We start from the raw sequence: 57,671 nt of genomic DNA, 5'->3' as shown, positions 1-57,671 counted from the left end.
TGCTGACATTGATCCAGTCGTTGTACGTTTTGTCCGGCATGACGATAAAGCTGATCTTCTGATTCGCCAGACCGTGGTCTCTGACAAATCCGGAAACGTCGATTTCCTGCCAGTCATTGTTCCGATTCTCCATACTGATGCTCCCAAGGTAAAAGGCGGTCGATCCGGTACCCGTAATGGTCGTATACCCGGAACCGTCTTTGCCCAGGTTGGGGGCATTGTTCCACGTTAGCGTCTCCTCCGTCCAGCTGTTGTTCAGGATTCCGTAAACGGCCAGCTTTACCGGATTCGCCGGCACCGCGGTGTCGGAAGCGTAAACTCGCAGCTTCGCATCCGCCAACCCTTGTCCGGTATACGTCGAAAGATCAAATTTCACATACGCGGCCATCGTGGTGCGCGTCAGTCCGCCGTTGCGCAAAGCGAGCGTGGTGTAGCTGCCCAGCACCCGGTTCGGTTCCGCTTCTTTCGCATAGGCGTCGTCCGAAGCATGGAGCGCCACCCGGTTATTGCCCAGCGTCGGTTTGGCCTTCATCGGAGCATGGATCGTCACATAATCGGCATTGCGGGTAAAAGAAACGTCCTCCCCGTCGACTTGTATCCGCTCTACCGTTGCATCGCCTACGTACAGCGTGAAGGTCGTCATCAGCTTTTGGGTCGGATCCGTTGGGTCGTTGGCGATGTCAATGGTATGATCCGGGTTGCTCAGCACCGACAAGCTGCTCAGCACCTGATCGCTCTTGGCATACAGCTTGCGATCGAAAGCCGCGCGGTTGTCGTTGGCGATTTCCAGCTTCTGCGGATTGCCGTCGGCATCTGTTTTGAGCAGCTGGAAGCCGGTTTCTTCCGCCGCATGCGCAAAGTCGTAATGAATCCGATAGCTGCCGCCATCCGCCAAAGACAATTCGACGCCGTCATCCGTTTTGAACGCTGCGGTAATGCCGTCAGTTTCAGGCGCAAATTGATGCAGCGCAAGAAACTCCCCTTTGCCGTTTACGGATTGGCGGGCGGCAAGCACGGGGATCGTCACATTGGGCTCGTTGGCCGTGCCAAAGGAGGTTGCCTGGTACACATCGGTGGTGACATCATTGATCATGGTGATCCGATAAGTCAGGCTGCTGTCGGTCGTATCGGTAAATAACGCTTGAAAATTGCTGGAAGTCGTGCCTTTGGCCTGTACCTGCGTATATTGATAGCCGTTTGCCGTTCCCAAATTCCCCGATTGCGTTCCCATCGGCATATCGAGGTTCATCGTGCTTTTCGGAACATGGGCAAACCAGTCGAAGGTTTTGGGTTTGCCGGTCTGAAGCTGGAATACATCGAGCATCCAATTGTCAACCGCTATCAATCCTCTGCGGTATTGCTGCACATCTGGATAAATGCTGTCCGCCGAAGCCGCGCTGACGTGCATCGACTGCGTATGACTGCTGGCGATAAAAGCTCCGGCCAGACCGGCCTGCTTCGTGTCGGGAATGACCACCGTGTTATGGGCAGCCGACGTACGATAATACTGCTCGGCCGATTCCGTCCCGTAGGGGCTGATCCCCAAATCGTCCAACCACATGCGCCCGTTGCCGTAGGTGGTTATATTCAGCTTGTCGTTATGATCGTGCGTCCCCGTAAAAGGCCCGTAGTCAAGCGTACTCATATACGTCTGCCCGTCATGTGTATTCCGGGTAAACACTGTGCCCAGTCCGGGCATGTTCGCATCCTGCAGCTGGAACGGCCGGTCTGCCGCGGGAATATCTCCGCCCCCGAACAGCAGTGCATTGATGTCTGCCGCGCTTCGCGGTTTCTGCGTATAGGCCTGATTGAGAAAAGCAAGGTACGTGCTGTCGTGCTCGCCATACTCCCGATCGGCCGTTTCCATCATCCACAAGTAGACTGGGGTGAGCAAATCCGGTTTGTAAACCGAATCGTTATTGGCCTGAAGCGTCAAATCCGGATAAGGGATGCGCATAAACACGCGAAACATCGATTCCAGCCGGGCATTCCCGGCATACAAATTTTCGCCTTTATTGCTGCCCATCCGCTGAGCCGCATCCGCCAAATAGATGTAGAACTTCAATACGAAACTATGATAGCTTGGCGTGCCTTCGAACCAGAAGCCGTCGTCTCCCACGCCATAATCGAGCAGGCCGTCAAACAGACCGAGCGCCGTTCCCGTTTCAGCCGTAGCGGCATACCCGTTTTTGGCCTGTGCGATCAGGTTGGCATCGTCATATAAATAACCGACCAAACCGATCGAAGCGTCCATGATCACCTGAAAATTGGACAATCGCGAGCTCCGTTTGATCGCTTCCGTCGCCGGATACAACAAGTCGGCGCGAATGGCGGTTTTGGACGCGGCATCCAGTTGGCCGGAATCGAACAAGTTATCGACGGCAAATACAAGCGGCGTAATCAAAAATTGCCCTTCATTGAGCGGCGAATAATACGCTCTCGTCGCAAATGGACGAACCGGTGAAACAACGTCATGATTCACATAGCCGGGATATTTGGCCGCAAATTCCTTGACGATTTCCGCCGCCTTGGCCGCGTAGCGTTCGTCGCCGGTAATCAGATACAGATAAGATAAATACTGCGCCCCTTCCGTATGCGACTGGATCCACTTCGCGAACCAGCCTTTCGTGATCGTTTTCATCTCGCTGTCGCTTGTATTCGCGAGACTGACGATCCGGTCGTCCGCAGGATCCTGCGGATCGATTCCCGGCGATTTGAACTGGGCAATCTTGTAATACGTATCGTAGTCGTAGCCTGCGGCCCGAATGGCGGACAGGGACTCATATTGATAAGTCAAGGCGACGTCCAGCTCCGGATCGACAAACGCATTTTCCTGGATGTAGGTGGAATCCGAAATGAGCTCGGTTTCGCGATCCAGCCAAACGTCATATTTGGCTTGATAAGCTTGGACGAGATCCGCTGCCCAACGGAAGGCAAAATAGTTGTCCCTGACGGCTTTCACATTCACAAAGTGGGGACGGCTGTTGGAAAGCTCGCCAAGGTTCAGCTCGAAATTATCCACTCCTCCAATGTCCAGTGAAGTATCCGAAGCCGCTTCGAAGATCAGGGCAAATACGACCTGTTCGCCAACACGGCCGCTCAGGTGGGAGACAATATTGCTGCCCAAGGTGGAAAAGTGCGTCCACTCCGCCACATCATCCGGGTCTATCGTCCCGTCATGAAGCGAAAGGGAATAAATCTCATCGGCTGCCCGGTACACGCCGGCCCCTCCGTTCGTTGCCGACAACTCGTCCCAAACCGCAGCGGGCAATACGGCGAGTCGCCATGAGTTGCCGGAGTAGGTCGCTTCGCTGGTGCTTTTGATGTCGGCGGACAGCAGCAGATCGTCGGCGCCGGTAAAAAACGAAGGCAACGTAACCTTTTGCCCGACCAGCACCATCCCCGCCGAAGCGGCTTGACGCTCAGCGATCCGCAAGTAACGACCCGGCGCCCCTTGCTCCGCTTCAACCGTTACGGCGAAATCGGGCACATCCGCCGCGTCCGCTTTGGCGATCTTCACTTCCCAGCCGCCCGTCTGCGACAGTTCCGCTGTAGCTGCTTGTTCGAATCCCGTATCCTCAAACGCGACTCCTCCCGTATAACCGATTCGCAGCTTGCTTGCGAATACGGCCGAAACGCCGCTGTCCCAGGCGATTTGCAAATAGTCGGCATTCGTCAGCTGCGACATGGTGTAGTCAAGCCGCACCCATGAGCCGTTCTGCCCACCTTCGTTGGTCACGGTCGGCGCAATGTCCCGGTACGCGATCCCATCGCTTGAAACGGAAACCTGAATGGCGGGAACAGGCGCTCCCGGCTCGGCATACGCCACCAGTTGGAAGGAACGAATGTCCTTCTTCTTGTAAATCAGATAAGAAGCGCCGCCATTTCCCATGATGACCGATGAATCCCCGTCAAAAGAACCGGCGCTGACGACCGTCCCGTATCCAAGGCCATAGGTGCCGTAAGCGACCGAAACGACAGATACGCCGCTATGGGCATAAGTGCGGGACAAATCCTGCATGTCATCGGTTAAAATCATGCCCCCGTCGGCCATGTCTCCGGCATCGGCGCCGGCTTGTTGCCAGCCTGCGGGGACAAACGGCGAAACGGCGGGCAACATCCACGTCAACAGAAGCGCAAGGCAGCATTTCGTCAGAAATCGTTTCAAACTATCCACCTCCGGCATGATTAGGAATTGTCGCTTTCTCCCTGCTCGATATAACGGGCGGTCTCCGCATCCAGCCGCAGCTCCCCCGCCCGGCAGCTGTCCGTCAGCTGCTCCGGTTTGCTTGCCCCGATGATCGGGAAGACGGCAAACGGGTGCGCGAACAAATAAGCAAGCGCAACGGCAGCCGGCGTTTCGTTCAAGCGGGCCGCCACTTCGCGGACGCGTGCGAGCCGCGCGAAATTCTCGGCATTGCCGTAGTCCCTCAGCACCGCTGCGGTTTTCCCGCCGACACCGACAGCATCCGGACCGAAACGCCCGCTGAAAAAACCGCCGGCCTGCGAGGAGTAAGGAACGACGGCCATTCCCGTGCGGCGGTGAAACGCCAGCGTCCTCTCGTCCATGGCAACCAGCGTCTTGTCCTGCAGTCTCGCCTCATTGGGCTTGGCCAGGCTCCACAAAATCTGGCTGGCGCAAAATCCCGGTTTGCCCTTGCTTGCAGCGTAGTTCTGCGCTTCGACGATTCGGTCGAGCGTCCAGTTGGAGCAGGCAAAATAACGGATGCTGCCGGCCTCGACCTGCTCGTGCAGCACATCCATGATCGACGCTACGGGAACGCCCGGATCGTCGCGGTGCAGCCAAAAGAGATCGATGCAATCCAACTGCAGATTGCGTTGGCTGCTATGCAGATCGTGAATAATCTCTGCGCGGGACAAGCGAAAGAAGCGTTCGGGTGTCGCGCAGGCTCCTTTTGTCCCCACGACGATTGGCCGACCGCCTTTACGCTGCTTCAACCATTTTCCAATCGTTTTTTCACTGATGCTTGGCACGCTGCACTGCCAGTCGGCATAATTCAGCGACGTATCGAGGAAGCTCCCGCCCAAATCGCAGAAATGGTCGAGCAGTCGAAACGAATCTTGTTCGTTGATGGCGCTGCCAATGGAAGCCGTTCCCAGACAAAGCGACGAAACGGTCAGTTGCGTACCCGGAATGGTGGTCATGAGCATGGTCAATTCAGCACCATCTCCAGCCGCGGGGCGATACAAGCCGCATAATAGTCATGGCCAAGCGGGGTAGGATGTACGCCGTCGTCCGCGCCTGCATTTTCCACGGTACGGAGCAGCTGTTCAAGCCGCGTCCCCGCTTCGATCGCCTCGGACCAGTGCCGTTCCGTATCCGCCAGCTCGCATGCCAATTGCCCGGCAAGGTCGCGAATCGCGTCGTTATACTCGCGGATTCGGCCATTCGCGCCGCCGGGAGCGTACCAGCGCTGCGGATGGCGCGCATAGTAATACCGGCTTTCGTCGCCTTCGAGGATCGGATGGATCGTGCACAGCAAGGGGACGATGCCATCCTCCCGCAATTCTTCCACCATGCCGGCCAGATTGGCGCGGAACTCGTCAAGCGGCACTTTGGCGTGGCCGCCGCTGCCGGTTGCCGTATGGTCGTTCATGCCGAATTGCAGCACACAAACATCGGGTTCGTGGTCCCGGACAAACCGCCTCATTCGCCCCCTTGCTTCTTGCGTCGTTTGCCCGGGGATGCCGGCATTAATCGTGACGCAGTTCATCAACGTGCCAAGCTTGTACAAATACGTGTCCTCCGGCAGCAAATGAACGCCTGCCGTAATACTGTCGCCGAACGCAACCACAAGCTTTTTTTGCGGCTTCATCCTCTGTTGCTCCATGCTGCATCGCTCCTCTCAGAGATGAATATAGAACGATTCATCCGCAAGGAACACGCACAAAAGCACGGTTTACTGGTTCATTCTTATGAATTGCGAACCATCCGGATTTCGACCCGGGTTCCTTCGCCCGGCCGGGAGTGAATCCGAATCCCGCTCGTTTCGCCGGCAAATAACTGGATTCGTTCCAGCACATTGTGTAGGCCGTAGCTTTTGCTTGTTTGCTTCGAGGGCTTCGCCAACATGGTTTCGGCGAGCTCCGTGTCCATCCCGGCCCCGTTATCTTCTATGACGACAACCATTCCGTCTTCCGTTTGCTCGCCGGAGATGATAATGGTCCCCTGGCGGTCCGCTTTGTTCTGAATGCCGTGCAGCAGCGCGTTTTCAATGATCGGCTGCAGGGTAAGCTTGGGCAGCAGGCACGACAAAATCGTTTTTTCCACACGAATGTCGTAATCGAATTGCGGGAACCGCTTTTTTTGAATATCCAAATAAACCTTGGCCAAATTGAGCTCGTCCTCGACGGTCACAATATCCTTGCCGCGATTCAAGCTCAAGCGGAAATAGGTGGCCAATGCCGTGATCATCATGCTGATGTCGTTTGCGCCGCGGGTTAATGCCATCCAGTTGATGCTGTCGAGCGTGTTATACAGAAAGTGCGGATTGATTTGCGCTTGAAGCGCCTTGAGCTGCGCCTCTCTCGCCCGCATTTGCTCCCCGTAATTTTTTTCCGTCAGCATCTTTAAGGTGGCCAGCATTACCCGTACGCTTTTTTCCAGGCGAACGACGGTCCCCTTTTGCTCGGAGGCAACATCGTCAAGCGTATGAACGCCTTCCCTTTTGATCAGCTGCGTCATTTGCGTAATCCGCTTCACCATATTTTCCGTGACGAAGCCAAAAATGACGAAAGCGACAAGAAACAGCACGAGCAAAGCGACGAGCACAATAATGATCGAGCTCATCGAGCTGTACGTCGCATTCGTATGGTTGATCGTGGCGGCGGAAACCGTCGTGACGATTTTCCATCCGGTGCTCGGAATCGTTTTGTAAATCGCAAATTGCCGCCCCTGGTCCCCGTTATACGCCGCGATCCCTTGATCCCGCGAAGCGATGTCGCGGAACACGCGATCGTCCAGCGTCTCGCGTCCGAGCATGGACTCGTCCGAATGGACAATGACCTTGCCGTGCTCGTCGACCATATAAATCGTGGAATCCTTCGAGTTGAAATGGACGTTCTGGAGAATGGCCCCTATATTTTTCACCGGAAAATCGATCAGCATAATGCCTTCGATCTTGTTGTAGTCGTCCGGATCTTTGACGATTCTGGCGCCAGACATGATCCAAACGGGATCCTTGGCGCCAAGATAATGATAGGTGTAGGTGGAAATCCAATACATCCCGCCGTTCTGCTCCAGCACCGCGTTATACCAGGGCATGTGTACGGCTTCATCCAGGCTGAAAAAATTCACATGTTCGCCGGCATACATTTTGCCCGGATCGACGTACATCCGCACTTTTTCGATGTCCGGGCTCGTTTGCAAATTGTCGATCATGTTCGAAAGCGCTTTTTGCTCCACAAGCTGCTGATACGCATCGCGTTCGGGGAGTCTGACGCTTAAATAGCGATGCAAATCCGCATTCATCACCAGAATATCGGAAATCTCATTGACTTTGGACAGCCGGTAGGACACATTGATTTCGACTTGATTGATCGCCGCCAGCATCGATTGGGTGACCTCGTCCTCCAGAATTCCCCTGGACTTGTGATAGAAGTAGGACAGCAGGCAAACGACCGGAATCATCACCAGCCCCAAATAAACGACGATCATCTTCTTGCTGTATATCCACCGGTTGTTCATCAAGTACGGGCTCATCGTCCCTCCGCCGCCATTCGTCAGGAATTGGAATAAATATCGCGGTATTCGCTCGGGCTGAAGCCGAACATTTTTTTGAATTGTTTGCTGAAATAGCCGGGTTCGGCATAACCGATCTTGAAGCAAATGTCGTGCAGCTTGAGATCGGTATTCACCAGCAGCTCCTTCGCTTGCTCCATTCTCGTTCGCGTCAGGTAGTCGTTGATCGTTTCGCCCGTCTCTTGCTTGAACAGCAAGCAAATGTACGTCGAGCTGAAAAACACCTGGTTGGAAATGTCGTCAATCGTCAAATTCATCGGATACTGCTCCCGGATGACCGCCTTGATCCGATCGATCACCTCGTGCGTTTTTTTGCTGCGTTTTTCACCTACGATTCGGCATACCGCCACTAAATATTCGCTCAACGCCAGCTTCATGTCATAGATCGTTTCCAGTTGAAACAACACTTCGCCCAGCTTCCGCTCCTGCTGCTGCAGCGTTTCGGTAGCCATGTCGTACTCGACCAGAAAGTGGGACGCTCCCGACAGCACCTGCAGCGCGATCGTCCGGCAATGGTGCTGCGTCATGCCGCGATAATGGGCAATCTCGTCGAACAGTGCGTCGAGACAGGCGAGCAGCTTGTCTTCCATCCCTTTTTTCAGCAAGGAAGGCAGCGCATTGACAGCTGTATGAATGTTGCGCAGGTCGACGTTTCTTCCCGTTTCCATGTCGTCGACGGTGATGATTTTGTTATTCCCCAGAAACAGTTTCATTTGTACGGCTTCCGACGCCGTACGGTAAGAATAGGATAAATCCTTCAGGTGATGCACGCAACTGCCAACGCCGACGGTCAAGCTCGTATGGATGAAGCGTTCCAGAAAATCGTGCAGCTTGACTTTCAGCTCCGCAACAAGCGAAAAAATTTCTTCCTGCTCTTCATCGTTCGTCAGCTGAAGAATGATGACGTACTCCCCCGTCGTATGCTCGATCACATAACCGAACAACTGCCCCCGCACGACTTCCTGACAAATATTTTGCACGGAGAAGGAGATCAGTTCCGTTTCCTTCTGGCTCATTTGTCCGAGGATCGACGCTTTATTATCGAGGCTGACGATCAGCGTGCAATATAGGCTGGCGAGCGGGAGCGACAAGTCGAGAAATTCGATCCGTTTCTCCAGCACATGCGCGTCTTGTCCCTTATCGTCCGTCAGCAGCTGAATAAAAAAACGCTCGCGCAGCAGCGGCATGCTCTCCCGCAATTTGGCGCTCATCTGGAGCAATATATCCTGCTGGCCTTTCTCCTCCTTGGATAAATCCACCACCTTCTGCACAACCTGAAGCAGTTCGGCCAAATTGACCGGTTTGAAAATATAATCGATCGCATCGAATTTCATCGCTTGCTTGAGGTATTCAATATCGTCGTAGCCGCTGATGAAGATCACTTTCATTTTTTCGAACCGTCTCCGCAACTGCCCGACCATCTCGATCCCATCCATGCCCGGCATCTTCACATCGGTCAGCACGATATCCGGACGCAGCTGCTCGGCCAGCTGCAAACCGGCCTCGCCGCCGCCGGCTTCACCGACAATTTCGATGCCGTACGCGTTCCAGTCCACGCAAACCCGCAAACCGTACCTTGTTGTCGCCTCATCGTCCACAATGATCATCTTGTACATCTTTTCGGCCCCTACCGTTTGATTTTCCGGCTGTCCCGAATGAAGAATAGACAAATCGTCACGATTTGTCTACCTTCACTGCCCGACCAGCTATCGCTTATTTTTTTCCCGGATACGTGGCGTACCAGTCGTTAATTTCCTTCATCATCGCTTCTCCGCCTTCCGCCTTCCATTTGCTGAGGAAATCGGGGTATTTGGCGATGTCTTCGGCGCCCATGATGACCTTGACGGCGTAATCGTTGACCAATTGATTCAGCTTCTGCGAATTTTGCGCAGTCAGCTTCAGATCGGACGCGTAGCCGATGACGTCCTCCACTTTATATTTGTCGGCAAGATTGTTGTTCAGTTGCTTGAAGCCTTCGAATAGACGCGGGTCTTTTTGTACCCGGGCCTGCCACAGAATCGGAAAGTTCTTTTCGATATGGCCGACGAGGAAGGTGCCGCCGTAGTTGACATCGTCGTTGAACTTCGGCAGAATCGGCACGTAATTGCCATTCTGAACGGTGTAGTCCACTCCTTCTTCCCCTACCATGACTCTTTTATACGTTTCGGGCTCCAGGATCGCATTAATCCACTTGACGACGTCCTCCGGGTGCTTGGAAGACTTGGGAACGATGCTGTAGGAGGAGTACCCGACCGGTTCTCCGTAGCCGGCCTTTCCATCTTTGCCCGTCAACGGCGAAACAAACACGACTTTGGCATCCGGCTTCACCTTCTGCAGCGCATCCATCACCGTCGGGATGTCCGCCCAGTTGGCTGCCAATACGCCGGCCCGGCCGCTGGTGAATTTTTCCCGCGTGGTTTCCACTTTGTTGCTGGCGAATTCATTGTCAATCAGACCCTTCTGATAAAGACCGATGAGAAATTTCAAATAGTCCTGGTACGCGGGATCTTCGGCGATATTCAGCATTTTCCCGTTCGTCGGGTTATTCGTATTCGGCATGCCGAAGGCGCCGATCAAATTGGGAATCGTCGAAACCGCGGAAGACAATGTAAACGGAATGCCGTTCTTGCCGCTTCCTCCCGGATCCTTGTCTTTGAAAGCTTGCAGCATGGCGGCGAATTCGTCCGGCGTTGTCGGCATTTTCAGGCTCAGCTTGTCCAGCCAATCCTGACGGATGAGCAGACCGTTGCCCACCTGCACCAGCGCTTTGGTCGGAATGGCGTATATTTTGCCGTCCACCCGGGTGGCGTTGAAGCTGTCCGAGGATATGCCGGCTTTGATGTTGGGCCCGTACTTCTCGATCAGCGGCTCCAGATCCGTCAGCGCGCCGCTAAGCGCGTATTTGTTGAACGTGTTTTTGTCCGTGACGGTAGCCAGATCGTAATCCGCGCCTGAAGCCATGATCAAATTCAGCTTGTCGAGCGGATTGTTTTGCGGCAGCAAATCGTACTGTACCTTGTACCCCGTTCTCGCCTCCAGCACCTTGGCGGACGGATAGTTGTTGGGGTCCTCCGGCATGTAGGACTTGAGCGCCTTCAGCGCCGGCTTCGGCGCCGCGCTGGCCGCACTGCTGGCGGCGGGCGCCTTGGAACTGCTTCCCTGCCCGTCCTTCGTATCCTTCGTGCCGCCGGAGCTGCTGCACCCGCCGACCAGCACGCTGCCGGCAAGCAGGACAAGCGCGGCTCCCTGACCCAAACCTCTTCTTTTCATCCTGTAAACCCTCCCATGTCATCGTTATCATAAACTCTTTTCGCAAAAAGAGAAATGACCGGCTTGCCCTACCCTTTTACCGAACCGATTAAAATGCCCTTGATAAAATGCTTCTGCAAAAACGGATACACCAGCAGGATCGGCACGGTCGATAAAATGACCGTCGCATTGCGAATGCCTTCGGGCGACAGGTTCAACAATTGATCCAGGTTGCGCGTCGCATCCAGCGGATCGCTTGTCGCTTCCAGCACAATGTCCCGCAAGTACAATTGCAGCGGCTTAAGCGCCGGGGTGTTGATATAAATCATCGCCTGAAACCAGTCGCTCCAATACGCCACCGCGTAAAATAAACTGATCGTCGCAATGACCGGCGCGGACAGCGGAAGCACAATACGGAAGATGATTCTCATATTGGAGGCGCCGTCTATACGAGCCGATTCCTCCAGGCTCTCCGGAAGACTTTCGTAGTAATTTTTGATCAGCAGCAAATTAAACACATTGACCAGTCCGGGAACGACCAGCGAGCTTAGATGATTCAGCATTCCGAGCTGTTTAACCAGCAGATACGTCGGAATTAGGCCGCCGCTGAACAGCATCGTGATGACGAACAGCAACACCAGCACGTTTACGCCCGGCAAATCGCGTTTGGACAACGGATACGCCGTGACGACCGTCAATAACAGGGAAGCGAGCGTCCCCACGATCGTGATGAGCAACGAAATTTTGAAGGCGCTCAGAAAATGCGGGTTCGTCGCGACATATTTCATGTTGCTCAGCGTGAACCCTTGCGGCAGCAATGTTACTTTGCCGGCGATGATCGCCCAGTCCGCGCTGAGCGATTTGGACAGAACGTTAAGGAAGGGCCCTACGCACACCACGACCTTCAGCAGCAGCGTCAAATGGATGAAGGCATCGTAAACCCATTCGCCCGAACGCCATTTGTTTGTTTTCACGGTTCCTCACCACACGCCTTTTTGCGCATACTTTTTGCTTGCGTAGTTGCCGGAAACGACAAGAATGAAGCCGACGACCGAATTGAAGAAGCCAACTGCCGCAGAGAAGCTGTAATCCAGATTGCCGAGGCCCATGCGATAAATGTAAGTGCCGATCACATCGCCCGATTGATACACCGACGGGTTGTACAGCAGCAAAATTTGCTCCGTTCCCGCCTCCAGAATCGACCCCAGCCGAATGATCAGCATCAGAAAAATCGTTGTGGCGATGCCGGGCAGCGTGATGCTTGTCATCATCCGCAGTCGGCCCGCCCCGTCCATTTTGGCCGCTTCGTATTGTTCCTGATCGATCCCGGCAATCGCCGCCAGGAAAATAATCGCGTTCCAGCCGGAATCCTTCCATCCCGCGGTGGCGACCAACACGCTGCGAAACCAGTCGTTGTCGAGCAAAAATTTCACAGGTTGTCCGCCAAGATGGACGATCAGCTGATTGATCAGCCCGCCCGACGGCGAAAGAATGTTGACGAACAACCCGGCAATAACGACCCACGATAAAAAGTGCGGCAAATAAATGACCGTTTGCACCGTCTTTTTCCACAACAGGCTTTTCACTTCGTTCAGAAACAGCGCGATCACAATCGGGATGGGAAACAGAATCACAATTTTGTACAAACTGATCAGCAGCGTATTGCGCAGAACCAAATAAAAATCGCTGGAATGAAACAGATTCCGAAAATGCTCGAGACCTACCCAAGGACTGCCGCCGATGCCTTTGAACACGTTAAAATCTTTAAACGCGATGATAAGGCCGTACATCGGGACGTATTTAAACACGATCAGATAAGCCAATCCGGGGATCAACAGCAAATAAAGATCGTAATGGGTCAGCGCCTTTTTCTTCCAGGCCTTTGTTTTTTTGCCGGGAGCGTAGCCTGGAAAGGCGGCCCGTTCCTGCTCTGCCATCCTTATCGTGCCTCCTTTCCGCACCCCGCTGCGATTACAACGCCGACACTCGGGGCCATTGCAGCTCAACGCCTTCCAATGTCAGCCGCCGCTGGAAATCCGCCAGACGTTCCGGCGAATTCCTCACCCGAGCGGGCTCGTCGCCGTGCTGCAAGCAGTAAGCGGCAAGCGCCCCGGCGGCTTCGCCGATGTTCCACTCCACCGGGTGCAGGCGGAAGCAGCCGTTCGTGATATGCGTGACTCCGATATTCTTGCATGCCGGCAGCAGGTTGCGGACGCGAACCGGAATGAGGCAACCGAGCGGAATTTGAAACGGATAACAGGACAAATCGAGATACGGCCGCTGCCCCAACGTCGGGTGCAGATCGATCCGATAAGCGCCGATGCCCACCGAGTCGGCAAAAGGCTGAGCTCCCGCCTCGCCCCTGACCTCAGTGCTGATATGCTGCTCCAGAACGGTGAACGCCGCCTGGATTCGGCGCGATTCGCGAACGTAAGGATATTTGGCCAGCCCGTCCTCGGTGCCTACCGTTGCCTTGCTGAGCCGGATGCCCGGATAACCGAGCTTGCCGTCCGGTCTCGGCGCCTCCGTCTGCATCCAATACAGCAGCGACAGGCTGAGCTGCTTCGCTCCCGTCAAATGCCGCAGCCGTTCTTCTTCGCCGACATCGATAATCGACCCCAGCCAATAGTCGTTTTGCGGCCAGTTGACCGTGACGATGTCGCTTGCATAAGTGCCGGCGGCAAAATTGCTTTTGTCGATGATCCGCCGGTACGTCCAGCGGGAAACCGGACCGCCCTCGACAGGAAAAAACGGAAACGTAATCGGCTTGAGCGTAATATGGTGCGGATTCGTCCAGCTGAGCAATTTGCCCGACCAGAAGTCCGTATTGGCATAATCCCGCCAGAAATCATATTGGTCCGGCTTGTCGATCGTATGGTCTGCGCCCTCTTCGTATTCGATCGCAAAACAAGCAGTGATCGGCTGCATGTCCATCGGGTCCGCCGCTCCCGGGAGCGCATGCGGCTCGCCGGTCTGCGCTTGTGATTCCGAACCCGTCACATATTCCACGCCGCCCAGGGCGAGAATATCGCCGCATTCCGTGGCATCGAGAAAATAGTTCGCATGGAGCACGGTACGTTTCCCCGTTCCCGTATGCAGCACCGTTACCGCTTGAATGCTGTCGCGCTCCGTTTCCACGTGTACGGCTTTGGTTTCGTACAGAATCGTCAAACGGCCGCTGTGGATGTACGGCGCCAGCATCTGCTGCAGCACGGCAAGCGCCACGCGCGGTTCGTGGCATAAACGGCTGACCACGCCGTTGCCCGGATTCAGCCGAACGTTCGCTCGCGCTTCCGCCGTCAACGGAAAATGCCGGCGATAATAATCCCTTACTCCGTTGCGGAATTGACGGTAGCTGGCCGTGCAGCCGAATTGTTCGATCCACGGATGCTCGTCCGGCGGCACGGCCTGGCTCGTCAATTGACCGCCGATCCAATCCGTCTCTTCGGTCATCACCACCCTGCAACCTTGGCGGCAGGCGGCGAGCGCAGCCGCACAACCGCCAACGCCGCCGCCCAGGATGGTGATATCGCTTTTCACCTCATGCTGCATGGGTCGTTCCCCTCTCTTGGAATTGCTCATTGCAAGCTTACTCCAGTTAAGCCTGTTGCCAAAGGTACATTTGTACAGTGGATTGGTTCATTGTTATGATCTTGCCGGCTGCTGCCAGGCCACCTGGCAAAACTGTCCGTTCAGCGAGGATTCCTTTGCCTTCAGGCACATCAGGGCGCTCAACAAGCCGTCATCGAGCGTGCGAACCGGCGGTTTCCCGTCGCGGATCATCTCCACGAAGTTTTTGGCCAGTGCGGCATCGCCGCCGGCGTGGTCTTCCTCCTGGTCCAATTGGTAGGTTTCCACTCTGGGGGTGTGGTGCATATGCACCTGAATCCGGTTCGTGTAGAAATCGAACGCCAGCGTTCCTTTGTAGCCCATGAATCTTGCTCCGCGCGCTTCCGCCGTCCTGCGGACGAAAAAATTTTGCGAATAATTGACATGCATGCCGCTTTCGTAACGAATCAGGGCGCTGCCGGAATCTTCGTTCCCCGTATCTTCGGCAAAGCAGCAATAGGCCCAGTTTTGCCTGGTTTGCGGAGAGCTGAAAGCCGTGCTTTCTTCGCAGGTTTTATTTTCGCTGCAGTCGACGCACTTCAGTCCGGCCGGTTTTGTTCCTGTGAAAATTTGCTTGGAGGTCATGGCGCAGATGCTCACGGGTTTCAACTGAAGGATGGACGTGATGTAATCAAAATCGTGGGTTGCCTTCTGCAGGAACAGGCCGCCCGTTTCGTTCTCGTCGCGATACCAGGCGTGGAAATAAACGCCGCCGTAAGGGACGTTGTTGACTGCCTGTACGTGTTCAACCGTGCCGATTTTGCCGGAATCGACAATTTCTTTCGACAGAAGCACCAGTTTGCTGAGGCTGAGCGGGAAAGACACGAGTACGGGGGAACGTGCCGTTTCCCAGCCGCGCTTTAATTGCAGCAAGTCCTCCATTGTTGTCGCCACCGGCTTCTCCAGAAACAACGGGATGCCGGTGGGAAGCACCTTGAGCGCCATTTGCGTGTGCAGCGAACAGCGGGTGCCGATCAACACGCCGTCCAGCTCCGCCGACTCCAGCATCTCTTCCGGCGTGGAATAGAAGCGGACGGCGTTCCGCTCCTTTTCGTTCAATTGGTTGCGGATCTCGTCCTGCCGCGGATCGACAATAGCCGTCAGCCTGCAGGCGGGCTCATTTGCGATGATTGCTTGAACCATACCTTTGATCCGCAATCCATACCCGATCACGCCCAAATTCATCTTCATCATCCTTTCGTCAGGCGAAAGCGTCGGCCACAGCCACCACTCCCCCACAACATTCCCCCATCCTATCTCATCCCGGTTCCCCCGGACAGGTACATTCGTACACAAAGCTAATGCAAAGTTATGTTTGTTTGGCTTTGATTGCGCTGCTGCACCGCACCCGGGCTGCGTGGGCGGGATAGTGTATGTTCCGTCTTATTGGCTCCGATCCGGACGCCGACAGCGGTTTAAGCCGGTTTTTCCGCCTTATTGGCTCCGATCCGGACGCCGACAGCGGTTTAAGTCGGTTTTTCCGCCTTATTGGTTCCGATCCGGACGCCGGCAGCCGTTTAAGTCGGTTTTTCCGCCTTATTGGCTCCGATCCGGACGCCGGCAGCGGTTTAAGCCGGTTTTTCCGCCTTGTTGCTACTGAGGCCTATATACTTTACTGCGCTAAACCAGACTTTGGGACGGTGAATAGTCGAGAAATGGGGGAACTGGTAAAACCGCGGTGGCGAGTGTGAAGCGTGAGTGCGAATGAAGCGTGCGTGCGAGGAAGCTGTGCGTAAGAGGAAGCTGCTTTTGGCCGAAATTAGATGCGTCTGCGCGGGTTGATCGTCATTTTAAAGCAGAAATGCACTTAAATGCCGCCCTACAGACTAGTTCAATACACTTAAATGCAAAATAACACTTAAATATATTGTAATTAACAAATATTGGTAATTAAGTGGAAATTAAGTGTATTATTGCAGTTAAGCTGACCAAATCGGCCGTTTGAGACGAATTTAAGGTATTAATGCACTAAAGGTTCAGGTTCAGGTTCAGGTTCTGATTCTGCTTTTGGTCGTGCACCAGAGCCCTGAATCCGCAATCCCCGGAGCCTGCGTCGGTGATCCAGAACTTTTCTCTTATGCCGACTGTATCCGATTTGGCCTGCAGTGGCGAATAAGGATCGGACGATACGGACAAATATTAGCGGTTGGCCATCGATCGGAAAGCAATGTAGCCATCTCCGGCATCCTCGACGACGAATTGCTGCGCCGTACCGACGGATGTCCCCACCGCTTCGATCGGCACGTTCGTCTTTCCCGATTCGGCGGTGAGATACTTGCCGTCGATTTGATCCAGACCGATTTCGTAAGGTCTCATAGGCCAGGTCGACCGGATAGGATCAGGGTGTGGCACTGCCGCTTGCAACTCCCTCATACTCGTCCAAAAACCATTCGGCCGCTTTGGTCATAAAGATCGTGATTTCATTTTCCTTGAATGAAACGGTCATTTTGAGCGAGCCCAGATGAATATCCGTTATGTAGACCAGCATATTCAGTTTATGCTCTTCTACCCATGCCGCCGAAGCCAAGCAATCATAACCTTTACCGGATACGGTTCCGACGGTTTCACCGAGATGGTTCTTTTGTGGAAACGTCCCCTGAACTGTTTTCCCCAAACCGAATCGCAAACGGTGCCCGCCCGCGGCATTCTCGTATTCCCATATGCCTTCGTCCCCAAAAAAGCGAAGCCGCATCCGCTTGCTCCCCATCGGATTATCTTGAAAGGCATACCAGTTGCCATCAACCTTCCGTTCAAAGGAAGAGGTGGGATTGCCTTGTTGCGGCAAGATCCGCAGCGATTTCATCTTTTCGTTCAGGATCGTATTAGCCGCCTCATCATCAGGCAATGGGGACTCTCGAATGGCGTTATAAATATGTTCGCGAAACGCATGAACAAGGCTAACCTCCGCAGAAGGAGAGCCCTGTGTATCGGCCATACACGCAAATAACAAATCCAGATCGGGATAACAATAAGCAAGCTGCGACCCCATTCCCCGGAAAGAAAATCCGTTATCCCTTTCGATCCAGATTTGATAACCATATCCATTATGGCCGGAAAGAGAATTATCGATTTGCTTGGATGTCGCTTCACGAATATACGCTTCCGAAATAAGCTGACGATCGTGATAACGGCCTTTGTTCATGCAAACATAAGCCAGTTTAGCCATATCCCTTAAGCTGCACATAACGCCCGATCCTCCCCACGAAGTCCCTTCCGGCGTTTTCAAACACCAGGCATCCCGGGAGAAGCCAATGGGGTCCAGCAGCCGCTCGCGCATATACGACAGAAAAGGAGTCCCGCTTATCCGTTCCACAATCGAGGAGAGGATCACGGTAGCCGAGGTGTCATAGGAAAATACGGTTCCCGGAACATGCGAAGGTTTGTTGTGAAAGAAAGCGGCGGCCCAATCCGGATCATGGCGAGTATAAGCTGTTCGGCTATGAGGACTTGCCATCGTCAGAAGGTCTCGTACGGTTGCTTGAGCCAAATAAGGATGGACGACTTCCGGCAATTTGTCGTTAAAGAATGTAACCGCCCGGTCCTGCAGCGCGATTCTCCCTTCATCGATCAACATCCCTATTGCCAAAGATACGAAGCTCTTGCTTACGGAATACATCCGATGCATGCTTGTCGCCGAATAAGGCGCCCAGTAACCTTCAGCGGCGATTTTCCCATGACGCAGCAACAAAAATCCATGCATGTTGATTCGTTCCCTATGCAAGCTTTCGATAAATTGAACGATTCCCGAAGAGGGAATTCCTAAACGTTCGGGCGAGGATGACGGCGTGAACAGCTCGTGAAGGTTCATAAAATGATCCAACTCCTTTACATAGAAATGATCGTAAAAACCCTGCCCTCATGGCGAGAGCAGGGTTCTCCAGCTGATTATCCGGACATGCCGATTATACCGGCTGCCATTTGGCGTAAAGAACGGTATTCTTTTCGATCGGTTTGCTGAAATCATACTTGTTCGCATACGTTGCGTCATACCAACCTAAGAATACATACCCTTCTCTTGACCGCGTCAGAGGCGTAACCGTACTGCCCAGCGACGTTCCGTTTGCATTGACCGTCACGGTTTGGATAACTCCATCCCCTTCCCGCAAGAGGTCTTTATAAGTTAGCGTATAGGTCGCATTATAGCTGCCTTCCGTTACATAAACCGAAATCGGAAGCGAAAGACCATCCTCCAGTTTCACCAGGAAGGCTCCTTTCCCTACGGCCGGTTGACCCGTCAATACATTGGCAGCCGTATTCTGCAGGTCATGAAGACCTTTCGAAATGGTTTTTCCGAATGGTTCGCCCATGAAATTTTTTCCGATTTTTTTGGGGTCGCCCGTTACGGTGAGCACTAGGGGAACACCTTCCGTAATCGTGCCGCTCGTACCTCCGGAAGCATTGACAACGGTAAACCAGACATTATCGTTGTTCTTCCGCAAATCATACTTGGTTCCGGTCGGAACGCCGTACGTGCTGATCGTGACGGTCTGCGTCGCATTGCCCGTAATGTTGACCTGATACTTGCTGCCGACCGATCGCAAACCGGTTGGCCTTGTTGGAACAATCACATCTTTGCCGCTTTCGATCGCACCAATATCAGGCGCCGCGCCTGAGTAGACCGCCCCGGTGACAAAGTTGGGAATCGTTGTACCCGCGTCGTAACCGAGACTGCTGCTCGTCAGGCTGTAATCGCCCTCTGCTCTATTGTTGAACGTCGCCTTTTTGCTCGAGTCGGGTGCAATCGCTACGCCGGTTTTTACCCCGGTGATCCCGTGAGGCTCAACGATCGGCGCAGGCCCGCCGGTACTGGTATTATTCGTGGAGGTCGAAGCTCCGTTAAGCAAGTCGTAATCGTAAACTACTCCGGGATAATTGTATATATGCTTCAGTGTAATAACGTTCTGGCCGTTAACGGGACTATCCTGGGATTCAATGATATTGTTTAAATAATACGGTCTGTAAAGTTGCGAGTCTTTCCGGGTGATATGACCCATCGGACTAATCATCGTATTGTTAAACAGATAGTAAACGCCCAATCCCATTCTCCAATCGGTAGGATCGGTTCCGTGCTTGGTTATGCCCGTAACCTCTCCCCATTCATCGCCCAGGTTCGTGATCAGATTTCGATACACGTATAAGGGACCGATATAAACCGTATCCATTCCGATACCGCCATTAACGCCTTCTATTTTGTTGTTGTAGAACCTTACGTTCATATTGGAGCCTTCCAATTCGTAGCCGTCGCCCTGTGCATACGCAAAATAGTTTCCGTACACGTCGGAATCTACCCCGATACCGCCGTCTGCATCGTGATTTCCGTACGTTTCAGTGGGAGAGACAAAACGGTGATCGTCGCTTCCGACAATGTCGTTGTATCGAACGACGACGCCTACTCCGCCTCTTGCATACATGCCGCTTACACCCCACGGATGTTTTTCGTCCCACTCGTGGTACCCCGGCACATTTTCGTACCAGCCTCTGCCGCCGCCGGCGTTCCATGCATTGGATTTTGTTTTTGCATTATGAATAAAGTTCTTTTCAATGACGAGAAAACTTGCGTCGCTTATAAAGATACCGGAGTCATTGTTGATAGGCGTAGCGTTGGCAGAGTAAGGCTGCCCTACGCGCAAGTCGACAGCCAGATTCGGATCCGAATTAGCGGTAATCGTTTGTTTGCCCAAGTATTGGGTTACTTCTCTTCCGAAACCGGAAATATCGCAATTGATAATTCGGATGTTGTTGGCTGAACTGAGAACCGATATCCCGCTTCTTTTGCCTCCGCGGATAATCAGGTTTTCCAGAATCACATAGGAAGACTGCGCGACCATTACGGCTTCCCAAAATTCATCGGTGACTTCAACCACGGTCGTTCCGTCACCGACGATCCGGATATATCCGCTCGCCGTTCCATGCAACCCTTGAATAGACAGCGGTTTTCCCGGCTCATAGATCGATGCGATCGGGATAGTCGTGGCGATCGGAACGTCTTCTTTCCACGTTTTTATGGTTGAGGTGCGCGTGTAATTATCATTCAGCACTTTCACTTGCACTTCATAATTCGTGTCGGGCTCAAGACCGACGATAGAGCCTCTGAAATTTTTGTTTTGTGCATCAAATGCAAGTGGAAGACCATCTTGCCATGCGACATCTCCTACTTTCCTGTATTTCACCTCCGTAGCAGGATCAAGCGGAACTTGCATCGTGTTGGGAGATGCGACCGGAAGCGTATAGGTAATCAAATCTTCGGAAGTGTAACCTGTACCGAAAGGCGGAGCATAATCCAGATATACGCTAATATTGTTGAACGTGCTTCTTAACAGATAATCGTAATCGGGTATTTTGTTGCCGCCCCCGACGACGGTGGAAATGGAGGTTTTAAACCACTTATCCGGCGTTATGCCGTCAGAGTATTGAATTCTTACGCGAATCGTTTCGTTGCCGGGGCCGCCCGTATAACTGATGCCTCCTTCAAAGGCGCCGGATGTCGCATTATAACGGGGCTTCGGCGTTTCAACCCAAGCGTATCCGGTACTTCTCGGTTTTAGAGGGGTGACATAACTTGCCGGATCCGCCGACTTCCGCCATACGGTTACCTCGGCGTTCGGATCGCTTAACGGAATGCTATAATAGCCGTCTCTCGATTTGCCCGCGGCTGTAATATCAACACCCGGTACGGCTGTCGGTATAGCGGCTTCATCGGTAGTATGCCGGCTTTCATTATACAGAACTTCTGCCGTATTGCTCGCCGAGTTCCACGTGTACATGGCATCAAACGCATACATGATCGTATCCAAGGGGATAAAACTTAAAACGCCGTCTTTAAAAGGCATTTCGGTAGTAATGGTGCTGTACGTTCCACCCGTAACGGTTACTTGGTTGCTTCCGTATGTGGCTGTCATTTCATAATAATCGTTCTTTAAAACAAATTGGGTGTGATCGATCGATTCATAATATACCGCATATAGATAATGAGCCATCGCCTCGGCAGAAACCCATATTTTACCGTCGATAAACTTGGGCGGTACAATCGATTTCACGAATTTGCCGTTCACCGTTACCTTGATAGGCGATGCAGGACTTGTAATCGTCACAGGCGAATGCGTATAGGCCGAAATCATGGAACCGGGAAAAACAAGCGACATCAATACGGCAACAAGAAGTATAAATCGAAGATTCGGTCTCTTTTTGTTTGCCATTTAAAATCCTCCTTGAAAAGTTTTGCGAAACTTTTGCCGGATCTTTTCCTGCGATGAGAATGTCCGCTGAAAGGCCGTTCAAATCAATCGATTATTATCCATCCCTCCTTTTCTGGCATTTTCGCAGGTATGGTGCCGTTATGGTTCGGCTCTCGTCGAGTCAAGCAAATCGTAAACAACCGCTCCCTACTTTTCAACCAATCAATTTCCAATCGGGCATTATAATTCTACAAGCCCGGGCGTTTTTCTCCTTTCAGGTCGGTCTTGTTTTTCCGTCGGCATGCTAATTCTACAATTGCTTCGTTATTAAAAGATCAGAACAAACGGACAAACCCTTTTATCAGAAGTGCTCCGACAGTTGCTCCAGGATCTTGCAATCCAATTGATCGCTCAAGATACCTCCCGGCTCTTCCGTGTTTGGACTGCATGGAAATCGTCTCTTTCACACCATTGTCAGCAGCTTCGAGAGCTCTGTTCATCATTTCTTGTAACGAGCCTTGTTGGCAGTGTGCAAGAGCCATGGCATGGGCGGCAGGCACGAGGGAGTCTAGGATCGTTTTCTCTCCGACCTTGGCTTTGCCTCTATCGCTAATTCCCTTAATCATGGCCTCAAACAAAACAATCGAGTCCTCTTTGCTTAGCTCGTTCTTTCCCGCCAGTGCTTTTCCCGCACGAAGCAATGCGCTTGAGACAAGTGTTCCCATGGTTGAAGCGACCGTCTCTCCCATAAGAAGCGCGCTCTGTATCAAAATTCCGCCGATATCCTCATCGGCCAGGTTAGGCAGGTTGGAGACGATAGCCCTAAATCCCTTGGACATCGTCAATCCGATATCGCCATCCCCTAACGCCCCGTCAAGCTTGCACAAATAATCTTTATTTTCATCCATGATTCTGCTGATTTCTTCAAAAATCCAAATCAAATCTTTTTTCTGAAGCGAGTGCTTCATAGAAATCACCTTCCCGGGATGTGCGAACCTTAATTTTGAATGCGAAAAGGCGTAACGAACGGCGCTTCCATTAACCTCCCTAACTCGTCGTCCAGATATAGAATGGAAACAGAAAGACCTGCCATCTCTAATGACGTTGCGAATTCACCGATATAGCGGCTGTCAATGTCAATCCCCCGATCTGCAAGCAAGTTATGGACAGCCTGGTAAACAATATATAATTCCTCTAACGGCGTTGCTCCTAACCCATTGATCAAGACGGATACTTTTTCCCCTTTCTCAATGGGCATATCCTCAAGAATGGCGGATACGATCGTTGCGGCGACTTCATCAGCCGTTTGGATGCTTCCCCTCTGAATTCCTGGCTCACCATGAATCCCCATACCGACTTCCATCTCGCCCTCTCCCAACTGAAATGTCGGATGTCCTACCGCAGGCAGAATGCATGGACTAAGAGCTACACCCATTGTTCGTACTCTTGAATTCGCTTTTTCCGCAATTCTTTTCACTTCCTCCAGATCTGCACCAGTCTCGGCTTTTGCCGCAGCCAGTTTATAGAGATAGAAGAGCCCGGCGACGCCGCGGCGCTGTTGTTCATACCCTTTGGGCATCGAGGCCACGTCATCAGTCGCGACTACCGTCTCCACACGAATATTGTCCAAATCCGCAAGTTCTGCAGAGGTATCAAAGTTCATTACATCTCCGCCATAATTGCCATATAGATAAAGAACTCCTTTCCCTCCATGAATTGCCCGCGTTACATCAAGCATCTGCCGCGAACTGGGCGAAGCAAAAATATCACCCACAGCGACACCGTCAAGCATCCCTTTTCCAACGTATCCTAAAAATAACGGAAGATGCCCGGATCCGCCACCGGTAGCAATGGCAACCTTCCCATAAACAGGCGCATCCGCTCTGACCAGCGCACGATTATCGCTTCTCACGCTCCTAAGTTGATCGGAATGGGCGAGCAGCAATCCTCTCAGCATATCGTCAACAACGTTCTCAGGATGATTGATAAATTTTTTCATCATCATGATAAATAAGTCACCTCTTAGCTTTCGGTATACTTGCCATGAGCGAACTCGTTTCCGTCCTCCAGGCTAAATTTTGCAAATCAACTTTTCCAGCAGCAGCTCACGAAAAGCCTCGCTGTCAACATCCATGCAGGCCTCGACATTTCCGCGAGTATTTCCCAAGTCAAGCCATATGCTCTCTTCCGGAGCTATTGCAACGGTTTGGCCGGTACCTGCACGGTGATCATACTCGACCGTTACTTTCATTTTTCGTGTGGTAACCAACGAACGGTTCAACAATAAGGAGACGGCTAATGGATCTTGCATATGTGTTTTATCATTGCCGGTTTGACGGATATCCGGTCTCTTGGTGCGAATCACTTCAAACCATTGTTCTACCATGTTCGCCAGCATTTCGTTCAGCGGATTTCCTGATTTTCGCAACAGGTCGCATTCATTTTGCGTGAATCCTACTTTCATCGTAACGTCTAATCCAACCATCACAATCGGTGCTTGGGATGAAAACACGACGGAGGCCGCTTCGGGATCGCGCTTTACGTTAGCTTCGGCAGGTCTAAGCCCCGCTCCGTTGCCCCCCAGTCGGTGAGCTCCCCCCATCAGGATAATTTCCTTGACATTTTTGATGATCCGCGGCTCCCGGACCATGGCCACGGCAACATTGGTCAGCGGACCGAGAGCCACCAGTGTGATTTCCCCGGGATTGTTCATAATGGTCTTGATCATGAAGTCAACCGCATGCCCTTTCCATTCACTTCCGATGTCAACACCTTCATCCTCGCGACCGGCCTCCCAAGGCAATCCGTCAATGGTATGCCCGCCAGGACGATTGCGCAGCATCGTTTCGCTTAATCCGGGATAAACGTCGACGTCATCCCTTCCTCCCAGTTTCAGAATGTTTTTTGCAAAACGGGCACGTGGAAGCGCATCTCTGTAAACCGTTGTTACGCCTTCCAGCTTGATTTCCGGTGAATTCATGGCGAGCGCCAAGGCTATGGCATCGTCCGGATCCCCCCCGAGAACCGTCCCGGTTCCAATATCCGTATCTATGATGATTCTGTTCGCAGACATCTCTTTAACAACTCCTTCTTATGTGAGGCATTTCATTCCATACTTGTCGGCTGCCCCTCATTCATACTCTCGCCCTTTTTCCACAATAAACCACTCGCGGATATCACACGACCGTGCGCCGTGAATAACATATGGATCATTGATTGCAAGCTCTTCGGCTTCCTCTATCGTCTCCGCCCGGTAAATAACCATTCCGCCCGATCCGTCAACAAACCGGCCTTTAGCAAATATTTTGCTCTTCTCCTCCAGAGCCACCATATACGCTAAATGATCCGATCTAACTTTTTGGTTTATCTCTTTATTAATCAATGGCAACGTAACGACAAAATATTTCATATTCAGAGGCTCCTTCTGAAACCAATTATGAGAACGTTTACGGATTCAGAATAATTTTGCTGAAAATGGATTCCCCTTCCGTTAAACTTTGAAAAGAGGCGGGTCCTTCCGTCAAGCTGTGGGTGGCCGTCCACGGTTCCATCCTGATCTGACCGCCGGCCAACAGCTGAACCGCTTGTTCAAAATCCGCATCGGAATACGCATAAGAACCGATGATGGATACCTCTTGCCGTACAAGTCGGCTCATCTGGACCTGCGATTCCTCATGCCCCAAGCCGATCATAATGATTTTTCCGCCGGAATTAATCATTTGCAGCGCTTGTTTTCGAGTGGCCGTAATGCCGACACAATCAATGATCGTATCGATTCCTTGCGAAAAATAGTCATTCGCCCTGTATCCTAATTGTTCCGACATGACAACGTCCGCCCCCAGCGCCTTGGCATGGTGCATGCGCGCCTCTTGCTTCTCCACGACCAGAACGCGCCTCGCTCCCATTATCTTCGCGATTTGCAATGTGAGCAGCCCGATGGCTCCGGCGCCAAATATGAGAACATCTTCGAATGGCTCAAGCCCCCTCTTGACGGCATGGATACAAACCGCTAACGGCTCGGCCAAAGAAGCTAACGATGCGTTCATTTCCTTGGGAACGGGATACAAATTGGTCGCAGGTACAGCTACATACTCTGCAAAGGCACCGGACCGATGAATGCCGATCAACTCGCGCTTGCGACAAAGATGTTTTTTCCCCCGCCTGCAACGATCGCAGCTCCTGCAAGTGATAAGCGGATTCACAACGACCTTGTCCCCTGCAGACCATTCCGATTTTTGGCAGGATTGCAAGGCGATTTCAACGATCGTTCCGCAGCATTCATGTCCCATGACGAGCGGGGCAATCCTCACACTGCTATGACCCAAATACCCCTCCAATTCGCTCCCGCAAATGCCTACGGATTCCACTTTAATCAGGGCTTCGTTCGGGCCCGCCTTCGGCATCTCTTGTTCCTCGACGCGTATTTGCCGAGGTCCGTGATAAACCAGCGTTTTCATTGATTCCTACACCTCTACGCCATTCACGACATGCTTGGGACGCTCGCCGCTGAATATACGTTTAATTTCCAGAGCTGCATGCCGCTGTAATCGGTTTAATGAGCTTTCCGAATACCAGGCGCAGTGGCTGGTTATGAAACAGTTGTCGAATTGAAGAAGCGGGCTGCTCATCGGGATCGGTTGCTCTTCCAATACATCCAACGCCGCGCCCGCGATTTTTCCCGTTGTAAGCGCATCAATTAAACTTTCGGTTTTGATCACTCCACCCCTTGACGTGTTAACAAGGTAGGCGGTTGATTTCATTCGCGCAAAGGCTTCATCGTGAAACAGATGTTTGGTCTCTGGAGTTAAGGGAAGATGGACCGAAATCATGTCGCTTCTTTCCAGTAAAGAATGCCAATCGACCTTTTGCGTTTTCCATTCGTTACAAACGTGCTCCGGCACATATGGATCGTAAGCGATCGTGTGGATTCCGAAGCTTTGGGCTCTCCTTGCCACATCTTTTCCGATATTGCCGAAGCCGGCTATTCCGAGCGTTTTCCCTTCCAGGCCCATAATCGGTCGACACGGCGTCGTTTGCCAAACCCCCTGGCGCACCTGGGAAACAATTTGCGGGATTTTCCGAACGCTTGAGAGCAAGAGCGACATCGCATGATCGGCGACTTCCCCCGTCCCATAGTCCGGCACGTTGACAACAGGAATATGCCTGGCTTTCGCAGCTTGTATATCAACGCTATCGACACCGACGCCATACCTGACGATGATTTTGCAACGCTGCAAGTTATCGATGACTTCTTTGGTTATCGGTGCTCTTTCGATTAAAATCGCATCCGCATGTCTAGTCAATTGCATCACTTCATCCGGCGTTTTGCATTGTCCCGTTACAAATTCAAAGCCCATGGGGAGTAAAACTTCTTCTTCCTGATGCAAATCAGGGAAGCCATAGTCGGTCACCGCTACCGTATATTTGGTCATCTCATCATGCTCTCCTCGTTGACTATTGCCGGGCCATACTCTCCTGTAGTAACCGGAATATATTGCACCATATTCATATCCTCGGATTGAAAGGCATGCTCCCACATCTTGCTGTACATTTCCTTCACAAGAACTTTCGATTCCGGACGGTCCGCAATGTTGCGCATTTCATATGGATCCGCTTCCAGGTCATACAGCTCGTCGAAGTCGGTAGGATTATAGACGAACTTATATTGCTTCGTCTTGACCATCCGGCTTGTATAATACAATTCCGTCCCGTTGCATTGGGCGTATATGCTGTCCCGCCAGTTATCCGGCGTTTCACCTGACAGAAATGGAACCAGGCTGCGCCCGCTCATTTTGCCCAGCGGTTCCGCTCCGGCAAATTCGATCAATGTAGGAGCGATATCCATGAGTGTCACAAATTGTTCGACGACTCTCCCCGGGTTGTTGACCAGCTTGGGAGAACTCATAATCAGAGGTACGCGATACCCTTCATCGAACATACTGATTCCTTTGCAGTACAAACCATGTGCCCCCACATGTTCGCCATGATCGGAAACGACGATAATGAGCGTATTCTCCATCTGGCCGTTACGCTCCAAAGCATGCAGGACTTCCCCGAATAAATCGTCAATCAGCGTACAATAGCCCCAATAATGCGCGATGGATTCTTTCACTTCTTGTTCGCTAAGTTGGCTGAACACCTTGCGCATGCGTTGATAGATGCGGGGTTTATCCTGCAGATCGTCATCGTAATTGGGCGGTAGTTCGATTTGATCGGGATCATACATCGTGGCGTACCTTTCCGGAATAACAAAAGGATCATGCGGACCGTTCGGCCCGATATACATGCACCAAGGCTCTTCACTATCCTGCAACCGATCCAATTGCGAAATGGCTTTCTGCACACATACATAGTCGCTTAATTCGGTGTAGGATTTGTCCGAAGTGCCGTAAAGTGTATAGCCTCCCCATCCGGGACGCAAGATTTCCCCGCGTTTACGGCTTCTTTTCCCGCTTTCGCATCTCATTTCCCGGTATGCTTTTCTGCGTTTTCCCTGATCCAATGCCTGCTCCTTCAGGTATAATTCCGTCCACCCTCTGGATTGCGGCGTTTCTGCGGTCGAAACATGCCACTTTCCGGCATAGTACAATTGATAACCGCTCTCCGCCAGCTTCTCGGAAAACGTTTCGGTACCGGGGTTTAACTGGCTATGAATCGCCTGATCATTGGAAACGTTGTTGTATATCCCATGCTGCGAAGGATAAAGACCTGTCATGAATGAAGCCCTTGCCGGACAGCAATGTGCCATAGGCGGATAGGCGAAGTGAAAACTGACACCGTTTTCACTGATTTTATCCATGTTCGGAGTTTTACACGGGTGACCGGGAAATGTGATTTGTGCCTGCATTTGATCCGGCATAAATATCAAGATGTTAGGTCGGGATTGGTTTTTCAAAGGCATTCACCTCACGCCATATTTTTTCTCTTTTGATTGTCTTAAACTGTTGGGAAAACCGCACCGGACGGAGATGCGGCTTTCCACAATGAACGGAAATTATTTCTTGTTCTTTTTATTGTAATCGGCAATAAATTCTCCCATCATTTTGTCTCCACCGGTTCTGTGCCATTTCTCGATTTCCTTCGTGAAACCGGCTTCGTCAAATTTGCCCATAATAAATTGGGTGGCCGCATCCGTGATGATTTGTTCCAGTTCCTTACCGCGTTCCATGTAGGTTGCAGAGGTCAAAACCTTGGACGCATCATAAACACCGTATTTTTCATCATCTTGGTCGCTGCGATCCGATTTATCCAATAGAGCATGCTGCTTGGGCGGCATTGTGTTGTAAAATATCCAGGTTTTCAGAAGCTGGTTGCGTAAATCGGATACTTCCTTAAGGAATAATGCGCCGTCGGTGGTGAGCGCTTTGCCGTCTTCAACTTTGTAGTGCTTTCCTTCGATCCCTCTCGCCAGCAAGGTCGCCATTTCCGGTTCCGCAAGTTTGTCGAAGAAGGCGAGAATGCGCAGTAGCTCTTCCTCTGTTTTCACGGATGATTTAGGAATAAGTGTCAAGGTTTCCGTATTGATCTCACCAACCACTTTTTTGCCCTTCGGCTCCGTAAACGCTGTGAAAAAATCCACTTCCGCTTGTGGTACCGGTTTAACCAGAAGTGCATATAAGTTATAAGCGTTGCCGGAAACGGCTTGAACCATGCCCGCCTTGCCTGTAGTAAATGAGCCTTGCGTTTGAGCTCTCGTGGCAATCGCAAAATCCTGGTTCATCAATTTTTCGTCGTACAGGCGTTTCATGAATTTCAATACATCCATGTACGCTTTGGTCTCAAAATCGGGAACCAGTTTTCCGTTTTCGATCGTCCATCTGTTAGGGCCTCCATGCATAACAACGATGTTGTTAAGCTTGCCTAAGCCTTCCAGGGCAAGGCCAACCGTATCGTTAACGCCATTTTTGTCCGGATCATTTTGTGTAAACGCCTTTAAAACTTGATAGAGCTCCTCTAAGTTTTTCGGCTCCTTCAAACCTGCATTCTTAAGCCAATCGCTGCGGTAAATGAGCGATTGTCTGGTGATCGGCCGTGAAGATGGAATTCCATAGACTTTTCCGTCAATTTCAGTATAATCATAATACACTTTACTGAACGTGGATAAGTTTTTGAATTTGGACAAATGCGGACCGATTTCCCAAAACATACCGGATTTCATGGCACTTTGAATCGTGGGAGTATAGCTTACATTCACGACCTTAGGCAGCTCTCCGGATGCAATCATCAAATTGATTTTGTCGGCATAAGCTGCCAAGGGAATCCACTGAATGGACAATTTGGTATTCGTGAATTCCTCTATCCGTTTTTCGATTTCATTACCATCGGCGGGCGGTTCTTGCGCAGCCAGCGCGGCCATAGTGATTTCGAGGGGTTTTTCCTCCTTCTTGACTGCATTTCCTTCCGAATTCGCCGTTTTCGAAACCGTCGTACCGCTGCCATTGCCGCCGGTGGAGCAAGCAATGATCATGGAGAGCATCGAAGCAACTACCATCCATTTAACCGGTGTCAATACTTTCTGTTTTTTAGACATATTCTCACCCTCTCTTTGTATTAAAAACGGTCCCTTCTGTTTTCCAGATAGCCATCCCTCTCTGCCGAATAGTTCGTCCCCCCCTCAAGACTAGCCTTTTACCGATCCCAACAGAACGCCCTTAGCAAAATGCTTTTGCAGGAACGGATACACCATTAGGATCGGTACCGTCGCAAAGGTGATCACTGCCATTTTCACGGTTTCCGCCGGGAGAATCGTATCATCCAAAGAAGCTGAATCCGCGAAGCCGGATTGCGCCAAGATGACAATCTGCCGCAGCATAACTTGGATTGGCCATTTGTCGGAATCGTTCAAATAAATGATGGCGTTGAAATAGCTGTTCCAGTGCCCAACCGCATAGAATAGGGCAAAAGTAGCCAAAGCCGGTGCGGACAGGGGAAGCACAATGCTGAGCAGTATCCGCAAATCGTTTGCGCCGTCGATCTTGGCGGATTCCTGTAGTCCATCCGGAATTTGCTGAAAGAAGTTTTTCAGAATAATCAGATTGAATGCACTGATTGCATTCGGGATCATAAGTGCCCACAAGGAATTGATCAAACCTAGTGACTTGACAACGATATAGGTGGGAATCAAGCCGCCTGTGAACAACATCGTAAATAGCACGAGAATAAGCAAGGTTCGCCTTCCGCGCAGACGATGATGAGCAAGCGGATACGCCATCAAGGAGGTGAGCAGCAGATTGATCAGTGTCCCTGCAACGGTCACGTAGAACGAAATCATCATGCTGCGAACGAGTGTATTGGTCGAAAAAATATACTTGTATGCAACCAGCGATACATCAGTCGGAAAAAGCAGGAACGTTCCCTTAGCCACCACTTCTTCCGATGAGAAGGATGCGGAGACAATGTAAATAAAGGGAAGAAGCGCCGATAAGCCGATCAAGGTCAAAAAAATGACGTTAAATACGTTAAACAAACGCTCCCCGAAGCCTCGGTGATTCACCAGATTCCCTCCTCTCCCGTCCTTCGTACCGCCCAGTTGGCCGAGAGTACCAGAACCAGTCCGATCAATGATTTGAATAGACCAACAGCGGTGCTATAGCTGAATTGTGCTTGTGTCAAGCCGACCCGGTAAATGTAGGTTTCAAACACTTCCGCAACCTCACGGTTCATCGGATTCAGCATCAGAAAGATATGCTCGAAGCCGACATCCAAAAAATTGCCCAAACGGAGGATAAACAAGATCACGATGGTGCTGCGGATGGCGGGCAAAGTAATCAGCCATAGCTGATGCCAACGGTTAGCTCCGTCTATACGGGAGGCCTCGTAGAGCTGGGGATCGACTCCCGCCAAAGCGGCAAGGAAGATGATCGTACCCCAACCCGCGTCCTTCCAGATCGCCTGAAGCATAAACAGAGGCCGGAACCATTCCTCGCTCAGCAGAAAAGGGATCTTCTCCATTCCCATCGAGGCGATCAGATCATTCACGACCCCGCCTTCTGTTGTGAAGAAAAGATAAGAAATAGCGACCACAACGACCCAGGATATAAAGTGTGGAATATAGACCAACGTTTGGATTGTTCGCTTGAACAATTGAAGACGAACCTCGTTGAGAAGCAGTGACAATAAAATCGGTATAGGGAAATAAAAGACGATGTCGTACACGGCCAAAATCAACGTGTTTTTCAGAAGATTCATAAACTGCGGATCCGCAAACAGACGTTCAAAATGCTTGGACCCAACCCATGGACTGTTTAAGAACCCCAAATGCGGCCTATAATCTTGGAACGCCATAGCGATACCAAACATGGGTACATATTTAAACAAAATGAAAAAAACGATACCTGGAACAAGCATCAAATACAGCCATCGATCCATGATCAAGTCGGCAACCCACGGCCTGCGTTTTTTGACAGACTGAGTGCTTTGAAGAACGGTTGTCGCCATGGCGTTGTTCTTCATGTTTGATTTTCTCCTTTTCCAAATCGTTGTGGATACATGAAATGTAACGCGCCGTGTTCGAAGAAGTATATATACCTCAGTTAACTATTTCACCGAGATCGACATTGCAGGATCGATATATACAGAAGATAACCTATGCATCCACCCCATTTAGCCAATTGATCTGATAATAAGATAAACATCCAAGTTTCCTTAGTAAGCTTGGGTGTTTGTTCGTCCTACCACTGCATATGATCTTTACGATACTTTCCAGGTGTAACTCCGGTAACCTTGCTAAAATATCGGATAAACGGGGTTGAATTCGCGTAATTCAGCCGCGTGGCGATTTCCAGAATTGTCATATCCGTCTCGACCAGCCATTTCTTTGCGATCCGTAGCCGATGCTGCGCCAAATAATCACTGAAGGTGAATCCGGTTTCCTTCTTGAACACGCGACTGACATAAACCGGGTGAAAATTAAGTCTCGCCGAGCAATCTTCCAGCGTTAAATTCGATTCGAATTCCCTGTCAATTATCCGAATCAGATCTTCCGTTATCCGATTAATGTGCGATTCACGTTCATCCCTTAAGTGGTTGGCTATAGGAATCGCGATTTCGTCCAATATCCATCGTTTCCACTCTATCAATGATTTTCCTTGCAGCAAATGCTCGGCAACCTGCTTATCTCCAAGAACCTTCTCGGCTGACAAACCGGAATCGTAAAGCAACTCAGTCAAACGTCCGATCAATTGCATCAGTATAAATTGGAATTCTTGAACATGGATATTGGATTGGATGGCATGCAGCAAATAAACTTCCAAGCTTGCAGATATCCGCTCGGGATGCCCGAGCTTTACCGCATCGACAATACCCTTTTCCAACTGTTTGGGGTACACGGTTTTCTTGGTTCTGTTCAATTGAATGTCATCAATGTGCAAGATCATTTCCGATCCCAGTTGGAACCTATACTTCAGAGCCTCAAGACTTTCCTGGTAAGCACTCGATACATCGACAAGGTCGACATAAGAACGGCTGACCCCAATGCTTACTTTCAAGCCGAGGAATTCCGTTATCTTGATTCGAATATCTTCCGCAATCGAGAGCGCCCATCTGCTGCATTCTTCTTCCGTTTCAAATTCCGAAGCCAGAATCGTCACTTGCGAGTTGTCCATGGATACCGGCTGAAATCTTTTCATGGGATCTACTAAATCGCCCACAATATTCCCGATCGCGAAAAGTAACAAATCATTGTCTCGTTCCTGATAACGTGTATTCTTCAAAGTATCAATTTGGACGACAAGCACAATCAATCGCTTCCAAGCATCGGGAAAGCCCATTGCGGACAAGTGCTCCAGCAATTTGATTTTCGTGATTTTTCCGGCCAATAACCGCTGTACGAAGCTGTCCCTGAGTTGGACGGCATAGAAGGTCAATTGATCCTGCATCTGAAGACCGCTATTCATCAAATGACGAATACGTTGCGCCAAGTCGGCGAAATCATCCTTCACATCCCCCTCGTCTTTCTTGCCTAAGACACTTCGCAGAAATTGGACAAATCCCCGGATTGGCGAATACATCCAATGGGAGCCATATAGGGCTGCCGCTCCGAAAAGCAGGAATAACGCCGCACAGCTTGCCAATGTGAAGATCCCGATTTGTCGAGCCTCCATTGTAGACTTTTTGGCATCTTGAACAGCTAGATAAGTCCAACCGTGCTGGGGTGATTGGATAAAATGAATCCTTACATCTCGTCCTTCCCAATCCATCGGAAAGTTGCCGTTGCGACTTTGCAAGGACGCTATCTTTTCAGTAATCCGGTTTCGGACTTCCACAGATAATTCACCGATATTCGGATCACCGAGCACCGCTTGGCGGGAACGATCCAACACGAACAGGTTTCCCAGCTCATTTTGCGTCAAAAACTGCCGATTCAATTCACTTTTTTTGATTTTCAAAATCAGCAAAGCCCTAGTTTCCGCGGAAAAATTCAATAGTGGCACTTTGCAGATCAAATTCAAGGTTCCCATCTCCGGGGAGGAAGTCGAATCCGGCATCCATACCAAATTGTTGGTCATCGAATGATATCGTTCCAAACTTTCATAATCGGCAAGCTCCTTAAGGTTGCTTCCGAATCCATTATTTCCAATGTACCAGTTTTCCCTCACGTTAATCAGAAAGGCATCTTGCACACCGACGAAAAAATGAAGATTATGCAATCCTTGCGACAAATCGTTGATTTCCTTGAAGTCGGTGGTGGTAGTGAGCGATTTATTAAGCGCATTATTAACACTTGGCGAACTGACATATTGCATCACCACGTACTCCAGTACTTTGAGCAGCTGCTCCACCCGCATTTGGGTCTGCAACAAATTTTGCAGGTTGCCCTCGTCTACTTTCTCCTGAATGCCATTGGTTGCAATTGTATATGAAAACACTCCCAAAAAAAGAATTGGGAGTAACGTAAGAAGCGTGCTGAACACAAACCATCTTCTTAATAGTGAGGAAGCGAACACCGGCTGCACCTCTCCTATTATTTTTAGTTTAGTGAAGCCCATAAATCGGTCATGGCGATCATCGGGTTATGGCCCATATATTCGCGACACGGCTGATTAAACGCGGTATACGGTTTTCTTTGGAGCTCGGCCTGCAGTCCTCCATGAGGATGATAGAATTCCCATAAGGTTCCGGTTTCGGCGAATTTCACGGCTGTATGGTCAATCGCTCGTTCCAGAATCGCCAGGGCTGCATCGTTTCTCCCGTACAGCGTACAACCTCGGGCGACCCAATAGGTGATACTGTTCCAGGACGGCCCCCGCCACATGCGAAGCTCAAATGCCGGATCCTCCAGAGCGATGGTCGGAACCGGATGCGCAGTGAAAAACCGGTCGGGATTCAGCAAATTTTCATCGATCACGCGATTCGCTTGTTCCGCCGTTGCCGCGCCAACCATCATCGGCCACATGCCCTCAAACGTAAGGCGGCGGCTGTGAGGCTGACCGACCGACCAACTATCGTGGAATAGCGCCGTTTCTTCATCGAACAAGGCGCCGCGGATAAACTCCGCCAGCTGTTTGGCTCTGATTTGCCATTTACCGGATTCGGCAGGCAAATCAAGAAGGTTTGCCCACTTTGCAGCATAGACGTACATTTGATACACATGGGCAGTCGCATCGACGCACGCATAGGGACCCGGTGTGATATTGTCGTAACGTATGCCGTCATCGACACCGCTTTCCCACACCTTTTTCCAAAGATCGATATAATAATACCCTTCGTTATCTGCTTTCCGATTGGTTTCAAACCAACCGATTTGACGAACCAGGGCAAGATAGGCAGATCGAATCAAGTCGAAATCTTCGTACAGGTCGTGAAAATCTTGCACAGCCACCGGCCAAAACGGAGGATGCCCCTTCGCCGTACTCCATTTCACATCGCCGCCGCGGAACCAAATGCAGCCGGGGATCAATCCGTCGGCCGTTTGCAGGCTCAAGTAGTTTAGCAGTTGATTTTTGGCATGAATCGGCTGATAACGGAGCGTGTCCAGCGTCGCGTGGGTGAGATCGATATGACCGAAAGCCGGTCCGAAGCAGTACCCCGTTCCGATTTCTTCCCATGGATATGAAAAGGGAGGCTCCGGTTCCCGCGTGCACTTTCGATGGAGCTCTACCGTGTATTCCAGCATCGATCTCCACTCGGGCTTGCCCATGGCAAATACTTGCTGTTTCAAATTTCGCATGAATGCTCTCCTCGTCTTAGGAATGGAACGTGATGCCGGCTTTTAGAATCGTCTGATAGTAGTAGAAGATCGGGTAATAGTACTGGGCAAACTTCTTTGGACTGTCGCCCCAAAAAATGAGCGCATCACCGGCAATTTCCCTCGATTTCTCCCATCCTGGAGCAGCTTTGATTGCTTCCTCGAATGTAACTCGGCCGGCTTCCAAATAGCCCGGGTCGCCGGTGAATTCGTAGGCATACGAAAGCGATTCCAGACAAATCGGATTGCTGTGCAGCTGCTGTGTGCTCGGCAGTTCTTTATAATAAAACAGGCCCGCTTCTTTCACGTAACAATGCTCCACATAATCCTCCACCGCTTCCACGATCATTCGCTTGATCCGTTCTTCCGGGCGGATTCGATAATACCGCATCAGGCTGTTGACTGCGATGCAGATCATGAAGCCGGAACGATAAACGACATGGCCTGCAGCGGGAGCCAGCCAGGCGCCGTACTTCTTTTTCCAGGCTTCGAAATGATCGACGATTCTGTCGGCGGTTTGCAGCCATTTCTCGTCATGGGTCTCGTTGTACAAGGCTCCCAGACTGCGAAGCGCCCAACCGCTTTCTCTTGCGGAAATGCCGCCCTCGCCCTGGTAACGGGAAGTAGCCAGCAGCCGCCTCACATTTTCTCCGATGCCGATTGCCGCCTCGAGTGCGGATTGTTCTCCCGTCAGGTGGTAATAATCAAGCAAGCCCTCTACCCACTCATGACAAACTTTCACCTCGCCAGTTGCATGGTTGGCGGAGTGCATCACATGACCTTGAAAGCGCAGCGGGTCGGGGCTGTAATGGACAATGTCGACATCCTTCCAGTGCTCCGCCGCTCGCAGCAAATAGTCATAAAACCTTCTTTTCCCGGATCTCGCATACCAATGCATCATCGCATGAGGCAGATCATACTCGTTATTCACCCAAACCCAATCTCCGCCGCCCCTTCCTTGGGACGTATAGCCTTTATCCGGCGCATCGCCCCAATGCAGCATGCCGTACGTTTTCGAACGTCCGTCGGCCATGCGATAAAATCCGCGCTCCACTCCAGCTATCGTTCGATCGGCGGGAATCGGTTCGATAATGCCGGCGCGCTCGAAGGCGGCAGACTCGAGCACGGGATGATCCGGAAGCTGGAATTGCAGACTGCGCACATTCACCTCTTCCAGCGTTTCGTCCCCGCCGTGCACATGCAGGAACAAGCGGTTGGTTTTGGCCATCCCCTGCAGCATACGGATCGGATGACCGGCCGGAATGATGCCGACACGTATTTCTTCCCCTGTAACATCCAGCGATTTCGGGCAATTTTGCTGCGCCTGAAACAATGTAACGCTGATTCCGCCCTGCCGCTGTACGGACAAATCCGCCCAGCATGTACCCGCAAACGTTTCCGCCTGGTCTTCGATAAATTCTTTTTCGAGCAGCTTGGCTGTTAATAAACAAGACAACCGCTCTCCTGCCGATCCGCTTCTCATCCGCCGATCGTCTCCGGCGCGGCTGATCGCCAACCGAAGCCGATCGGATGTCCGAATAGCGGGAGCGGAACGAACATGCAATTCGGCAGCGTAAATCGTCTGCTCGCTCTCCGGCTCTTTGTTTACAATCTGATAATCGATCATCAGCCATGGTTTTCCGGCATACGCATAGATCCGCACGACAAAGTCGAACCACTGGCTTTCATCGGCACGACCGCGGTGCTTTCCTTTCGCTTCTACGACGCAACGAACCGGTCCCGCTTCGATGACGCGCCAGCCTGCTGCGGATATCACACATTCATACTCCCGACCGGCAGCATCGCAAAGCGACGGCCCGCTCACGTGATGGGTGGGATCACTTCCTTTTCGCTTCAACGATTGGAATAACCCCGTACCTCCCGGAGCCGTCAACTCGGCTTCTATCGCACCCGTGCGGATCGCAAGCGTACCATCGCCCTGATCGATCGTAACCGGTTCCGAAGGCGCCGCCGTAACACGATCCGTCGATATCTCGAACCGTTTGCCCCGATTGGCCGGAAGATCGGCGAGAAAATGCAGCAGCAGCCATTTTATGGAACCGTCGGACCACGTGGCGGTCACCCTTGTTTGCGTCGGTACCGCCACATTGCCATCGAGGACGGATACTCTTAACCAGTCGGTCAACACGCCTTTGGCGAAAGGCACCGCAATCGTGCATGGTTCCTCAAGCCTGGGATACATGGAAAGCTTCTCGAATTGGAGCGATATCATCGGCGCCTCTCCTTCCGGCACTGCAAGAATCTAAATTGGAGGGTATCAGCTACCCTCCAATCGGCAATCTATTTTGGCCCTTCCGTTTATTGGGCAGCCTTCAAAGCACGCTGATAAGCATCGTTATAAGTTTTGACCAACTCATCCAAGCCGCGCTGCTTCAGTTCGCCTACGAATTTATCGAAATTTGCCAGCGGCTCCTGGCCGATAATGAATTTGATCATATACTCGCTCGTTTTGTCCATAATCGGCTGCAGGTTTTTGGAAACAATATCTTGCTCCGCTTGCGTAAAGCTCAGTTGCGGTTCTTGTTTGGTCCAATCCGGCTTTGACGTTTCTACGGCAGCGGCCATCAACGTGCCTTCATTGCGATCCTTAAACAGGTTCGGCATCGGGGCGGTAAAGAAATATTTGGATGTGCCTATGCCCAGGAGGGTGGGATTATTGACCATATCTTTCTTGAACTCTTCCGTATATTGCGGTTTTCCGTCCTTCATGGTGTAACTCTGGCCTTCAATGCCGTATTGCGTCAGAAGCTTGCCTTCGGGACTGTACAGGAAATCGTAATATTTGACGATCAATTCCGCGTTTTTGGATTTGGACGAGACGGCCATGACTCCTTTCACGCTGTAATCCGGCAACAACTCGCCTTTGCCGTTTTTATCCTTGAGCGCTCCCCCGCCCACCATCTTGGCTTTCGGGTTTTCCTTCTTCAGCACGTCGGTGAAAAAATCGGTACGGGCCGGGTTGAAGTAGATGGCTCCCACATTGCCTTTACTGACCTTGGCTTCCCATTGCTGCTTGGAGATGATGGCGAACTCGGGATCAATCAATTGCTCGTTGTACAATTTATTCAAAAATGTTAACGCATCTTTCATCCCGGGAAGAGAAGGACCAAACTGATACACGCCTGCGCTGTTCAAATACATGCGGTGATCCGCCCCGAACGACCGGAATACCGGGAAGTTATTATACCCTTGCGGAGCGAACGGAATCGTATCCTTGCCGCCCACCTGCGCATCCTTGAAAGCTTTGAGCACCTTATAAAACTCATCCGGCGTTGTTGGGACTTTCAAATTCAACTGATCCAACCAATCCTGCCTGTATTGCGGGACGTTTGCCGAGGTACCCGGCATCGTGAAATACGGAATCCCGTAGATTTTCCCGTCGGCAGCGCGCAAGGTTGCGTCGATGCCCTCTTCCTTGATCGATTTCATGATGTTGGGACCGTACTTTTTGAGCAGATCGTCGAGCGCCAGGAAGGCTCCATCCATGCCGTACTTTTTCGCCGAGGCGACATCCGAATCCATGAGATCCGGCAAATTTCCGGAAGCCATGGTCACCTTGAATTTATCGTTGTAGCTTGCCTGGGGAATGTTGGTCAAATTCAGATGCACATTCGTTCTTTTTTCAATTTCGGCAAAGATCGGCTCATTGCCCGTTTGCGGTTTCGTATCGTGGGCGGCGGAGAAAATTTCGAATGAAGCCTTGTCCTTCAGCGGAAATACGCTGGCTACAGGCGATGGGCTTGGCGCCGTACTGGCAGACGGCGCAACGCTTGCGCTCGGGCTTGAGCTTGATTGTCCTGCCGATCCTGAATTCGAGCTGCTGCATCCTGCCGCGCCGATCGCTAATGCCGAACCGGCCGCCATCAGCCACAGGCCTTTCTTGAGTCCCTTCATCTTCTGAACCCCTCCTAATGATTTTGAACGATATGGTTAAGAGCTTGAGCTCGTTTACCCTTTCAGCGATCCGATCATGGCGCCTTTGACAAAGTACTTCTGGATAAACGGGTATACGAGGATGATCGGCAAAGCCACAATCATGATGGTGGCATATTTGAGCGATTCCGCCATCAAGATCGTCTCCGTGCCTTGATTTCCCGTGATATCGGCCGTCTGTCCAAGCAAGACGATTTTTCGCAAAAACAATTGCACGGGATACAGGTGCTCATTCTGCAAATAGATCATCGCCGGAAAATAGCTGTTCCAATGACCGACGGCATAAAACAAGGAAATCGTTACCAAAGCGGGCAGCGATAACGGCAATACGATGCGGGACAAAATTTGGATCGATGATGCGCCATCGATCGTGGCCGCTTCTTCCAACTCTTTGGGCAAACTTTCAAAGAAGGTCTTCATCAGGATCACGTTCCATGTACTGACGGCACCCGGGATCAAGAGCGCCCAATACGTATTCGTCATGCCGAGCGACTTCACAATCAGGAAGGTAGGGATCAACCCGCCGGAAAACACAAGCGTGAACGTGATCATGAACATGAACGGTTTGCGGAAGACGAGATTTTTCCTGGAGAGCGGATAAGCCATCAAGGAAGTGAGCACCATGTTGATTGCCGTTCCCGCAACAGTATATAAGACAGTGTTTGCATAGCCGATTCTTAGTTCCGGGTAGCTTAAAATGGTTTGATAAGCTTTCAAGCTGAAGCCGATCGGCCATAAATAAATGCTATTTTTATATACCGCCGTCGGATCGCTGATCGAAGAAGAGAAAACGTATACAAAAGGATACAAGGTAACGATTACGACGAATAAAACCAGGAGCAGCGCAACATAGGAAAAAATTCGGTCTCCGAAGCTATCGGCGATTTTCATTGGATTGTTCCCCACCCGGCTCACCATATACTTGTGTCCGTTGCCTTTCTGCTGAATTTGTTCGCCGCGATCACGAGAACGAGGCCCACGGCGGAATTAAACAAATCGACCGCCGCAGCAAAGCTGAACTCGCCGGAAATCAACCCTCTGCGGTACACGTATGTCGACAGCACATCGGCGGTTTGATAGGTGACCGGATTGTACAGCAGAATGATGGCTTCTGCGCCGACGCTCAGGATATCGCCCAAATTCAAAATGAACAAGATGATGATAACCGGCATAATCCCCGGAAGCGTCACATACCAAATTTTTTTCAGCTTGCTGGCACCATCGATGGAAGCCGCTTCGTACAGTTCCGGATTAATCCCCGCTATCGCCGCCAAATAAATGATCGTCCCCCAACCGACCGATTTCCATATTCCCATGCTGATGAAGATCGTTCGGAAATAATCCGGCATCATCAGAAACGAGATCGGACTGAATCCGAACAGGCCCAAAAATTTGTTGACGAGCCCGGTGGATGGGGAAAGAAAATTGACGACAAGTCCGGCAATGACAACGGTAGAAATAAAATGCGGCAAAAAACTGATCGTCTGGCTTAACTTTTTGAACCAAACATGCCGCAACTCGTTAAAAGCAAGCGCCAGTATGATCGGTGCCGGAAAGCCGAATACAAGTTGATACACATTGATGAGAAGCGTATTTCGGATCAGCCGCCATAAATCCGGCCCTTGAAAAAACTCGATAAAATACTTGAAGCCGACCCACTCGCTGTGAAAAACGCCTTTGTACAAATTGTATCGTTGAAAGGCGATGACGACTCCGTACATGGGGGCGTACTTAAAAACGAGAAAATAAATTATTCCGGGCAACAGCATGAATAAAAGCAAACGGTCTCTTTTGATTAATCGAACAATTTGATTCAAATCTACGCCCTCTTTCCTGATCGCAACCATTTGCATGCCATCTGCTGCGCATCGTGTCGAATCTGTTAGCTCGTTGTTAACAAGATCATAAAAGCGGGTTCCTTGCGATTCAAGCATTCAATTTCCAAGGGGAATTCAAAATCCACATTGCACGGAAACGCTTTCCAACACAAGGGGTCTTGTTTTTCCGCGGCACTGCTTTTTCTATCTCCAATAAATAATAAAACCTCCGGAGCGGATTGCTCCAGAGGTTTTGGGTCACGGGGCTCATTCGAAGCGCATCAAGACGATAGTTCCCTGTATTTTCCGGGCGTCATCCCTTCCTGTTTTTTGAAAGTCGTAATAAACGTATTTTTGGTCAAGTAGCCGACCTTTTCTCCGATTTCGTCAATGTGAAGATTTTTTTCTTGAAGCAACAGTTGTTTCGCATGATCGATCCGCACCCGATTGACATATTGGATAAAATTAATGCCGGTTTGGTCTTTAAAATAACGGCTCAAATATTTGGGATTCAACTTGAAATGATCGGCAAGCGTTGTCAAAGAAATATCGCTGTGGTAGTGGGACCCGATATAGAGTATCATTTGGTTTTTCAAATCGTCGTTTTTGCTCTCCTTTTTCCCGTACAACGTTTCGATCATATACCGGTAGATGCCAAATACCAAGTCCATCATGCTTGCCAAACTCGCCATTTCCTTGTTCATATAAATACTGATGACGGCTTCGTCGAATACCTCTTCCTTATTAACGCTGCTCCTTTGGATGATTTTGTTTGCCGTCGCCATAAGCGTGTTGTAAAGATCGTTCAATAACAGATAGGTATTGATGGCATGTCTGTTTCTGTCGATGATTTCATTCAGTACCTTTTCGAGCTTGACATAATCGCCGGAAAGAACGTTTCCAATAATTTGCTGTTCCAGATCGATCGGATAATCGACAAACTTTTGTACGAAGTTGATGTTTTTATGATCAATCAGCTGTATCGTTTTGTCCATTTCACGGTAATGCAAGGCTTCCAGCGCTTCTTCGTAAGATCGATTCACGGTCATTAAATCATCGCACGATCTTCCTATTCCAAGTGCAATGGAACAACCGAAGTTTTCAGGCAGCTCGGAAATTTGCTCCATGGCGGCCTGCAAGCTCAGCGCGAGATCGTCTTCCTGTTCGAAATTCGCCAGAATGGAAACTTGATTGCGACCGATATTCGTTACCATGCACATGATATCCGCTTCATTGTTCAAATTTTCGTTAAACACTTCAATCAACCGGCTGTTAAAATTCATTTGCTGGAAGGTGGAGCTTGAAGGTGTGGCCATCTCGATCTTGACCGTAACTACCGAAAAGAATGGATACTTGAAGCCAGCCGCGGAGACCGGCCCGACTTTCGTCCGTTCCTCCGGTATTCCCAGAATCATCGTTTTCGCATAATAATCTTTCCAAAGCGAGATATGCTCCGATTCATTTTGCATCAAATGTTGGTTTCGCTCCGTTATGTAACGAATGTGGTTCGCGATCGACTCCAATTCGCTTATTTTGTTCTCTTTTTTCCAGTCCGCCGCGGACATATCGAATTGGAACGACCTCATGATTTCGCCAATCGGCTTGTAAAAGTTTTTCGCCAGAAATACGGACAACATAACGCCTAAACTTAGCAGAAATAAACTGGTGATCATCATCCAATTTCGCAACATGTAAACCGGCTTAAAAATATGGGCCGCAGATGAAAAGACGATATATTTCCAGTCCGTCACATTGGAATGAAACTGGGAAACGAAGAAATTGTTGTACCTGGCCTTATTGGAAGGGCTTTCCGCCAATGTTTTATTGAAAAATTCCTGCATCTGCCGTTCCGGAAATCGTTCATTCAAATGGTTCGTATCCGATTCCACGATCGTTTGGAGCTGATCGTTTACGATATAAAAACCGGTTTGAGCGTCCGAAGGATTCACGGCATTGATCAGCGATAAAAATTTATTTTCGTTCATCAAGACGACAATGGTCCCCCTGGTTCCATTGTTGTAAAGGGGAAACGACGACAAAAAAACGATAAAACGGTTGCCGGACCCGGCACCGTCTGTAAGCTTGAAGGTACCCAGATCTTGAAAAACATTTCGATCCTGCAGCTTCTGCTGCAATTGTTCGTGATCGTTCGTTTCGGTTTGGTACACCTCTTCGAAGAAATAATCCGGATAAAATAAACCCGACTCCGTAATAATCCGATTCGTATCTTTATAGTACACAAATACGTCGTCAATAAACGATTGCGTGCCTTTGATACGATTTAACGATTTGGTAACGTCCAGCAATTTGGTTGGATTGACGGGATCGACATCAACGGTTAACGAAAGCTGATACAATGTTTGCCTGACTTCTTCCATTTTCTGCTCAATGTTGACATACACATGCTTCAACAGAAGGTCGTTGTTTTTTTTCACTTCCTCTTGAAGCGCATTCGAGAAAAGAAAATAAGCCAAACTTCCGAAGATAAGGATCGGGACCAGGATCAAAATAATAAAGGAACTAAGAAGCTTGAAAAAAACGCTGCTCGTATTGGGGAAACGCAACTGAAGCGTTCTGGTTTTCATATCGAAGCGCCTCTTCTCCTCTTGTATTAATGAAAACGGATGTGTTTTCTCAAAAATACAAGCGTTTTGGCGACCGCATCACGATAATGCTCGACCAGACCATGACCGGCTCCCGAGTATGGAATAAACTCGTGCTCCACACCTACTCGCGCAAGTTCAGCCGCCATGATGACCGATTGTTCGAAAGGCACATCCGTGTCCTCGTCGCCATGAAGCAGTAAAGTGGGGGGATAATCAAGCGTTACATTGCGGATCGGACAGTAGGGATCGAAAGCGCGCGGTTCCGTTTTCGGATCGTGACCGGCGACGATGTTCGGCCAAAGGCCGTTCTGCCGACAGTAAAGATATAAGTTCTCCTCGCGCGTCGCGCGGGGCATACGACAGTAATAGTCATCCGGCTCCGCATACCATTTGCCGGCAATATCGCCATATCCAAAAAAGGATACCAATGCAGCCGGTCTCGGTTCCACGCAAAATCCGGCCATCAAAGTCAAATAACCGCCCGCCGAAGACCCGACGACCGCGATGCGGTCGGGATCGATTCGGAACAAGCCGGGACCTTGTTCGCGCACCCATCGAAATGCGTCCTGCAGGTCTTCAATAATATCCTTCAGCATGACATCAGGGGCAAGACGGTAGTCAATCGAAACAACCGCATAACCGTCATTTACATAACTCAATAATCCGCGACTCCCGATATCCTTTCTGCTTCCGCGCATTAAGCAGCCTCCATGGATCCATATCATAACCGGGCGAATCTGTTCATCCGCCAATCGGAATACATCCGCTTGAATGCTGCAGCCACCAACTGTCTTGTATGGATAAGTCCGCGCCATCATATTGATATCCTCTCCATCTAATGAAGACATCGTACTATTCATCAATTAATTATATCAATAGTAGCATTAATTCGGTGGCTCATCTCCGTGCACATGAGAATAAAAGCGCCGGCACCATGCAAATCGTTTTCGCTGGTAGGGCGGGCAATGTAGTGGGCATAGTCGCCGATTCCAGTGCCAATACAAATGCGACTGATGACAAGGTGCCCGCTGTCGTCGAACATCAACGTATCGAGAATTCCTGCATAACCTTTCCAGGCAACCTGCATATAGTCGGCATCCAGGTACCCGAGTCGCACCGCTTTGGCAATCGCATAGACAAACAAGGATGTGCAGGAACTTTCCAACCAATTGTCCGTTCGATCCATTTTATCGACAACTTGATACCAGAGGCCCGTGGCCGAATCCTGGAATTTCGCCAATGCGGCGAGAAGATTCCGCAGGATGATTTCGAGAGCGGCTCTGTCCTTGTGATCGTCGGGAAGATAGTCGAACATTTCAAGCAAAGCTACCGAGTACCAGCCAATCGCACGTCCCCAAAATTCCGGCGCCAAACCGGTAACAGGATGGGCCCAAGTAGCTTGCTTCGTTTCGTCCCATCCGTGATAGAGCAGTCCCGTAGCCGGATCTTTCGTATGATTTTCCATCAGCAATGCTTGGAAGGTCATCAAGTCGAAATAGTCGCTTTCGCCGAATGTTTTGCCGAAATGGACAGCAAGCGGCCCCGCCATATACAACCCGTCCAGCCACATTTGATTCGGGTAACGCTCTTTATGCCAAAAACCGCCCGACGGATTCGTTTTCCACGATTTAAGCAGCGGGACGAGCGTATAAAGCGCCGTTTTATAACGCTCATCACCCGTTTGTTCATAGAGAAGAAAAAGAAGCACGCCCGGTTGAAGGTCGTCCAGCTCGTTCGAATGAAACTTTTTGATCCTGCCATCCGCAAGAATCTGGCTGTCTACCCATCGTTTTATATAGTCGTGGTAAGCTTGCTTGTTTGTTAGCTTCCAGCACTTTTCCATACCGGACAGGAAGACGCCCTGATGATAGTGGAATCCGTCCGGCGGAAGCTGCTCCGGCTCGAATTTGGCCATAAACGCTTCGCAAGCTTTTTCCGCCCATTGCAAGGGGGTGAACAATTGATTTAAAATCTTCATTCGATTGATTCCTCCTTCTTCTCGAAACCATACTTTTCCTGTCGCTGCAGCCAGCAGCGGCCCGCCGCCTCGGTGCGGAACGTTTCGATATTGCCCGTATCCGCCACGGTGACGTAGCAGGTGCGACCGTCGGGCCCGCCGAACGTCAGGTTCGTGCATTCCTTGCCGTGCAGCACGATTTCGCGGAGCAGCTCGCCTTCGGGCGACAGTACAGCGATGCTGCCTTTGCCGTGCCGGGTGACGTACAAATTGCCGGCGGCGTCGCAGCGCATGCCATCCAGCCCGTAGTCGGGGAAGCTTGCATGAAGCCGTTTCCGGCTGATGTCCATACTTGCCGACAAGTCATACGCCCAGATCAGGCGCTGTCTCGTTTCATTCACATACAGCACGCGGCCGTCCGGACTGATTTCGATCCCGTTCGTCGTGCCCATTCCCGCCTCCAGCAGCTCGGCCCGATTGTCCGGCCCGATCCGCCACAGCTGGCCCGTCGAGTCGCGCCAGTTGGGATCGCTGGCAAACAGCACGCCATTGTCCGCAATTGCCAGATCGTTCGGCTGGTTCATGGCCGGTTCAAACACCCGTACCGCAACTTGCCGCGTCCGAATGTCCACTTCCAATATGTGATGGCCGATATGATCGGCGACGAGCATGTTCCCTTGCCGGTTGAACCGGATGCCACATCCGCTGCTCCCTTCGGGCAGCTCGACGAACAGCTCGCACTCGCCGGCCGGCGTCACTTTCCCGATCGTATGCCTGCGCGCGTAATTGACGGCGTACAGATTGCCTTCGCTGTCGCAGGCAGGCCCTTCGATGCCGGACGGAAACCCGCCCGGTTCCGTAAAGATACGGCTTGCGTAAAGATTCGATTCCATTCCCGCTCCGTGCCCCCCACCCATACTATTGAAACAGCTTGCAGCTCATTTCCTCGCAGGCTTGCTTGATAATGAGATGCACCCGCTGCCATAATTCGCTGGTGATACGCGCGGCGGGAATCGAGATGCTGATCGACGCCATTGCCTTATCGTCCGCGTTGACGATCTTCCCCGCCATGCAATGAACGCCGTCTACGGTTTCGCCGAGATTGTAGCCGTACCCCGTTTGCCGCACCTTCTCCAGCTCCTGCAGCAGTTCGTTTCGCGTGGATATCGTTTTGTCGGTGATCCGCTCCAGTTCCTCGTGCGGATACAACGCGAACAGCTCCTTTTCGGACAAGTCGGCCAGCAGTATTTTTCCTGAAGCCGTCGCATGCAACGGGAACGCTTCGCCGGGTACAGGCGTATAACGCAGCGCCTGGCTGCTCACCTTTTCGCCGAGGTACAGCAGCCTGTTGCCGTTCCGCACGGCGATAGAGATGGTTTCGTTCAATTCCTCCGTAATTTTGCCGGCAAGATGAAAAAACTCGCCCATCAGGCTCGTATTCTGCATGTAGCGGCTGCGAATCGTAAACAGCTTGTAGCCGATGCGGAACTGTTTGCCGGACTTGTCGACTTCCAGATACCCGCGGTCAAGCATATTTTGCAACAGCAAATACGTGCTGCTGGGAGGCATGTTCAAGCTTTTCGCAATCTCGGACAAATTGTAGGAGTCCGCCCCGCCGGTGAACAATTCGAATATATCCAGCACGCGATCCGCCGATTTTACTTTATGCGCTTTTGATTCCAACAAGGTTGCTGCTCCTTTCATGAAAGCATATTCGTTTGGTCCGCACTAACGGAGATAGTTGCGACGTTATCCTTGACGCCACAACCCTTCCCTTATCGATTGGCCGTGACGCATGTACATGGACCGGTTGTTCAGCCGATGAAGCGACTCCTGGACGGCCACTTCAACCGCCGCATCGATCGTTTCTTCGCCGAAGGACGAGCTGGCGTCCCGCGGATCCATCTTCCCGCCGACTCCGACAAGCGGCTCACCGCGCGGCGGCAGCAAATCGAGCCTTACGGTTTCGGGATGAAGCGCCATCATGTGCGAGGTTTCCCACCCCGCCGCATGGTCGCCCGCACAATCGTACCGCCCGTCGACCAGCAAATAATCGACGAACGCCCAAGCCAGCATGCCCTGGCTCCGGCTATAGCCCCGCTTGTTGAACAGCGCCGCCGCCGCCCGGGCATGATCGATCAGCGGATAGTGCCCCGCAACGATCACGCCGACCCGAAACCCGAGCGACTCGACTTCCGCCAGTATATGAAGCAGCAGCTTCTCATAGTTCAGCGCCTGCTCGATGGCCGTAAACGGCATCCGTTCCGGGAGGAAATTGTCCGGATCGAGCTCCATCGCCGCGGCAATTTGCCGCCGGTCCGGCGCATTCGCTTCCATTAAGCTTTCGACCCGGCTTTCGCCGTAGTACAACGGCGGAAACGCGAGCCCGCCTCCTCTCTGCGCGCAACGGATGGCGATTCCTTCCGCCTGCAGCGAATCGGCGCCGACCGGATTGTGCCGGCCGTGCCATTCCAGCGTGCCGATCGGTATATAGGCGATAGGGCAATCGTTCCTTCTGGCGACGATTTGATCCGGTCGAAGCATCTGGTAGCGTACTTCTTCCTGCATTTTCCCCATCCCTTTCCATCACTCGAAAATTAGGCTGCCGAATCGCGAAGGCACATGGAAATTGTTCCGGGCGCCGGTCGGGGACCAGGCCCAGTAGTGGCGGCCGCCGCCGGCGTCGTTGTCGATGCGGTAAAGATTGATGCGCCAGCTCATTCCTTCCCGCGGCGGGCGATCGAATGCCGCGAGCGGCATCGCCAGCTCGCAGACGGCATCGCCGCCTGGCGCCTGCTCCACCTGTGTGTGCAAGCCGTCCATATTCCAGCCGGGGTCAACCTTCTGGACCTGCCCTTCTTCCTTGTCGATCATCGCGTCAAATACGACGTTGCGCGGGCTGAGCTCCAGCTCCTTGTAAAACCGGCCGTTCCCGTCCTCGTCAAGAAAAATTTCCACAACGTCTTCCTTATACAAAGGATCGTCGCGGTTCGCATAGGTGGCGACCACATGGTCGTCCTCGCATTCGAAGCGGACCCGCACATACGCATCGGTCCGGCATATCCGGACGAACGTGCGCAGCCGCGGCGTTTCGCCGTTCAGGACGCTGGCCAGCGTCACGGCCGGGATCGTCGCCCAGTCGGGGGAGTCGCCGGGCACATACGGACAACGATACTCGTACGCGATCATTGCTGCCCGCCCCGCCGAACGGCGATCGCATCGATTTCAACCAGCAGATGGTAGTTCAAATCGCAATACACTACCGTCCGGCTAGGAAACGGCGGGTGAAAGCAACGGCTGTAGATGACATTAAACTCGTCGTACAGCTTGCGATCGCTTAAATACACGTTGCATTTCGCCACATCGTTCAGGCCCAGACCCGCTTCGGCCAAAATCAACCTGATGTTCTCCATCGTCTGCATCGTCTGCGATTCCAGATCGGAACCGACGATGCGGCCGGTACCGGGATCGATCCCGCCCTGGCCGGAAACGAATACGAAAGATTCGGTCAAGATCGCGGAGGACAGCGGTTTGCCCCCGCTTCGCGCGCCGGTGGAAACTTCCATTCTCATAAGTGATCCTCCGTATGATAGATTTCTGTTGACTGCCGGTTCGACGCATAGCTCCTACAGATGAAAGCCGCCGTCGATCGGAATGAGCGATCCGGTCATGTATGAAGAAGCATCGGACAGCAAGAAGGCAGCCAGCTCGCAAATTTCCTCCGGCGCCGCGGAACGGCCGAGCCAGATTCGTTTCTTCTGTTCTTCCGCCTTGGCCGCGGATACGGGCGCCGGCAATTTGATGTCGCCGGGTATGATGACGTTCGCGCGAATGCCGCAGGAAGCATTCTCCGCCGCAATGACCTGCGTCAGGAAATTGATTCCCGCCTTGGCGGTGCCGTATCCGCCTTCTCCCGCGCGCGGCTTGACGCCGAGCACCGATGATGTGTTGACGATCGAGCCGCCGCCGGACTCGCGCAGCAGCGGAATGGCGTGCTTGCATACAAGGAAGGCGGAGCCAAGCGTGCCATGGATAAGCCGGTTCCATTCTTCCAGCGTGTATTGGTCGACCGGCTTGCGGTTCTGGTGATAGGCGTTATGGAATGTGCCGTCCAGCCTGCCGTACTGCCGGCGGATCGACGCGAACATCGCGGCGACTTGCGCTTCGTCGCCCGCGTCGCCATGAACGAACAGCAGCCGATCTTCGCCGTAACGCCGCAGCAGCTCCGTCATGCCTTCATGTCCGGCGGCTTCCGTCCAGTCGTTGGCCGCCACGATGGCACCTCGCTCAAGAAACATGCGAACGGCGGCATAACCGACTTTGCCGAGCGCGCCGGTGACGACGATCACTTTCCGATGCAACGTATTCAAGCCGTTCCTCCTCCCTTCTCAGTCCGGCGATTGTTCGTTCGCAGGGCAATATTCGACACCCAGCTCGGGGATGGCAATCGGACGTTTGGCGTACAACGACTCCATGGCCGCATTGATCATATGCGTCGTTAACAAGTGGCGTTCGACCGCGCACGGCGGCTTGCCCGTCATGACCATCTCCTCGATCATGCAGGTAAGCGTTTCAAAATGGCGATACGGCCTGCCCGCATCGGTATTGCAATACGCCGCCGTTACGGTGCCGTCTGCCGCGCGAACCGCATACGACCAGCGGGAGACGAATCCGTGCAGCTGCGCGACATAGCCCATCGTGCCGTCCTTGTACGCGACGACGAACAGCGCCGGATCGGCGCACCGGCCGCGCGGGTGCCCGTCCGGCGTATCGGGAAGCGCGGCAAGCGCCCGCAGCATAAGTTCTTCCGGCCATTCGCCCCGCTCCATCGCTTCCCACATGGCTTCCCCTTCCAGCGCCATAACGGAGTCGACTCCGGTCTCCGCTCCCGCTCGTCGCTCGGCCAGGCGCTGCATCACTTCCATCGCGTGGAAGCCGTACGATTCGAGCCCGCCGTGGCTGACGACGAACAAGTCGCGGGCGCCGCGCAGCACGGCCGGGTCATAGTTGGGTAAAGAGGGTGCATACGGAATCGACGAGCCGGCCATCAGCGCAATGCCGCGCCGCTTCACCTCATCGTAGATCCAGCGTGCCGCCGCGTCGTCGAAGGAAAAATGCTTGTCGAGAAAGATCGGCACCCGGATGCCGTGTTTGTCCATCGCCGCCAGCGTTTCCTGCATAAACCGCAGGCGGGGGTACAAGTGCTGCCGCTTCTCGTTCCATGGATACTCCCCGTGCTCGCCGATGACGACGATGCCGTCGATCGGCTGCTCCGGGGCCCCAAATGAAACCGCTTGCTCGATAGTGTCGCAAATCGCGACGCCATGCCGGGCCGCCAGCTCGCGGCTCATGTCGTTGTCCGGCACCTGATCGGTGTACATGGAGACCAGTTCCACTTGCGGATCGTGTCCCAGCTCGCCGAACAGGCGGCTGACGATAACGTCTGCATGAGCGTTCAGCCGATAAACGGTAATGATCGCCGTTACACGCTTCTTCGTATTCATGGCGCCGCCTCTTCCGACATCGCGGCATATACGCTCGCGAACCATTCCGCCACGCCGTCCACAATGGCCGCCAGTTGCTCCCGGCCTTGTTCGGCCGACGATTCCGCACTGGCATCGGTAAACCCGTCGTTGCCGGTCAATTTGCCGTGCACACCGTAGAATGCCCCCGGCGGACCGGCAAACAACCATGGAAGCTCCTCATGCTCGCGGGGAACGCGGTTCTTGCGCACCATCGCTTCGTCAAGCGCCATAACCGCCGACGTTTCGAACCGGCCGGCATGCCCGGCCACCATGCCGCGATTGGCGGCAAGCACGTCCTTCATGAACGGCGACGCGGCATTCCAATACGAAGCGGCGGCAACCCGGATCGGATGCCGGACAACGAGGTCGCTTGCGGCCTGGTTCATCATATTGGCGTTTCCCCCGTGCGAGTTGAGGAAGAAGATACGGCGGAAGCCGTCCCGGACCAGGCTTTCGCCGATATCGTGCAGCATCCGCAAATACGTATCCGCCGAGAATGAGAGAGTGCCGCCAAATGCAAGATGATGGCCGGAGCAGCCGATGGAAACGATTGGGGCGAGCACGAGGCGCGCGCGTCCGGTTTCCGTCGCCTTGCGGACCGCTTCCCGGGCGATATGCCCGCCGATCAGACTGTCCGTGCCAACGCCAAGATGCGGGCCATGCTGCTCGGTGGCCGCCAATGGAACAACCGCCGCATAGCCCGCTTTCGCGAGCAAGGATATTTCCTCGCGGGTCAGCTGATGAAACTGGAACGAATCCATTCGACTTCCCCCTGTTGTCTGAAGTTTACATTCATTATAAAAAGGAAAAATATTCACGTCAATGAATTATATTCACATACATAAAATAAATTTACTGGCGAAAACGCAAACAAACCCGGCAGCACCGCATCGTGCGTGGCCGGGTTGAAACCGATTGTACCTTGCTGGAAAAAAGTTACTCCAGAACCGCCTTCATGTGCTTCGACGAAATGGACCAGTGCGTGGCGGACCAGTATTTTTCTCCGTCTTTGATGAAAATGATTTGCGGCGATTCATGCTTCAGGTTTAAATCTTCGGCGATTTTATTGGAAACCGGGCGGGATTCGATGACCTTGACAAGCGTGTAATCGACATTGCTGCTGGGAGTTCCGTGCAAATATTGCTCATACTCTTCGAGCGCGCTCGAACTTACGGGACATCTCGTGCTGTGCTTCAGAATCACCTGCCCGCGTTCAGCCGATTGCTGCAAAATTTCGTTCCACTCTTCAACAGTTGAAATTTCTCTCCACACTGTTGCAACACCTCCCGTTATATTCAATTGAACGATTGAATTATAACGATTATTTGATAAGTCGTCAATTTTTCTGGCGGCAGAAGTCTTCCGCAATCAAGTAGATTTCCCGGCAAAAGTGCGCTGGAATACGATCACGTCATTCGTTGCGTTATTCAGCGCGTCCGCTGCACCATGATAGAGATAAAAAAGATCGAATTCCCATGGAATCGATCTTTTTTTGCCTTATTTTAAGCAAACCGGTACATTTCGGGATCGTCCGTATCGAAGCCGAAGGCGTCAAGCGCCGGCCACAGCTCGGGGGCAATCGGGCAATTCGCCAGCTCCAGCGTCTGGGCAACCCGTTCCGGTTTGGTGATGCCAATGACCGTGCTGGTGATCCGGGGATCGCGCAGCGAAAATTGCAGCGCCGCGGCGGCCAGCGGCACATTGAATTCCTGGCAGACTTTCGAGAACGATCGCGCGCGTTCCACCAGGGCCGGCGGAGCATCGCTATAGGCATACCGGGCGTATGCATCCGGGCCTTTGGCCAGCATGCCGCTGCCGTAAGGAGCGGCGTTGATGACGGCGACACCCAATCGACTGGCGATAGTAAGCAAAGGATCGGCCGACCGGTTCAGCAGCGTATACCGGTTGTGGGTTTCCACGGCGCTGAACGCTCCCGTTTCGACATAACGAATGAGCATATCGATCGGTCCGCCGGAAATGCCTATGTGATCGATAACTCCTTGCTGTTGAAACCGTTGCAGCACTTCCAACGGTCCCCCGGGTCCCATCACATTTTCGAACGTGGAATGTTCCGGATCGTGGATGTACACGTATTGCAAACGATCCAGACCCAAACGCTCGAGACTGCCTTCAACCGAACGTTTGATCTGTTCGCCGCTGAAGTCGCCGGTCATTGAGTCGCGATCGGCCTTGGTCGCCAGCACGTAACCCTCCGGAAGTCCGCCGTTCGCTTTAATGGCCTTGCCGATCCTCCGCTCGCTCTCCCCTTCGCCGTACACCGCGGCCGTATCCAGAAAGTTGATCGAGCTTGCGAAAGCGGTACGCAGCGTGTCCAATGCCTGTTCTTCCGGTGTGCCGTATTGAAAGGTTTCCGGCATATCCCCGAGCGGAGCGGCTCCAATGCATATCGGAGTGACGAGCAGGCCGGTACTGCCCAACGGCCGTTTGGATAATAATGGGTTCGACATGGGGAAATCCTCGCTTTCGGATACAAAATGATTTACAACGATACGCCGAGCAACCCCCGCGTCATTTGGAAATCGACGTTGCCTTGCTGATAAAGCCGCGGCACGTAAGTATGCTCCATGATTTGTTTCGTGCGTTCGAGCAATTGATTCGGCCATAAGCTCGGGTTGCCCGCAAGCGCCAAATCGATATCTTGCTGGTGGCGCTTCTGCACGGCCGGCTCCGACGCCGCTTGCAGCATCGGCACGAACGGATGCGTCTGCATCGGACGGTTGCCGACCAGCGCAATGATTAATTCCACGCCCGTGGCAGCAAGGCCCGTAATCGTCTCCACCCAGTGTTTCGTTGGGGTCTCCATGATGTGGAACCCGTTCCGGCGGGCATGTTCCCCATAGGCAAGGGATGGCCGAACCGGCGTTTCGGCAAACAAATGCCGGCTGAACGAGTCCGCGGCCAACAATCCGCTGTTCTCGGGAACAACGACCAAACCGCCTGCGCCGGATATTTTTTTGGCCAGCGCCGCGAATTGCTCGCCGGCATCGTCTGCAATCGTACCGTCGCTGACGAGCCCGATCCGCAGCCCTTCCAGCCCAACCGTCACCTTCTCCGCAGGTTCTGCCGCGGCCAAACGATCGGCGAACCAGGCTTCGACTTTTTCGCTCACCTTGGCGATGCCGCCGTCAAGCTGGATGCTGGCATAACCGAGCCGGCTCGCGTCGACTCCCATCACTTCCATCTGGTGACGCATGTAGTCGTTGTGCGTTTTTTCGCAGCCGTGCTCCAGCAGCAAACAATGCTCCACCATCGGATGCGTGATGTAGCCGATCATCGTGCGGGCATAAAGCGATTCGGCCGGTCCACCCGAGGCGCCGCAGCCTTCCGTATGCGCCAATGACACGAAGCGCGACAATTCGGGCTTCCCTGCGCCCTGCTGGTTTAATCGTCCCGTAATCATGCCTGCCACTTGACCCGCACAAAGGCTGGTGGGCAAAATCAACCCGATGTTGTCGCTGGACCGCCGGTCGCGATGCCGGGTAAACGTAAATTGGATCTCATCGGCCGCCGCCGCTTCATCAGCTTGAGTGGCAATCGGCGTTCCGGTCGGCACGGCAGCGTGGAGCAGCGTTTCCAGCCGGCTCGCATCGTTCTGCTGCCAGTTGCGCCAGATCTGGACCTGGGCATGCCCGGCCTTTTCGCCGACGCTTCGCTCGCCGGATGCAATACGAATCGCCAGTTCGAATACTTCCTGACCCAGTTCATCCATCGACTTGCCTTCCAAATACTGCCCCGCGTTCACATCCATATCGTTCGACAGCAATTGGAAGCGGCGAGTCGTCGTCACCACCTTGACCGTCGGCACGTACGGAAAATTGGTGATCGAACCGTTCCCCGTCGTAAAGAAAATCATGTTGCAGCCTGCGGCCACCTGACCGGCGATGCTCTCCAGGTCGTTGCCGGGGCTGTCCATGAAATAGAAGCCGCCTTCCTTCATCGGCTCCCCGTACTCGGTTGCAAAATCGATCCGCGTGACGGGGTCCTTTTTCATCGCGGCGCCGATCGATTTGAGATAAATGTTGTACAAGCCGCGATACTTGTTGCCCCCGGACGGATTGCCTTCCGCGCTGGCGCCGTGCCAGGACGTGCGCTCCTTGAACCGGTCCAGCAGCGCCAAAAATTTGCGCGCGGTTTCCACGTTGCGCACCTTCGACATGACATAAGGCTCCGCGCCGATCAACTCGTCGGTTTCGGCCAGGCTGGCCGCGCCGCCGTAACGGACCAATTGTTCCGAAACCCAGCCCAGCAGCGGGTTTGCCGAGATGCCGGAGAAAGCGTCCGAACCGCCGCACTGCAAGCCGATGCGCAGGTGACGAATCGATTCGGCTGTCCGCTGCATCGCATTGACCGCAGGCAGCCATTCCCTCACCAACGCTTCGCCCTTCTCCAGCTCCGCCTCGAAGCTGTCCGCAAGCGACACGAACTTGTGCAGCACGTTGTCGACCGGATACTTGTGCTCGCGCGCATAAGCCTCCACCATCTTGTTCGTGACCGCTTCATTGCCGTAATCGACAACCAGTACCGCGCCAACGTTCGGGTTGACCATAAACCCGGCGAGCGTACGCAGCAGCAATTCCAGGTTGTTCGGCTTCTCCGTGCCGCCTTCCGTATGCGCCGCGGGAACGATGCCGTCGATATTCGGGTAGTTTTTCGCTTCGCCCTTCAGGCGGGAGGCCAGTTGCTTCACATAGCTGCCGGTGTGCGAGGTGGTGCCGAGCAGAACAACGTAGTTTCGCGTGCCAACGCCGCGTTCTTCATGGCGACGATACCCCATAAACGTGCGCGTGTCGGGATAAGCGGGCGATGCCGGAGCAGGCTGGAAATTCGCCTCGTCGAGAATATAGGGATGTACCTGATCGGCAAAATTGGGCTCCGGCGGCAGCGCAAAATGCAGCTGGCGCACATGGAGCTCTTCGAGCACCGTTTCGTTGACCACGTAGTGGCCGGGATCGATCGGCTTCAGCGCCGCGCCGAACGGCAGCTGCCACGAAAGCAGCTCTTCGCCGGGAGCAATCGCTTTCACTGCGAACCGGTGGCCTTCCATGACCGTAAAATCCAGCACGAAGGATCGGTCCTCATACGCAATGACGGTACCGGCGTCCAATTGCCGAATCGCAACGGCGCAGTTGTCCCCGGGCAAGGGAAGTCTGGCTACTTCCTCAAATTGACGAACGACGTCCATCGATGATTGGCTCCTTTGATGAGAAATTTTCCGCGCTTCCTGTCGGTTCGTTGGTTGCGCTACATGCTGGATCAGATTACCGCATTGGGCCGCTCACCAGGTCCAATCGGCAATGATTTACCGCTAACTCTGGCTAGCTTCGCTGATTTGCGTCGACCAAAATCATTCCCGCATTGGGCCGCTTCCCAGGTCCAATTCGGCAATGATTTTCACCGCTTACACCGGGCCTGCTTCCCTGATTTTCTTCGACCAAAAATCATTCCCGCATTGGGCCGCTTCCCAGGTCCAATCGGCAATGATTTTCACCGCTTACACCGGGCCTGCTTCCCTGATTTTCTTCGACCAAAAATCATTATAACACTTACTCACGCCGATGTGACAATTTTTTCAGCCGTGTTGGGCCGCTGCTGCAAGGCTGATTTCAGCCTTATTTTTGCCCGCTACTCGCCAGAGCGGGCTGTAAGGCTGATTTCAGCCTTATTTCCCCCGCTACTTGCCAAAGTGTACCTTTGTCAAGAAAGTAGACACACAATTTAAGCGATCTGCTGTTGCTCGTAGTACCTTTTTTCGCATAAATGCGGGGTGAGGTAACCAATTGACGAATGGATGCGAGTGCGATTGTAATCAAA

45 protein-coding genes (1 of these 45 running past the window's edge) are annotated in these 57,671 nt (G+C 52.3%); 2 read left to right on the top strand and 43 right to left on the bottom strand.

Annotated features, from left to right (window positions below):
* From EXY20_RS07305 to EXY20_RS07260, 10 genes are all read right to left on the bottom strand, one after another.
* Window positions 1-4,168, bottom strand: partial view of a CBM96 family carbohydrate-binding protein gene (locus EXY20_RS07305; RefSeq protein ID WP_167859047.1) — the 5' portion only. It extends 1,091 nt beyond the left edge of the window; the window shows 4,168 of its 5,259 coding nt (coding positions 1-4,168); its start codon is at window positions 4,166-4,168; its stop codon lies off the left edge, out of view.
* 20 nt (window positions 4,169-4,188) lie between these two features.
* Entirely contained in the window at window positions 4,189-5,172 is a 984-nt protein-coding gene (locus tag EXY20_RS07300) for an aldo/keto reductase (RefSeq protein ID WP_235885432.1), read from the bottom strand.
* 2 nt (window positions 5,173-5,174) lie between these two features.
* Window positions 5,175-5,852 (bottom strand): SGNH/GDSL hydrolase family protein, encoded by a 678-nt coding sequence (locus EXY20_RS07295; protein WP_135549221.1) that lies wholly within the window; start codon window positions 5,850-5,852, stop codon window positions 5,175-5,177.
* 83 nt (window positions 5,853-5,935) lie between these two features.
* Window positions 5,936-7,723: a cache domain-containing sensor histidine kinase gene (locus EXY20_RS07290; protein ID WP_135549219.1), complete on the bottom strand. Its 1,788-nt coding sequence runs from the start codon at window positions 7,721-7,723 to the stop codon at window positions 5,936-5,938.
* 20 nt (window positions 7,724-7,743) lie between these two features.
* A complete protein-coding gene (locus EXY20_RS07285) occupies window positions 7,744-9,378 on the bottom strand; it encodes a response regulator (RefSeq protein ID WP_135549217.1) in 1,635 nt (544 codons plus the stop codon).
* A 97-nt stretch (window positions 9,379-9,475) separates the two neighbouring features.
* Window positions 9,476-11,032, bottom strand: coding sequence for an extracellular solute-binding protein (locus EXY20_RS07280; protein ID WP_135549215.1), 1,557 nt, complete (start codon window positions 11,030-11,032; stop codon window positions 9,476-9,478).
* Window positions 11,033-11,100: 68 nt separating this feature from the next.
* Window positions 11,101-11,985 carry a carbohydrate ABC transporter permease gene (locus tag EXY20_RS07275; protein WP_135549213.1) on the bottom strand — a complete coding sequence of 295 codons (885 nt, stop codon included), beginning with the start codon at window positions 11,983-11,985 and terminating at the stop codon, window positions 11,101-11,103.
* A 6-nt stretch (window positions 11,986-11,991) separates the two neighbouring features.
* Window positions 11,992-12,948 carry an ABC transporter permease gene (locus EXY20_RS07270; protein ID WP_135549212.1) on the bottom strand — a complete coding sequence of 319 codons (957 nt, stop codon included), beginning with the start codon at window positions 12,946-12,948 and terminating at the stop codon, window positions 11,992-11,994.
* Window positions 12,949-12,982: 34 nt separating this feature from the next.
* A complete protein-coding gene (locus EXY20_RS07265) occupies window positions 12,983-14,563 on the bottom strand; it encodes an FAD-dependent oxidoreductase (RefSeq protein ID WP_135549210.1) in 1,581 nt (526 codons plus the stop codon).
* A gap of 93 nt (window positions 14,564-14,656) precedes the next feature.
* Window positions 14,657-15,859, bottom strand: a complete 1,203-nt coding sequence (locus EXY20_RS07260; protein WP_235885404.1) for a Gfo/Idh/MocA family protein — start codon at window positions 15,857-15,859, stop codon at window positions 14,657-14,659.
* A 134-nt stretch (window positions 15,860-15,993) separates the two neighbouring features.
* Here EXY20_RS07260 and EXY20_RS07255 point away from each other — a divergent pair, with 134 nt between their 5' ends.
* Window positions 15,994-16,311 carry a hypothetical protein gene (locus EXY20_RS07255; RefSeq protein WP_135549209.1) on the top strand — a complete coding sequence of 106 codons (318 nt, stop codon included), beginning with the start codon at window positions 15,994-15,996 and terminating at the stop codon, window positions 16,309-16,311.
* A 448-nt stretch (window positions 16,312-16,759) separates the two neighbouring features.
* On the opposite strand, the gene EXY20_RS38820 is transcribed toward EXY20_RS07255, so the two are convergent.
* The 33 genes from EXY20_RS38820 to EXY20_RS07095 all read right to left on the bottom strand — a co-directional run bounded on the left by EXY20_RS38820 (window position 16,760) and on the right by EXY20_RS07095 (window position 57,042).
* On the bottom strand, window positions 16,760-16,936 hold the full coding sequence (locus EXY20_RS38820) for a fascin domain-containing protein (protein ID WP_167859046.1): 177 nt from the start codon (window positions 16,934-16,936) through the stop codon (window positions 16,760-16,762).
* A gap of 22 nt (window positions 16,937-16,958) precedes the next feature.
* A complete protein-coding gene (locus EXY20_RS07250) occupies window positions 16,959-18,428 on the bottom strand; it encodes a serine hydrolase domain-containing protein (RefSeq protein WP_135549207.1) in 1,470 nt (489 codons plus the stop codon).
* 94 nt (window positions 18,429-18,522) lie between these two features.
* The gene (locus tag EXY20_RS07245) at window positions 18,523-21,816 is read right to left on the bottom strand and encodes an InlB B-repeat-containing protein (RefSeq protein ID WP_135549205.1); all 3,294 of its coding nucleotides are present in this window, start codon (window positions 21,814-21,816) and stop codon (window positions 18,523-18,525) included.
* Window positions 21,817-22,130: 314 nt separating this feature from the next.
* Window positions 22,131-22,763, bottom strand: coding sequence for a dihydroxyacetone kinase subunit DhaL (gene dhaL / locus EXY20_RS07240; RefSeq protein ID WP_135549203.1), 633 nt, complete (start codon window positions 22,761-22,763; stop codon window positions 22,131-22,133).
* Between the two features lie 29 nt (window positions 22,764-22,792).
* The gene (locus EXY20_RS07235; RefSeq protein ID WP_135549753.1) at window positions 22,793-23,794 is read right to left on the bottom strand and encodes a dihydroxyacetone kinase subunit DhaK; all 1,002 of its coding nucleotides are present in this window, start codon (window positions 23,792-23,794) and stop codon (window positions 22,793-22,795) included.
* Between the two features lie 72 nt (window positions 23,795-23,866).
* Complete coding sequence (locus EXY20_RS07230) at window positions 23,867-24,868, bottom strand: nucleoside hydrolase (protein ID WP_135549202.1); 1,002 nt, start codon at window positions 24,866-24,868, stop codon at window positions 23,867-23,869.
* 57 nt (window positions 24,869-24,925) lie between these two features.
* Window positions 24,926-25,204: a YciI family protein gene (locus EXY20_RS07225; RefSeq protein WP_135549200.1), complete on the bottom strand. Its 279-nt coding sequence runs from the start codon at window positions 25,202-25,204 to the stop codon at window positions 24,926-24,928.
* A 37-nt stretch (window positions 25,205-25,241) separates the two neighbouring features.
* Window positions 25,242-26,252: a zinc-dependent alcohol dehydrogenase gene (locus tag EXY20_RS07220; protein ID WP_135549198.1), complete on the bottom strand. Its 1,011-nt coding sequence runs from the start codon at window positions 26,250-26,252 to the stop codon at window positions 25,242-25,244.
* Window positions 26,253-26,258: 6 nt separating this feature from the next.
* Window positions 26,259-27,227 (bottom strand): C-terminal binding protein, encoded by a 969-nt coding sequence (locus tag EXY20_RS07215; RefSeq protein WP_135549197.1) that lies wholly within the window; start codon window positions 27,225-27,227, stop codon window positions 26,259-26,261.
* Window positions 27,224-28,690, bottom strand: coding sequence for a sulfatase-like hydrolase/transferase (locus EXY20_RS07210; RefSeq protein ID WP_167859045.1), 1,467 nt, complete (start codon window positions 28,688-28,690; stop codon window positions 27,224-27,226). Before EXY20_RS07210 ends, EXY20_RS07215 begins: the two co-directional genes overlap by 4 nt.
* A 99-nt stretch (window positions 28,691-28,789) precedes the next feature.
* Window positions 28,790-30,325 (bottom strand): extracellular solute-binding protein, encoded by a 1,536-nt coding sequence (locus EXY20_RS07205; RefSeq protein WP_135549194.1) that lies wholly within the window; start codon window positions 30,323-30,325, stop codon window positions 28,790-28,792.
* Between the two features lie 90 nt (window positions 30,326-30,415).
* Window positions 30,416-31,291 (bottom strand): carbohydrate ABC transporter permease, encoded by an 876-nt coding sequence (locus EXY20_RS07200; protein ID WP_135549192.1) that lies wholly within the window; start codon window positions 31,289-31,291, stop codon window positions 30,416-30,418.
* Entirely contained in the window at window positions 31,285-32,232 is a 948-nt protein-coding gene (locus EXY20_RS07195; RefSeq protein WP_328592509.1) for an ABC transporter permease, read from the bottom strand. Before EXY20_RS07195 ends, EXY20_RS07200 begins: the two co-directional genes overlap by 7 nt.
* Before the next feature lie 233 nt (window positions 32,233-32,465).
* Window positions 32,466-34,739, bottom strand: a complete 2,274-nt coding sequence (locus tag EXY20_RS07190; RefSeq protein WP_167859044.1) for a helix-turn-helix domain-containing protein — start codon at window positions 34,737-34,739, stop codon at window positions 32,466-32,468.
* Window positions 34,740-34,762: 23 nt separating this feature from the next.
* Entirely contained in the window at window positions 34,763-35,962 is a 1,200-nt protein-coding gene (locus tag EXY20_RS07185; RefSeq protein WP_135549186.1) for an MGH1-like glycoside hydrolase domain-containing protein, read from the bottom strand.
* Between the two features lie 16 nt (window positions 35,963-35,978).
* Complete coding sequence (locus tag EXY20_RS07180; protein ID WP_135549184.1) at window positions 35,979-38,213, bottom strand: exo-rhamnogalacturonan lyase family protein; 2,235 nt, start codon at window positions 38,211-38,213, stop codon at window positions 35,979-35,981.
* Window positions 38,214-38,299: 86 nt separating this feature from the next.
* A complete protein-coding gene (locus tag EXY20_RS07175) occupies window positions 38,300-39,895 on the bottom strand; it encodes an extracellular solute-binding protein (RefSeq protein ID WP_135549181.1) in 1,596 nt (531 codons plus the stop codon).
* 54 nt (window positions 39,896-39,949) lie between these two features.
* A complete protein-coding gene (locus tag EXY20_RS07170; protein WP_135549179.1) occupies window positions 39,950-40,825 on the bottom strand; it encodes a carbohydrate ABC transporter permease in 876 nt (291 codons plus the stop codon).
* Between the two features lie 20 nt (window positions 40,826-40,845).
* Window positions 40,846-41,781, bottom strand: coding sequence for an ABC transporter permease (locus tag EXY20_RS07165; RefSeq protein WP_135549177.1), 936 nt, complete (start codon window positions 41,779-41,781; stop codon window positions 40,846-40,848).
* A gap of 251 nt (window positions 41,782-42,032) precedes the next feature.
* Window positions 42,033-44,336: a helix-turn-helix domain-containing protein gene (locus tag EXY20_RS07160; RefSeq protein WP_135549175.1), complete on the bottom strand. Its 2,304-nt coding sequence runs from the start codon at window positions 44,334-44,336 to the stop codon at window positions 42,033-42,035.
* 26 nt (window positions 44,337-44,362) lie between these two features.
* On the bottom strand, window positions 44,363-45,172 hold the full coding sequence (locus tag EXY20_RS07155) for an alpha/beta hydrolase (RefSeq protein ID WP_268966080.1): 810 nt from the start codon (window positions 45,170-45,172) through the stop codon (window positions 44,363-44,365).
* A 44-nt stretch (window positions 45,173-45,216) separates the two neighbouring features.
* Window positions 45,217-46,335 carry a glycoside hydrolase family 88/105 protein gene (locus EXY20_RS07150; protein WP_135549171.1) on the bottom strand — a complete coding sequence of 373 codons (1,119 nt, stop codon included), beginning with the start codon at window positions 46,333-46,335 and terminating at the stop codon, window positions 45,217-45,219.
* Window positions 46,332-47,207: an SMP-30/gluconolactonase/LRE family protein gene (locus EXY20_RS07145; protein WP_135549170.1), complete on the bottom strand. Its 876-nt coding sequence runs from the start codon at window positions 47,205-47,207 to the stop codon at window positions 46,332-46,334. The genes EXY20_RS07150 and EXY20_RS07145 overlap by 4 nt, the downstream gene beginning before the upstream one ends.
* Before the next feature lie 25 nt (window positions 47,208-47,232).
* A complete protein-coding gene (locus EXY20_RS07140) occupies window positions 47,233-48,000 on the bottom strand; it encodes an IclR family transcriptional regulator (protein WP_235885403.1) in 768 nt (255 codons plus the stop codon).
* Between the two features lie 63 nt (window positions 48,001-48,063).
* Entirely contained in the window at window positions 48,064-48,882 is an 819-nt protein-coding gene (locus EXY20_RS07135; RefSeq protein WP_167859042.1) for a creatininase family protein, read from the bottom strand.
* Window positions 48,883-48,900: 18 nt separating this feature from the next.
* Window positions 48,901-49,503, bottom strand: coding sequence for a carbohydrate-binding family 9-like protein (locus EXY20_RS07130; RefSeq protein ID WP_135549165.1), 603 nt, complete (start codon window positions 49,501-49,503; stop codon window positions 48,901-48,903).
* Entirely contained in the window at window positions 49,500-49,886 is a 387-nt protein-coding gene (locus tag EXY20_RS07125) for a RidA family protein (protein ID WP_235885402.1), read from the bottom strand. The genes EXY20_RS07130 and EXY20_RS07125 overlap by 4 nt, the downstream gene beginning before the upstream one ends.
* Before the next feature lie 54 nt (window positions 49,887-49,940).
* A complete protein-coding gene (locus tag EXY20_RS07120) occupies window positions 49,941-50,684 on the bottom strand; it encodes an SDR family NAD(P)-dependent oxidoreductase (protein WP_135549164.1) in 744 nt (247 codons plus the stop codon).
* 18 nt (window positions 50,685-50,702) lie between these two features.
* Complete coding sequence (locus EXY20_RS07115) at window positions 50,703-51,818, bottom strand: hypothetical protein (RefSeq protein WP_135549162.1); 1,116 nt, start codon at window positions 51,816-51,818, stop codon at window positions 50,703-50,705.
* A complete protein-coding gene (locus EXY20_RS07110) occupies window positions 51,815-52,600 on the bottom strand; it encodes a creatininase family protein (protein WP_135549161.1) in 786 nt (261 codons plus the stop codon). The genes EXY20_RS07115 and EXY20_RS07110 overlap by 4 nt, the downstream gene beginning before the upstream one ends.
* Window positions 52,601-52,775: 175 nt before the next feature.
* Window positions 52,776-53,111, bottom strand: coding sequence for a bacillithiol system redox-active protein YtxJ (gene ytxJ / locus EXY20_RS07105; RefSeq protein ID WP_135549159.1), 336 nt, complete (start codon window positions 53,109-53,111; stop codon window positions 52,776-52,778).
* Window positions 53,112-53,341: 230 nt separating this feature from the next.
* Window positions 53,342-54,307, bottom strand: coding sequence for an aldo/keto reductase (locus tag EXY20_RS07100; RefSeq protein ID WP_135549157.1), 966 nt, complete (start codon window positions 54,305-54,307; stop codon window positions 53,342-53,344).
* A gap of 32 nt (window positions 54,308-54,339) precedes the next feature.
* Window positions 54,340-57,042: a UxaA family hydrolase gene (locus tag EXY20_RS07095; protein ID WP_135549155.1), complete on the bottom strand. Its 2,703-nt coding sequence runs from the start codon at window positions 57,040-57,042 to the stop codon at window positions 54,340-54,342.
* A 63-nt stretch (window positions 57,043-57,105) separates the two neighbouring features.
* On the opposite strand from EXY20_RS07095, the gene EXY20_RS07090 reads away from it, so the two are divergent.
* Window positions 57,106-57,579: a hypothetical protein gene (locus EXY20_RS07090; protein WP_135549153.1), complete on the top strand. Its 474-nt coding sequence runs from the start codon at window positions 57,106-57,108 to the stop codon at window positions 57,577-57,579.
* Window positions 57,580-57,671: the final 92 nt, after the last annotated feature.

This window comes from Paenibacillus cymbidii (assembly GCF_004764705.1).
GTDB classification, from domain to species: domain Bacteria; phylum Bacillota; class Bacilli; order Paenibacillales; family NBRC-103111; genus Paenibacillus_AN; species Paenibacillus_AN cymbidii.
Note: the sequence above shows the minus strand (reverse complement) of the source record. Positions and strands in the feature narration are given on the sequence as shown.

Coding starts and splice junctions, on each gene's coding strand:
- EXY20_RS07300 (WP_235885432.1), bottom strand. CDS start 5,172: ATGCTCATGACCACCATTCCGGGTACGCAACTGACCGTTTCGTCGCTT.
- EXY20_RS07295 (WP_135549221.1), bottom strand. CDS start 5,852: ATGGAGCAACAGAGGATGAAGCCGCAAAAAAAGCTTGTGGTTGCGTTC.
- EXY20_RS07290 (WP_135549219.1), bottom strand. CDS start 7,723: ATGAGCCCGTACTTGATGAACAACCGGTGGATATACAGCAAGAAGATG.
- EXY20_RS07285 (WP_135549217.1), bottom strand. CDS start 9,378: ATGTACAAGATGATCATTGTGGACGATGAGGCGACAACAAGGTACGGT.
- EXY20_RS07280 (WP_135549215.1), bottom strand. CDS start 11,032: ATGAAAAGAAGAGGTTTGGGTCAGGGAGCCGCGCTTGTCCTGCTTGCC.
- EXY20_RS07270 (WP_135549212.1), bottom strand. CDS start 12,948: ATGGCAGAGCAGGAACGGGCCGCCTTTCCAGGCTACGCTCCCGGCAAA.
- EXY20_RS07265 (WP_135549210.1), bottom strand. CDS start 14,563: ATGCAGCATGAGGTGAAAAGCGATATCACCATCCTGGGCGGCGGCGTT.
- EXY20_RS07255 (WP_135549209.1), top strand. CDS start 15,994: ATGTTCCGTCTTATTGGCTCCGATCCGGACGCCGACAGCGGTTTAAGC.
- EXY20_RS38820 (WP_167859046.1), bottom strand. CDS start 16,936: ATGAGACCTTACGAAATCGGTCTGGATCAAATCGACGGCAAGTATCTC.
- EXY20_RS07250 (WP_135549207.1), bottom strand. CDS start 18,428: ATGAACCTTCACGAGCTGTTCACGCCGTCATCCTCGCCCGAACGTTTA.
- EXY20_RS07245 (WP_135549205.1), bottom strand. CDS start 21,816: ATGGCAAACAAAAAGAGACCGAATCTTCGATTTATACTTCTTGTTGCC.
- dhaL (WP_135549203.1), bottom strand. CDS start 22,763: ATGAAGCACTCGCTTCAGAAAAAAGATTTGATTTGGATTTTTGAAGAA.
- EXY20_RS07235 (WP_135549753.1), bottom strand. CDS start 23,794: ATGAAAAAATTTATCAATCATCCTGAGAACGTTGTTGACGATATGCTG.
- EXY20_RS07230 (WP_135549202.1), bottom strand. CDS start 24,868: ATGTCTGCGAACAGAATCATCATAGATACGGATATTGGAACCGGGACG.
- EXY20_RS07225 (WP_135549200.1), bottom strand. CDS start 25,204: ATGAAATATTTTGTCGTTACGTTGCCATTGATTAATAAAGAGATAAAC.
- EXY20_RS07220 (WP_135549198.1), bottom strand. CDS start 26,252: ATGAAAACGCTGGTTTATCACGGACCTCGGCAAATACGCGTCGAGGAA.
- EXY20_RS07215 (WP_135549197.1), bottom strand. CDS start 27,227: ATGACCAAATATACGGTAGCGGTGACCGACTATGGCTTCCCTGATTTG.
- EXY20_RS07205 (WP_135549194.1), bottom strand. CDS start 30,325: ATGTCTAAAAAACAGAAAGTATTGACACCGGTTAAATGGATGGTAGTT.
- EXY20_RS07195 (WP_328592509.1), bottom strand. CDS start 32,232: ATGGCGACAACCGTTCTTCAAAGCACTCAGTCTGTCAAAAAACGCAGG.
- EXY20_RS07185 (WP_135549186.1), bottom strand. CDS start 35,962: ATGCGAAATTTGAAACAGCAAGTATTTGCCATGGGCAAGCCCGAGTGG.
- EXY20_RS07180 (WP_135549184.1), bottom strand. CDS start 38,213: ATGATATCGCTCCAATTCGAGAAGCTTTCCATGTATCCCAGGCTTGAG.
- EXY20_RS07175 (WP_135549181.1), bottom strand. CDS start 39,895: ATGAAGGGACTCAAGAAAGGCCTGTGGCTGATGGCGGCCGGTTCGGCA.
- EXY20_RS07170 (WP_135549179.1), bottom strand. CDS start 40,825: ATGAAAATCGCCGATAGCTTCGGAGACCGAATTTTTTCCTATGTTGCG.
- EXY20_RS07165 (WP_135549177.1), bottom strand. CDS start 41,781: ATGGTTGCGATCAGGAAAGAGGGCGTAGATTTGAATCAAATTGTTCGA.
- EXY20_RS07160 (WP_135549175.1), bottom strand. CDS start 44,336: ATGAAAACCAGAACGCTTCAGTTGCGTTTCCCCAATACGAGCAGCGTT.
- EXY20_RS07155 (WP_268966080.1), bottom strand. CDS start 45,172: ATGGCGCGGACTTATCCATACAAGACAGTTGGTGGCTGCAGCATTCAA.
- EXY20_RS07150 (WP_135549171.1), bottom strand. CDS start 46,335: ATGAAGATTTTAAATCAATTGTTCACCCCCTTGCAATGGGCGGAAAAA.
- EXY20_RS07145 (WP_135549170.1), bottom strand. CDS start 47,207: ATGGAATCGAATCTTTACGCAAGCCGTATCTTTACGGAACCGGGCGGG.
- EXY20_RS07135 (WP_167859042.1), bottom strand. CDS start 48,882: ATGCAGGAAGAAGTACGCTACCAGATGCTTCGACCGGATCAAATCGTC.
- EXY20_RS07130 (WP_135549165.1), bottom strand. CDS start 49,503: ATGATCGCGTACGAGTATCGTTGTCCGTATGTGCCCGGCGACTCCCCC.
- EXY20_RS07125 (WP_235885402.1), bottom strand. CDS start 49,886: ATGAGAATGGAAGTTTCCACCGGCGCGCGAAGCGGGGGCAAACCGCTG.
- EXY20_RS07115 (WP_135549162.1), bottom strand. CDS start 51,818: ATGAATACGAAGAAGCGTGTAACGGCGATCATTACCGTTTATCGGCTG.
- EXY20_RS07110 (WP_135549161.1), bottom strand. CDS start 52,600: ATGGATTCGTTCCAGTTTCATCAGCTGACCCGCGAGGAAATATCCTTG.
- EXY20_RS07100 (WP_135549157.1), bottom strand. CDS start 54,307: ATGTCGAACCCATTATTATCCAAACGGCCGTTGGGCAGTACCGGCCTG.
- EXY20_RS07095 (WP_135549155.1), bottom strand. CDS start 57,042: ATGGACGTCGTTCGTCAATTTGAGGAAGTAGCCAGACTTCCCTTGCCC.
- EXY20_RS07090 (WP_135549153.1), top strand. CDS start 57,106: ATGCTGGATCAGATTACCGCATTGGGCCGCTCACCAGGTCCAATCGGC.